Here is a 49549-nt window from a genome sequence, read left to right as displayed (position 1 = left end):
GCTTTGAAGCTGGAAGTTATACGAGTACTGAAAGAAGTAAAGAAGAACAAAAAACTAATTATTTCTTTCTTCAGAAATCATGAATTAAACTGTTACCAGTTTTTTAGCTGATAGTCTATTTTTATTTAAATTACTGAAAATCATAAACTTAATCCGATATGAACTGAACGCTGAGTCCGTTGCTTTTTCTGATAACCAATTCTTCTCTCTGGTCAGCGTTCAGTAACTTTTCAATTAAAAAACTGGCAATCATGACTTTAAGTCATTTTGGGCTGAACGCTGAACGCTAAACTTTTTCATTGAGATAATGCTTGCTTTGCTCAGCGGTCAGTAGATTTTCACTTAAGATGGTGATTTTTATTGATTTAGATGATTTCGAACTGAACGCTGAACCGAAAGCTTTTTATAATTTAAAATATCAGGCAAGGTGATGTGGAAGGTATGAAATGTTTAAACCCTGTTTAAACCAAAGAAAAAAGGAGTTACAACCTAAGTCATAACTCCCTGATAATCAGTGTCGGGGTAGCAGGATTCGAACCTGCGGCCCCCTGTTCCCAAAACAGGTGCGCTAACCGGACTGCGCTACACCCCGTGATTATATTCTTATTTGGATGGAGTACGTTAAACGTGGGTGCGAACCGATGATAAGAAAACTTACCATGCGATGCTAAGACACCCACTCCATCACTGAAACCTGTCTAACATTATAGCCAGGATCCATTAGCTTGCGGTGGAGGCGGGATTCGAACCCGCGGTACCCCTTTCAGAGTACGTCGGTTTAGCAAACCGGTGGTTTCAGCCACTCACCCACTCCACCCGAGCTGCCTTTTCAAAAGCGATTGCAAATGTACGGATCAAATAGGTTTCCCGCAAGGCTTTTTGGTATTTTTTCTTAGTCATCGGCCAAAAAATTGCGGGGGTACTGCACAAGTCTTTCAGACAGAAAGTGATACGAGTGGTAAAGTATACGGATTTTTTTCCGGGCCGGACTGCTTTTCCACATCAGGGCCGACCGATACCGGAAATTTCGGGCGGCTGCCCGGAAATGAGAAAGCCCCCGGTCTCCTGCTGCGGAGATCGGGGGCTTATTATTTTAGTCCGGTTTTGTGGGAAGATTCGGGCTTTGGGCTCGGTCGGATATTTTACTTATCGTTCAAACTCATCCGGATCTTCTTCTCCAGCTCAACCACCGTATCCTTAAAGATAGCGTCGGTTTCCATCAGGTCCTGCACCGTTTTGCAGGAGTAGATCACAGTACTGTGGTCCCGCCCGCCGAAGGTTTCTCCGATGGCTTTCAGCGACTTATCGGTGAGGTTTTTGGCGAGGTACATGGATAGTTGCCGGGCGATCACGACCTGCCGCTTCCGGGTTTTGCCCTGCAGCTTCTCGACGGCCACGCTGAAGTGTTCGGCAACCAGTTTCTGGATGAATTCCACGGTGATCTCCTTGTTGATCTCCGTCACGAAGTTCTTCACGACCACCTTTGCCAGATCAACGTCGATCTCGCGGCGGTTGAGGGAAGACTGCGCAATCAGGGATACCAGTACGCCTTCCAGCTCCCGGATGTTGTTTTTGATGTTATAGCAGATAAATTCCGTGACGTTCTGCGGGATCTCCACGCCCTCACGGCTCATCTTCGCTTCCAGGATGGCCATCCGGGTTTCCAGATCGGGCGCCTGCAGATCGGCCGACAGTCCCCACTTAAAGCGGGAGATCAGTCGCTCTTCCATACCGTCCAGGTCTTTGGGAGCCCGGTCGGAGGTCAGGATGATCTGGCGATTATTCTGATGGAGTTGGTTGAAAATATGGAAAAAGATCTCCTGGGTCTTTTGCTTGTTGGCCAGGAACTGGATATCGTCCACGATCAGCACATCGATCAGCTGGTAGAAGTTGACGAAATCGTTGACCGCATTATTTTTAATGGACTGGATGATCTGGTTGGTAAACTTTTCGGACGAAACGTAGAGTACCGTCTTATTGGGGAAACGTTCGATCACCTCATTACCCACGGCGTGCGCCAGGTGCGTTTTACCCAGTCCCACATCCCCGAAGATCACCAGAGGATTGAAAGAAGTACCGCCCGGATTCTTGGCGATAGCCTGCCCGGCCGAACGCGCCAGTCGATTGCAGTCTCCTTCTATATAGGTGTCAAAAGTATAGATCGCATTCAACTGCGGATCGATCTTCATCTTTTTGATCCCCGGAATGACGAATGGGTTCTTAATGTTACCCATATCTACCATACCCGGGCCGAATTTATCCTCCACGGGTTTTTCGCTTCCGTTGGACCGCGACTTGTGGTCGTGTCCGTTACTACCGTTCGACATCAGGATCTGATACTCCAGACGACCACGGTCTCCCAGCTCTTTGCGAATAGTCATTTTCAGGAGGCTCACGTAGTGCTCCTCCAGCCATTCGTAAAAAAACTTGTTGGGTACTTGTATGGTCAACGCATGATCTTCCAACCCTACCGGCTTGATCGGCTCAAACCAGGTTCTGAAACTCTGAGTTGGAACATTCTTACGAATTGTCTGCAGACAATTATCCCATACGGCAGCGTGATCAATTACCATTCCAAAATACATTAAAAGTTAACACAATTATGCCGCCAGGCACAATTACCAATAATTTAAAATAATGAGTATCAGTAAGTTAGGATTTGAAGCAGTCCGTTACGACCTTCAGTAGACGAGTTGTTATCTTACCTAAGCATGTCGTGTGTTGCTGTTACCTTGAGTTCCGAGGGAATACAAAGTTGAGAAAAAAATGGGAAACGGGCCGTGCCGCGAAGGGCTTTTTTTTAAAATTTTTTTTGCCTAATACGTATCTCCTTTGCTAGTAAAATATAGCCGTGCAAACCTAAATCGACGGGCTTAAATATAACGTCGTTATATCCTTTCCGGGCCGGATTTAACCAACTTTTTGCCCCGATCTTGGGCTTCTGCCAACAATATATTGGATGACGCAAATTCCGGGAAAGTCCCGTAAATACGACTTTTTTGGCCCGTTCGTGCAACTAAATCCGGCCAATCTGCATCTATGTAATATTCGGACTGTCTCTTTTAAGAGATTAATCATTATGAAAATGTTAATTCCTGGCCTAACATCCAGGCAATTAGGCATTTTTTCTAAATTCGTTCCCGTGCACAAGAGGTCTTTTTTACACCTAAATTTACAATGTATGCGACGCTCCCTTCAACATGCCAATCTATTCTCCTTATTTGCCTTCTCAATTATCGCTCTCTTCATTTCCTGCGCTCCCAATAAAGAGCAAAAGTCGGAGATCATGGCTGAGGCCCAACGCGGTGAATTTGTGATCACCGTAACGGCCACCGGAGAACTACAGGCCAAACGGTCGGTAAAGATCCGCGCGCCCCAGGGCATGCGGCCGGCCGGTATTTACGAAACCACCCTGGCCGATCTCGTTCCGGAAGGAACTACGGTCTCATCCGGTCAGTATGTAGCCAAACTGGACCGTACCGAACTGGCCGGAAAAATGAGTAACGTACAGACCGAACTCGAAAAGATACGTACCCAGCTGGAACAGGCCAAGATCGATACCGCTATCGAGCTGCGCGGACTGCGCGACCAGCTGGTCAATCTGGAATTTACCAAAAAGGAAAAACAACTCAAGGTCGATCAGAGTCAATACGAGCCGCAATCCGTGATCCAGCAGGCTGAACTGGATATGGAAAAAACGGAGCGGGATTACGGTCAGCTCGTCAAAAAATACGAACTGGTTAAGATCCAGTCCGAAGCGAAGATCGAAGAGATCAATGCGCTCATGCGCCAGAACCAGCGCCAGCTGAAGATCTACTCGGACCTTTCCAATGAATTCACCATTATGGCGCCCGAAGACGGCATGGTCATTTACTCCCGAACCTGGAACGGCAAAAAAGAACCGGGCTCCCGGATCTCCGCCTGGGATCCGGTGGTGGCCGAATTGCCCGACCTCACCGATATGATCTCCAAGACTTACGTCAATGAGGTGGACATCAGTAAGGTGCGGGTGGGTCAGGAAGTGTCGATCCAGGTGGATGCCTTCCCGGACCGTGCCTATACCGGCAACGTATTGAAAGTAGCCAACATTGGGGAAGAACTGCGCGGTTTTGACACCAAAGTATTCGAGATCGTTGTTCAGGTAAATGAAGTCGACTCCATCATGCGGCCGGCCATGACCACCAGTAATGAGATTGTTACCGATGTTTTCAACGACGTACTCTTCGTACCCCTGGAAGCGCTGCAAAGCGATAGTCTGACCTTCGTTTACAAAGAGCAGAACGGTAGTCTGATCAAGCAGGAAGTAGTGATCGGCCTTTCCAACGCCGACCAGGTGATGATCGACCACGGCCTGGAAGAAGGCGATATGGTCTACCTCTCCGTTCCCGCAGAAGCCAAGGATATTGCCTGGAATTATATCGACAATAACATCAAGGAAGAGATCAAGAAAAAACAGGAAGAAGCCCGGCGTATCCGGGAAGCCCAGGCCCTGGAACGTCAGAAAAAGATGAAAGACGTCGCGCCGCCCACTCCGGATAGCGGAGGTGACGGCGGTATGATCATTATTATGGACTGATCCTCAATTTACATTAAAACAAACGAAAACACGTGCAGCGAATCATATTCAACTTCCTGCTAGCCATTGAGGGGATCAATGCCAACAAACTGCGCTCATTTCTTACCGCTCTGGGAATTATTTTCGGGGTGGCAGCGGTGATCTCTATGCTAGCCATCGGCTCCGGCGCCAAGCAAGCCATTCTCGATCAGATGAAACTGATCGGTACCAATAATATTGTCATTTCCGCCAGTCAGAATATCATCAGTGACGATGAGGACGCGGAAGATGCCGAAGATTCCGAAGACAATAACGAGGACGGCAAACGCCCCTTTTCTCCCGGTCTGACCCTGGAAGATGCCAAGGCGCTGACCCGCGTACTTCCGACCATCGAAAAGGTAAGTCCGGAAATTGTATTGTCTACCAATATCATCCAGGATGCCAAACTGGTGAAAGGCCGGGTAATCGGCATCAATAACGATTTTTTCGAACTCAATCGCCTCGCGCTGGAAAGAGGTCAGTTCTTCCACGACGTACACCTCACCAAAGGCCAATCGGTCTGTATTATCGGTAAAAATATCCAGGCCCGTTTTTTCAGTGAGGACAATCCCATCGGAAAGTCCATCAAATGCGGCAACACCTGGCTGCGCATCATCGGCGTTCTCGAACGCCGGGCTGCCAGCAAAGAAAGCATGGAAAACCTCGGGATCCGGGATGTCAATTCCGATGTTTACGTTCCGGTAACCACGGCCTTGCTCCGTTTCAAGAACCGGGCTAAGATCACCGCCCAGGACATTAGTCGCGGGCGGGGCCGCAGCGGCAACAACAATCAGGAAAACTACCACCAACTCGACCGCGTAGTGGTGCGGGTAAATGACTCCAAGGCCATGCAGGCTTCCGCCGAAGTGATCGCCCGGGTACTCAAACGCCGGCATCTCGATCTGGTGGACTTTGAGATCGAAGTCCCGGAACTGCTGCTCGAACAGGAACAGAAAACGCAGGATACCTTCAACCTGGTACTGGCCGTGATCGCAGGGATCTCCCTGCTGGTGGGCGGTATCGGCATCATGAATATCATGCTGGCTTCCGTACTGGAGCGGATCAAAGAGATCGGGGTGCGCCGTTCGCTGGGTGCCACCCAAAACGACATTATTCTGCAATTCTTATTTGAAGCGGTCTTCATCAGTCTTATCGGTGGGTTGATCGGCGTTTTACTGGGCGTTACCGCCGCGGAGCTTATCGCCCGTTCGGCCGACATTCCCACGGTAGTTTCCGGCTGGTCCATTCTGTTATCCTTTGGCGTTGCGGCCACCATCGGTCTGGTATTCGGACTGTTCCCGGCCCAGAAAGCCGCCAAACAAGATCCCATCAAAGCGTTAAGAACCGACTAAATACTTATCAATGAAATATTATTGTATTGCGCTACTCCTGATGCTGGGCACAACGGTTTCCCTGGCACAGCGAGACACTCTTCGTCTGAGTTTAGATGAAACTATTTTATTGGCCCAGAAAGATGCACCGGATGTACAGATCACCCAAACCGCCTTCAACAACGATTACTGGCGGTATAAATCCTTCCAGGCCAATTACCGTCCGTTGATCAACCTGGATGCGACCATCCCGCTGCTCAACCGGACCATTGAAGCCATTACCCTGCCGAACGGTAACGATGCCTTTATTTCGCGCTCACTGATGCGCAACAGCCTCGACCTGAGCGTCAGCCAGGGGATCACCCTGACCGGCGGCCGCATTTTTGTCAGCACCGGTCTGGAACGGCTGGATATCTTTAAGACCAGTACCAATGACGGACTGATCAATTACCTGTCCAATCCGATCCGGATCGGGTTCAGTCAGCCGGTTTTCGGTTTTAATGCACTGCGCTGGGATAAGATCATCGAACCGATGTCCTACGAAGAATCCAGAAGGGAGTATTCGGAAGGCATGGAAGAAGTGGCCCTCAATTCGGCTGCACTGTTCTTCGATGTGCTGATCGCCCAGTTGAATTACGAGGCCGCCATCCGGGACAAAGCCAATGCCGATACCCTCTACGCCATTTCTAAAGGACGTTACGAAGTGGGCCGGATCGCCGAGGTGGAACTGCTTCAGATCGAACTGAACGCCATGCGCGCCGACGCGGATCTCGGATCCAGTCAGCTCGCCCAGCAAACCGCCACGGAACGGCTGCGGAACTTTCTCGGTATTCGCGAGGCCATTGCTTTTGACCTTATTACTCCGGATGAAATTCCGAATTTCCTGATCGATGCCCAGGAGGCACTGGACTATGCGCTGCGCAACCGATCGGATGTCATACAACTTGACCGCCAGCTGCAGCAGGCGTCCATGGAAGTGGCCCAGGCCAAAGCCCAGCGGGGATTCAGTGCAAATATCTTCGGTAGTTTCGGTCTTTCGCAAACCGGCAAATCCCTCTCGGATGCTTTCACGGATCCGCTGGATCAGGAGTTCTTCCAGATCGGACTGAGTGTGCCCATCGCCGACTGGGGTAAATCGAAAGCGGTGATGGAAATTGCCCGCTCCAATGAAGAACTGACCCGTCTGCAGGTAAGCCAGGAACGGGTCAATTTCGAACGGGACATTCTCGTAAAAGTGCAGCAGTTCGATCAGGTGAGAAGTCAGGTGCAGCTGGCCCAACGGACCTACGAAGTCGCCCAAAAGCGTCTCAGCATCACCCGCGAGCGTTACAAGATCGGTAACATCCTGGTGACGGACCTCAACCTGGCCATCCAGGAAGAAGCTTCCGCCCGGCGTGGCTACGTCAGCGCGCTGCAGGCCTTCTGGCTGGCCTACTACGAACTGCGCCGTCTGACCCTGCACGACTTTGCGACCGGCACCTCGCTGACCAAAAATCCGGAGAACTCGCTGCGGTAATCCGTCCGCTGTCTCCGGAAAATAGAAAAGGCCGCCAGGATATTGTCCTGACGGCCTTTCCTTGTAACGACTCTGATTTGCTACCCGGCGACCAAATCCCCTTTCTTTTCCAGGATCTGCCGAATGATGGTTTCTCCGTGATCCCGCGTGTTTTCAATGAACAGCTTACTCGTTTTCATTCCCGCGCACACCACTCCGGCCAGATAAACATTGGGCAGGCTGGTTTCCAGCGTTTCGGGATCGTGTACGGGTATCTGATCTTCGTCGTTCGGGATCTCCAATCCGAGGCGGCCCAGCAGATCGTAGTTGGGTTTGTAACCGGTCATCGCCAATACGAAATCATTTTCGATCGTAAAGGTACCGTCGGGGCCTTCCAGGACTACTTCCCGCGGCCGGATCTCCTTCACCACCGTATTAAAATAGGCCGTAATACTGCCTTCCTTGATCCGGTTCTCAATATTCGGCCGGATCCAGTACTTGACGCCCTTGTAGATATTGTCTTCGCGGATCGCCATGGTCACTTCGGACCCTTTATTCCAGGTCTCCAGCGCCACATCGCAGGCGGAGTTGGCCGCACCGATCACCAGTACTTTTTGTCCGATGTAGGGATGGGCGTCATCGTAGTAGTGCTTTACTTTCGGCAGGTCCTCTCCGGGCACGTTCATCAGCCGGGGCGTATCGTAGAAGCCGGTAGCCACAATAACAGAGCCGGCGGTGTATTCGGATTTTTCCGTCTGGATATGATAACGGCCGTCTTCCTGCCGCTCCATCTTGACCACCGGTTCGTAAAGATGAACCTTCAGGTCATAACTTTGCTGCAGACGCCGGTAATACTCCAGCGCTTCCCGGCGGGTCGGTTTTTCGGTATGAGAAATAAAGGGTGTATCTCCGATCTCCAATAGTTTAGAGGTGGAGAAAAAGGTCATATTGATAGGGAAATGGTAGATGGAATTCACCAGCAGGCCTTTTTCCAGTACCAGATATTTGAGTCCGGCCTTTTTGGCCGCAATGGCGCAATTCAATCCGGTAGGCCCTCCGCCAATAATGATCAGATCGTAATTATTCATAGTAAAACAGCTTGTGCAACATTACAACAGTAAAGAGGATATTGGGGTTTAATTTGGAAACGTGCTAAGGTGGAAATGTGAAAATGTGTTAAGGTGTTGAAGTGTTAATGTGTTAAGGTTGGGAAGTGTGAGTACCCGGCTGCCAGCAGATAGGCTGAAATTCTTTTAACACCCGGAGACGAAAATTCACTAGGGCACGAAAACAGCACATTCAAACATTTCCACATTAACACATTAAAACATTCGTCAACTAATCAACTGTGTAATTTTGGCATACAATTCTTCCGGTCGGATAGGTTTATGGATGTAGGCGTTCATACCGACGGTAAAACACCGTTCCTCTTCCTGTTTGGAAGAACTGGCGGTTAGGGCGATGATCGGAACATCGCTTTTCTGGCGGATCATCCGTGCGGCTTCGATACCGCTTATCTTCGGGATCTTCAGGTCCATCAGGATGAGGTCAATCTTTTCTTTTTCGAACTGTTCCAGCGCTTCTTCTCCGTTATCGGCCGTCACGACCTTCACCAGTTCGGACCAGGAGGTGAGTACTCTTTTGGTGGCGATCTGATTCAGGAAATGATCTTCGACCAGCAAGATGGTCACCAGGCGATCCATGATGCCCCGCTGATTGAGGTGTTTGCGGGTTTTGCTGACTTTCATTTTCAGCTTAAACACCAGGAGATGCTGCTGGTCGGTCAGCGACTTCCGTTCCAGGGTGGCCCCCATGAGGTGGGACAACTTGGATGCGATAAAGGTACTCAGATGCGGCAACGTAGATTTATCGTTCTGATCCTCCCCGAAGAACATCTTCATCAGGTTGTCGTCCTGTTCGGAATCCGGCACGCTGACATCCACCGGCGATCCCGAGTATTTTACTTCTACCCCCAACAATTCCGGTTCCAGCATTTCTACCCGTACGGTGATCATCTTCCCACCCACCGTATGCATGATCGCCAATTCCAGCAAATTGAGTAAAACCTGCTGTATCTTGGATTCATCCCCGTTGACGTAGGTCGGTAAATCATTGACGCGTTCAAAATGGAATTTCAGGTCTGCCTGATCGGATTTGAACTGACCGGAACGATCTACATTTTTCATCAGTTCGTCCAGATTGAAGATCTCTTCCTGCACGCGCAATTCCTCGGAGATAAAAAGGGAATAGTTGAGCAGGTTGTTCAGTACGACCGACAGGTCATCCACGGAGGTTTTCAGGCCCTCGATCAGTTCCCGCTGCTGATTGGAAAAGTTAGATTTTTCCAGCAGATAAAGCAAATTGACGATCGAGCTCAGCGGCGTCCGGATATTGTAGCTCAATTGGGTAAAACGGCTGGTCTTATCGTCCTGCAAATCTTTTTCCGCTTCCGGGGCCGGCGTATTTTCCTTTTGGTAGGTAATGTCCTGCACGCTGCCGATCAGGAGGATCTTATTGGTGATCTCATCGTATTTTACCTGGGCCTGTACCAGGATGTACTTCACCGTCCGGTTGTTAATCACGATCCGGTGCTCGACCCGGGCCACCTCTCCGGTTTTGAGTACTTCCTCAAAAAAGTTGTTGACGCGTTCCTTATCCGCTACGTGTACGTATTTGATATAATCGGAAAGTGTCGGGGAGATGCCTCCCGGCTGGAAACCGAAGATGCGAAAGGTCTCTTCGGACCACTTCATGGCATTGTTGACAATGTCCATTTCCCAATTACCGAAATTGGCCAGTTGCTGGGCATCGCGCGACCGTTTCTCGCGCCGGGAAAGCTCGTTGGTGGTTTCCAGTAATTTGGAATGGGTCTTGAACCGCTGGATGGAATAACGAATGGAATTGACCAGTCTTTTCGATTTGAAAGATCCCTTGATCAGGTAGTCCTGCGCGCCGGCCTTTACGGACTGCATACCAACGATCTCGTTGTTATTCCCCGTGAGAATAACCACTGGTACGTGCGCGGCTTTTTGCAAATAACTTTTGAGCGTATTGAAACCCATGGTATCCTGCAGAGAAAGATCCAATAGCACAATATCGATCTTGTGTTCCTGCAGGATATCAAACCCTCCCTTCAGAGAAGAGGAATGATAAAATTTATGCTTAAAGCCTGCATCGTCTAAGTAGATACGAATTAGTTCCGCATCCGCCATATTATCTTCAATCACCAAAATATGTTCCATGCAGCAGGACTAATTTTATTCGACGCTTTTAAAACGTAAGGCAGCAACAACTGACTTACCCTGTATCGCTACAGCTACTCCATCTATCTTTTGTGACCCGGTAATGCTGGCTTACCCTTAACCGAATGCTTAAATTCAGTAAAGTGTTCACTCCGAAGCACAGATCCGTACACGGTCTGCCTTCCGGGAGCATTACCGGAAATCATTCTTCTTGTATTATTAATTTGTCGCTAGCGGTATGGTTCAGGAAAATGAACCGGCAATTAAGCCAACCTATCACCAAAAAGGGGCCTGCATGTCGTTCATAGTTAACCTCAACACCGTGTTCACCGGATAAAACGTTGGTCGCTTCACCGGGCCATAGTAGGTAAGATGGTTATGGTAAGCCAAAAATCTTCAATTTTTTGGACTATATCAAAAAAATTGTCAAAATCTACCGGTTTATTGATAAAACAGTTGGCATGCAGATCGTAACTATTTACAATATCCTGCATGGCATTTGAGGTGGTTAGTACAATTACGGGAATACGTTTCAGTTCCTGGTCCGTTTTGATCTCCCGCAATACTTCCCGACCGTCCCATTTCGGCAGGTTGAGGTCCAGCAACACCAGATCGGGCGTTGTCTTTTCTTCGTACTGCCCCTGTTTTCTCAAATACCTGATTGCTTCCACACCATCCATCACTACTTCCAGATTCACTTTTTTCTTTCCTTCCTTAAAGGCCTCCTGCGTCAAACGAACATCACCGGGGTTATCCTCAATCAACAATATATTGATCGGCCTCGTTTCCTTTACCATAGTGTTTTGTGTTTGTGTCAATTCTTTGTATGAGCCCAATATAGGGAAAGTTTCGCTATCTTCACGGCCCCAAAATCAATCGCTCAGGCTTTCCCTTATTCAAATTTCATATATGGTGAATGTAAAATCTTACCAGGAATTATTTTTAAAATATCTGGATCAATCCCCCTGGCCGGAATCCCCCAAAGCCTTATACGAACCAGTTGACTATTTGATGCATCTGGGCGGCAAGCGATTGCGGCCGGTACTGGCCCTGATCGCCTACAGCCTGTTTCGGAAGGATGTGGAGCGGGCACTTCCGGCGGCAATGGCCGTCGAGGTCTTCCATAATTTCAGCCTCGTACACGATGACATTATGGACGAAGCGCCCCTGCGGCGCGGCAAACCCAGCGTGCATACCAAATACAACATCAACACCGGTATTTTGTCGGGCGATGTGATGCTGATCTATACCTACGAATACCTATTACAGATCGATGACCCGGAAAAGATCCGGAAAATGGTCTCGGTATTCAATAAGGTAGCCATCAAGGTTTGCGAAGGACAGCAGTACGATATGGATTTTGAGCAGCGGTCCGACGTTACCATCGACGAGTACATCGAAATGATCCGGTTTAAAACGGCAGCGCTCATCGCGGGTAGTCTGGCCCTCGGTGCCATTGCCGCCGGCGCTGCGGACGAGGATGTGCGCCACCTCGAAGCCTTCGGTGAGAATATTGGTCTGGCCTTCCAGCTGCAGGATGATTATCTGGACACCTTCGGCGATCCCGAGAAAGTAGGTAAAAAGGCAGGAGGCGATATCGCGCAGAATAAAAAGACCTTTCTGATCCTGCGGGCCCTGGAAGTTGCCGGCCCCGAACAGCGCAGGGAACTGGAGAAATATATGGGTAGTACCGATTTTGACGAACAGGAAAAGATCACCGCCGTCATGGATATTCTCCGGTCGCTCGATATTCCGGCCCAGATCCTTTCCCGCAAGCAATTCTATCAGGATGAAGCGTTCCGGCACCTCAACGAGGTGAATACCATCAACCAAAACACTCAGATCCTGTACGATCTGAGTATGGACCTGATCGGCCGGGAATCGTAAAGAGATATTATTTTTTTCGTAAACCGTGGGCGGTAAAGCAGTGCTTTATCGCCCATTGTTTTGGCCACAACTAATAAAGGAGCAACCACCGAAGCGGCTACTCCTCACACTATGAAACACTATATAGTTAGGTCCAGATTTGTTTAAAGTATATGCCTTTGGGAAAAGAGAAGAACCGATTAGGATGCAATTATTGCGGTCGGTAATTCCTGTCGATGCAGTACCAATAGAGATGAATCTTAAAGGTATTAATCTTTTTATTAATTACAAAAAGATTTTGCCGTTCCACCATTCCTTTTCAATGATTGCACTGTTTTTCAGATAAAATTTGATCGCCGGCTCGTTCCAGTCCAAAACCTGCCACTTCACCAGTCGGCATTCCAGTTCGCGGGCCCGGTCGAGGAAAGCGTCGAAGAGTTTCTGGCCGAGACCATCCCGCCGGTTGGCTTCCAGCACTACGAAATCCTCCAGATAGAGCATCCGTCCTTTCCAGGTGGAATAGGTCATATAGTACAGCACCATACCGACCACTTCGTCATCTACCCGGGCGACGATACATTCGAATATATCCGCGTCAAAATCCCGGTAGTAATCGTCCAGGGATGCGACAAATTCGGATTCCGCTTTTTCGTATACCGCCAGTTCCCGAACGAGTCCGTGGATGGCTGGCAGATCGGAACGCCGCGCTCTTTCCACTACGATAGAAGGTACCATCATGATCTATTTTTAAATTAGGTGTTTGCGTGTAATAGGATTTGTTGTGGCCGGGTTCCCGAATCCGATCCAGTATAAGAAGACCGGTGTCCGTCCCCTACCCTGCTAACGAATGATCTCAAACGAATTATAGTTCCGCTCCGGCGCGGATTCCACCTCTACGGACTGTACTTCTGCGTACGCCGGTCCCTGTCGGCACCAGTCGATCATGGTCTGCAGCGCCTCTTCTTCGCCTTCGATCTCCGCGTATACGGTGCCATCCGGCTGATTTTTCACCATACCGGTAATTCCCAGTTCCAGCGCTCTTTTTTTGGTGGAATAACGGTAGGAAACGCCCTGAACCTGCCCGCTGATCTTTAGTTGGTATAATGGCATAAGTCGATAAATATGTTGATCCGCGATAATAGAAAATAATTGACAAAAGAAAAAACGCTCACAAATTACTAGCTTTGGGGGCAGAAAAAGACATCATCATGCGTTGGATACTCTACTCCTTCTTTTTCCTGGTGCTGCTGTCCGCTTGTCAATCGGACTCTGAATCCACGGAAAAAGCCGACCTCATCCTTTATAACGCTCAGATCTACACCGTCAGCGAGGCCATGCCTACGGCGGAAGCAGTAGCGGTAAAGGATGGCAACATCCTTCTGGTCGGCGATTCAGCCTCCGTATTCGCCAGCCGGCAGGAGACGACCGAACTGATCGATCTGCAGGGGCAGTTCATGATGCCCGGCTTCATCGAAGGGCACGGACACTTTTCCGGCCTCGGAGGCAGCCTGATGAACCTGAATTTTCTCCGATCCAAAAGTTGGGACGAGATCGTGGCCATGGTCGCCGAGAAGGTAAAAACCGCCGAACCCGGTGAATGGATCACCGGCCGCGGCTGGCACCAGGAGAAATGGATCGTTCCCATTGACGAGCACGTCCACGGTTATCCTTACCACGATAAACTGAGCGAGATATCGCCCGACAATCCGGTACTGCTGCGGCACGCCAGCGGGCATTCCCTCTTTGCCAATGCCAAGGCAATGGAAATTGCGGGCGTCAGCATCGAAACGCCGAATCCCTCCGGCGGTGAGATCGTACGCGACAGTCGCGGCAATGCGATCGGCGTTTTCGAAGAACGCGCCATGAACATTATCGGCCAGGCTTACCAGGAATACCTGAGCGGTCTTTCCGAAGAGCAGCGCAAATCCCAGTGGCTCAAAGGGATCGAACTGGCCCAGGAAGAATGTCTGAAAAAAGGCATTACCTCCTTTCAGGATGCCGGTTCCCGTTTTTACGAGATCGATAGCTACAAGGAACTCGCCGATGCCGGCGAACTCGATCTGCGCCTGTGGGTCATGCTGCGCCATCCCTACGAAGAAATGAAGGACAACATGGAGGGCCTGCCCGTGATCGATTACGGAAACGGTTATTTCACCTGCCGGGCCGTCAAATCGGAAGTAGACGGCGCCCTGGGAGCCTTCGGGGCCTGGCTGTTGAGTTCCTACGATGATAAGGCCGATTTCGTCGGTCAGAATACTACCCAGCTGGAAACGGTTAGCAATATCGCAGACCTCTGCCTGGAACACGACATGCAGCTGTGTGTCCACGCGATCGGTGACCGGGCCAACCGCGAAGTACTCAATATCTTTGCGGAAAAATTTTCCGAACTTCCGGAAAAACAAGACCTGCGCTGGCGTATCGAACACGCCCAGCATCTGGATCCGGAGGATATCCCCCGATTCAGTGAATTGGGCGTCATTGCCGCTATGCAGGGGATCCACTGTACTTCCGATGCTCCCTTTGTGGTGAAACGACTGGGAGAAAAGCGGGCCCGCGAAGGGGCATATCCCTGGCGTTCGCTGCTGGATGCCGGTGCGGTGGTCGGGAACGGTACCGACGCTCCGGTGGAAGATGTGGATCCCATCGAGAGTTTCTACGCGACCGTAACCCGAAAACGCGCCGATACCGGAATGGAGTTCTTTCCGGAACAGGCCATGACCCGCGCCGAAGCGATCAGGTCCTACACCTGGTCCAATGCCTACGCCGCCTTTGAAGAAGAAAAAAAGGGCTCGATCGAGGCCGGTAAATACGCGGACCTGGTGGTGTTGTCCAAAAATTTAATGGATTGTCCGGATGAAGAGATCATGGATACCCAGATCCTGCTGACAATTGTTGACGGAAAGATCAAATACGATGGAAGAAACAATTAACAATTGGATAGATAAAGCCCGGGAACTCCTCGAAGAATGGGGCGTAGATCCGTGGATACTGGCCGGTGGAGCCGGTCTGATCCTGCTGGTGATCATCATTCTCATTGTCGCTAACCGGAAGCCCAAGGCTACTTTTCCCGGCCTGGTAATCAACCTGTTCCAGATCGCACCGCTGGGCCGGGATGCCTTTCTGAAGATCCAGAATCCCGCCGGACCGGTCATCCTGAGCCAGTACAGGATCATTGGCCGGAATGATGTGCTCGTCAAGAACCACCTGTCCGGACACCGCATGGAAAACCAGAAAGAATACAGTATTCTGCTGGAAGCAAATGGTGATAAACGCCTGGAACCGGATTTTTCCCTCGAACTCACTTATATCACCGAAGAAGGCAAGGTCTACCAACAAAAGTTGCTGCCCGGGCAACAGCGGGTAGAACCACCGAAGCGGGTATGATGTTTAGATTCCTGTATTAATGAATTAGAGCGGCCCGGACATCCATCTATTAATGCCGATGCTCCGTGCCCTCACTATTTTATTTTTAATTCGGGATCTTTCTAGAAGTCATCCCCTTCAAATTTATACACAGCAAAACTACCATGCAAAAAGTAGATATTCTGGCCATTGGCGTGCACCCCGATGACGTTGAACTGAGTTGTAGCGGCACGCTCCTCAAACATATTGCCCAGGGAAAAACCGTTGGACTGCTGGATCTGACCCGCGGCGAACTCGGTACCCGCGGCAGCGCGGAGATCCGGGACACGGAAGCGGCCAATGCGGCCGAACTGATGGGCGCCGCCTTCCGCGTTAATCTGGAAATGGCCGACGGATTTTTTCAATACACCAAGGAAAACATAATCCGGATCGCCGAAGTGATCCGTAGCTGCCAACCGAAGATCGTACTGGCCAACGCCGTACACGATCGCCATCCGGACCACGGCCGCGCGGCCAAACTGATCTCCGATGCCTGCTTTTTTTCCGGATTGCAGAAGATCACTACCTACGATGCCCAGGGGCAGCCGCACGACCGCTGGCGGCCCGATGCCGTTTACCACTACATTCAGGACCGCAACCTGAAACCGGATTTTGTGGTGGACATCTCCGACTTTATCGATAAGAAGGTAGAATTGATCCTGGCTTATCGCTCGCAGTTCTATCTGCCGGATGCCGAGGAATACGCCGAAGAACTCGATTCTCCCATTTCGGGTAAAGATTTCCTGGATTTCCTCAAATCGAAAGCCGCCGCTTACGGACGTGATGCGGGATTCACCTTCGCCGAAGGGTTTACCGTGGAGCGTACGCCGGGGGTGTTGGATTTGTTTGATTTGGTTTGACGGTTGAGGGTGGACGGTCAATGGTTGACGGTGGAGGGTCGATGGTGGAGGGTCGACGGTCGACGGTGTAAAAAAAAGGAGAGCCAGGGCGGTCGCCTGCTCTCCGTGAACTCACTTGTTGAAACTATAATTTGATCTTTCGTTTTGTTATGACACCCGAAAGGTGCCTTTAAGCTTTGTTTCCACTACCTATTTAAAGCCTACGTGGTCGATATAAATAGCTCCGACCACTCCTTTGCCCTGAAACAGGATATCCGTCCAGGTGGTGGCAGCTGTACCGCCGTTCACCGCTGAAATGGGAATTACGATTTCGGACCAGGCTCCTTCCACGACATCAAAGCCGGTGGGTGTGCCCCAGCCTTCGTTGACTACCAGTTGTACCGTGCTGCCGCCGGTGCCCTCACCGCCGTAAACGTAAAACACAAGCTCGGAATAGCCGCTGACATCGATGGAAGCGCCGCCCCAGCGGATCGCATCCCAAGAACCGTCGTAGGTCTTTTTGGCCGAATTGGCACCCGCGAAGACGACTTCCGAGTTTTGCCAGTCGGAAGCACCGCCCCAGCCCCAATCGCCCCAGGCCCCCAGGCGGGAATCTTCGTAGATCAGTTCGCTGAGTTCATTGAGGTAGACCACGTTGAGGTCCGGACTGATGGATACATCCTCAAATTCGGTGATGAGTTGCAACGGACCGTCCGCCGCGCCTTCCGGCACCCATACTTCGATGAAGGATTCGGATTTGTTTCCGTAGCGGGTAGCGGCCACATCCCCGGCAAAGATCACCTGCACGGCTGCATCCATTTTTTCACCTTCCAGACGGATCTTCTCCCCTACTTTCGCCAGGGATGGCATAGAGAGTACGAGCGGCTGAATGGAAGAGGTTACCTCCAGGGCGGCATTAGATACTACCTGAGCGTTATTCACCGTTTCCAGGACGATCACTCCACTTTTGGCCGTCAGCGGCAGATTGACTACCAGTTCCGTTTCGGTTTGGGATACGATCATCCCTTCCAGCCCTCCGTCGAAGAGCACCCGTGATACCAGATCCAGATCGGTGCCGTAAATGGTGATGCTTTCGTTATCTTTTACCGCCAATGGGGTTACCTGACTGATGGTTGGGTCAATGAGTTCCAGTACGGATGCGGAGCTGCTGGTTTCCGCCACTGTATTTACGGTTACCACCGCTTCGGTCGCCTCCCAGGGTACGGTCACGACCAGTTCCGTCTCCGATTTGCTGATGATGTTCCCGACCTGTCCGCCACCGAAAACGACTTCGGTTACCAGATCCAGATCCGTACCGCTCAGGGTGATATCATTTCCGGCTTTTATCAGAGCCGGGCTGATATCGGTGATCGTCGGTGCGGTAATGTCCAGCGCCGGTACGGAGGGGACCTGCACTCCGGAAGCGACTTCCACCTGAATGCTGCCTTCCAGCGCATTATCCGGCACCACCAGTTTCAGCGCGGCCGGACTTGTTTCGTAAAATTCCGTGACCTCCGCATTACCGGTGAAAATCACCCGGGTGGCCAGATCCAGATCCGTGCCACTGACCGTCAGGGTATCGCCCGGACGTATAGGTGCCGGGGTCAAAGCGCTGACGGTAGGCAAGACGATCTCTACTTCGGCCTTCGATTCGATGACAACGAGATCATCCCCCGCAGCTCCATTGGAGATCCGGATAGTACCGGTACGGGCTTCGGCGGGCACGGTAACGACCAGTTCCGTTTGTGACTGACTGACAAAATCCGTCACGACCACATCCTTGGCAAAAACCACTTGCTGGATCAGATTCAGGTACGTACCACTTATCGTCAGCGGCTCGCCGGCCTTCAACGGCCCCGTGGACAGATCCGTGATCGAGATTGGCTCCGAGATGGTCAGGCTGGCCTTGGAGGTAACCTCCGTACCATCCGCTACGATCCGGATGGGTCCACTGACCGTTTCGGTGGGAATGATCAATCTGATGGAAGTGCGGCTTTGTTCGAGAAAAGTCTGTACCGTTACGTTGTCGGACAGAACAACCGCACTCACCCGGTCCAGGCTGCTGCCAATGATCCGCAGGGTATCTCCCCTGAGGAGCGGTGAAGGGCCAAAACTCAGCAATTGTACGTCATTGCTGTCAATGGCCGCGGTTGGTTCCTCATCCTTCTCACAGGCCTGAAAGATCAGTACCGGTACCAGCAGGCATAGAAACCAGAACGTTTTTTTAAACATAGCTATATTAGACATTGGCTCGTTTTTTATTATTGTAATCGGACAATTAAAGCGAGACCGGGACCATCGTCGTCAGGTCCGTTCGCTTCACTTTGTCCAATTAGCAGTTTTTTACATCGACCGGGCCGCAAAGTTTGCGTTCTTCACCAGTGGTTACCTCCGGTCGGTTTGACGGCGATCCCATTGGCAGTCTACTTGGGCACCAGCCGGAAATTATCAAAGGCAATATCGGCATCCAGCGCTCCCGGTCCGTGCCACCAGAAACGGAAGGCATACCCCTCCGAACGGATCCCCACATCGGTCGTAGCCTGAATGGTTTCAAACGGGATAACGACGGTTTGCCATGCTCCCTGGGTGTCCAACGGGCCGGTCCAGATGTAAGCATTATCAAAATCCTCGAAATTGCCGATCAGGATCTTGATCGCATTGGCGTCAAAAGGATTGAGGGTATTGACCTCGAATTTGAAATTGTAGGCAGATGGGTCCGCAATGGCCTCATCCGGTATCAGGTGGCGGTTGCCGAAAGCATCGACCGGGCCTCCGGCCATATCCGCCCAACCCCAATCGCCGACGTTGCCTCGGTAGTATAGAAAATTACCGTTGATGGCAATTTCCGATCCGGCATCGCCGACATAACCGTCTGACCACCAGCCCGTCTGGGGGTCCATACCAAAAAAGATATTCCGGGAATCCCGGAAGTGGAAACCGGATTCGGCCGCACCGAAGTTGGTACTCACGCCGATCGATCCTTCTTCGGCACCCTCGGGAACGGTCACCTGAATGCTGGTTTCGGTTACCGCTACAACGGTACCGTCCACGCCGCCGGGGAAATGGACCTGCAGCGGCTCGTAGAAGAAGTTGCCATAGATCGTCGTCGTTTCGCCCGCCCGGGCGTATTCGTTCTGCATACTTTCGATCTGCGGTTCGGGAATATCCACGGTGAAATCATAAACGGCTTCCCGGCCGTCCCCGCTCACCACCCGCAGAAGATTGTTGACCTCACGGGGCGTATTATTGGGGATACTAACGATAATGGAGGTTTTGGTGACGTAATTCGGATTCAGGCTGGCCCGCTGGTCGTTGAACCAGACCTGACGCACATCCTGCAGATTATCACCAATAATAGCCACCAGGCTCCCCAGGAATCCCGCCGACAGCAGGGAATCCGAGACGGCAGCGTCCGTGGGGCGCACATAATAAATGACGGGGTCGCCCGCTATGCCCGTATCCTTTTCGCAGGAAGTCAGTAGGAAGCTGCCCAGCGAACCGAATAGTGCCATTAGGGCGGTATATTTCAACCATTTTTTCATAACGATTGTCTTTGTTGTTTTGGTAGCAGGCGGTGATACGTATCGGTCATACACAATCGGGTCGCTCGGTATCCACACCTGGATTTATGATTAAACCAATGCACTTTCTTACTGAAAATCGTATCGCTCGGCCTCCTGGGCCAGCAGCGGATTGGAAACCACTTCCGCAGCGGGTAAAGGCAGAAAGATCTGAGATTCACTGAAGGTGACCGGGGTTTCCGGCGGCACCAGGATGTAGTGATCGATATTCGTCGGGTCCGGATTAGGAATGTTGTTCCAGTCCATTTGGTAAGTATAGGCCCGTTGCTGCGCGTTCAGCATCGCCAGAGCTTCCTGCGGTGCGCGGTAGTAGTAGCGCTTGATATCGAACCAATACTGCTGTTCCAGGGCAAACTCCACTCTTCTTTCCCGCAGGATATCCAGAAAGGTCAGGGAACTCAGTGGCTCCAGTCCGGCCCGGTCCCGGATGGTATTGACATAATCCAGCGCCTGGGCATCGGAGGTCGATTCCGCCGCACCCAGCGTAGCTTCGGCGTAAATGAGATAGACGTCCGCCAGTCGCAATACGTAGGAATTCAGGCGCGTGGCCTGGTTGGTAGTCACCCCACCGTTGGTATCCTCAAAAGAACCGACGATGTATTTTTTGGTGTTATTCAGCACCGGTGCGGCAAATTCGAGGATTACGTCCGGATTGCCCGGATCGCGGTAGGCGATCTCGTATAGATAGCCGCCCTCATCCGTATTCATTTCCGGATAGAAGTCACCGGCCGTCATGTAAATGGCCGAACGGCGTTTGTCGCCCTCCTCCACCGCCTGGATCAGGTCATAGGTTGCAGAGATGCCGCCGCCCCAGGCTTCCGTAATGCCCGTGATCCGGGAACTGCGGGCCCACTGGGCCTGCCGGTTGTTACCGGTACCGTAACTGCCTTCGATCCACTGCAGTGCAAAAAGGGACTCTCCGCTGTTGTTGTTCGGGATCTTGAACAGGTCCGCATAATTGGGCATCAGGCTCAGGCCACTGTTCTCGATCACGTCCGCTGCCAGTTCTTTAGCCTTGGTGAAATTGGCGGCAGAATCCGCGTCATCCAGATCGGAAGCCATGGTCAGGTGCAATTTGGCGAGCAGGCCTTTGGCCGCCCAGGAGGTGACCCGCCCCGGTTCGTCCGTTTCCGGCAGATTGGCCGCGGCAAATTCGAGGTCGCGACGCATAAACTCGTAGAGGTCCGTACGGAAGTTTTTGGGTAACAATACCTCGTTGGAAGCGATCAGGTCTTTGGAATTCTCAATGATCGGCGCCTCCCCCCAGTACTCGGCGATGAAAAAATAGGCCGCGGCCCGCATGAAACGGGCTTCGCCCAGCGCCGCGTTGATCACCTCTTCGGATACCCCGAATCCCGGTGCGATATCCGGCACATCGGTGATGATGGAATTGGCGTAGGCTACCACCCGGTACAGGCTTTTATAGCCGTTCAGCAGGTGAGCATTACCGGAGTTAAAGGTATTGAACATGAATTGGCCCTGCTGATCGTAGGTATAGTAGAGATTCCCGGCCATCAGATCTCCGGCCAGCCAGAACAGGTTGGCATTGAAATCGAACCAGGGCAGGCTGTACATGGCCGCCGTACTGGCCCGGATGTTGGACTCGCTGTTGTAAAAGTTTTCCGGCGTCGTCCGGTCCTGCGGTACGATCTCCAGGAACTCCTTGCTACAGGCACTACTGAATAGCAGGAATGCGAGCAGTGTAATATATTTTGAATAATTCATTGTCTGGTATTTTTCGGTTTAGCGGGATTAAAAGTCCACATTCAGCCCCAGGGTATAGAGGGTCGGCGAGGGATAACGCCCCATATCCACGTTTTGGAGCAGGGAGTTCTGATTGAAAGCGCCGATCTCCGGATCGTAGCCCGAGTACTTGGTGAAAGTTTTGAGGTTCTGCACATTCCCGTAGATCTGTAGATTCCGGATGAATCCGGGCGTATAGGATTTGGGCAGGGTGAATCCCAGCCGGATATTCTGGATCCGCAGGTAGGAACCGTCCTCGACCCAGCGATCGGAAGCCCGGTTGTTCCGGTTATTATCGTTGGTGGCCCAGCGCGGTACGGTGGTCCCCGGATTGGCCAGAACTACGTTGGCCGGATCGATATCCGAACCATTCGGGTCGAGCAGCTGGTACTGCGCCCGGTTGCTTACGGCCTGCGACTGGTTGGAAAACGGACTGGTCATTCCCTCGATCACCACCCGGGTATAGTTGAGGATCTGCGCTCCTCTCGAGCCCGTCAGATAGACATCCAGCGATACTGGACCGAAATTGAAGGAGTTATTCAAACCAAAGGTAAAATCCGGGTTCGGGTCGCCGATCACCTGCTGATCGTTGATATCGATCACGCCGTCACCGTTCAGATCCTTGAACTTGATGTCACCGATCCACACCCCGTCGCGTTTATCGACCAGATTCTGTCCGTTGGGATTTTCGGAGGTTTCCGATCCCGGCGCTTTGATCTGTACGGCGTGGTTCAGGATATCCTGCTCATTCTCAAAAATGCCCTCGGTCACGTAGCCGTAGAATTGCCCCACCGGCAGGCCGGCCTGGGTGATGGTAGCGGTCTGGAATTCAGAATACCAGTACAGGTTCTCTTCCAGGCGGCTGCCCGTGGCATTGAGTTCCAGTACTTTGTTCCGGTTGCGGGTAAAGGTGAAATTGGTGCGCCATTCGAAATTGGGTTTATCCACGTTTACGGTGTTCAGCCCCAGTTCGAAACCCTTGTTTTCCAGGGTGCCGATATTGGCGTAAGGCGCCTGGACATCCCACCAGTCGGGGCCGCCGAGATAGAAGGGAAGGTCCACCTGGAGGAGCAGGTCCCGGGTTTGTTTATTGTAGTAATCGGCAGTCACACTTACCCGTCCGTCGAACATTCCGAAGTCGACCCCAACATTGTACTGTTCGGTAGTTTCCCATTTCAGGTCCGGGTTGCTGTATTTTTCGTTGCGGTAGATGGTTCCCAGCGCCGTATTGTTCGTTACCAGTGTGGAGGCGTACAGGAAGTCCGGAATGGCCTGGTTTCCCGTCTGCCCGTAACCGACCCGTAATTTGAGATCGCTGACGAGTTCCTGATCCTGCAGAAATCCCTCTTCCGAGATCCGCCATCCGAGCGAGCCGGAGGGGAATAGCGCCCAGCGGTTGTTCGCCCCGAATTTGGAGGAACCATCCGCCCGCAGGGTAAAGGTGGCCAGGTATTTTTCGCTGAGAATATAGTTCATCCGGGCGTAGTAGGAAGCCAGACTGGAAGCTCCCTTCCAACCGTTGGTCAGCGTATTGGCCGTTTCTCCCTGGTTCAGCACCTGGATATCGTTGGTGGCAAATCGCCGCTTGGTGACGGTGATCCCCTCGTACTGTGAACGTTGGATCTCGCTCCCCAGCAATACGGTCAGATCGTGGGCCGCTCCCGGTTTAATGTTATAGGTCAGGTAGTTCTTCCAGATCCAGAAGAAATTGGATTCTTCGCGCTGACGGAACTGGCTTTCCGTATTTTCAATACTACCCCATCGGTAGGTCGGCAGGAAAGCCTTATTGATGGAGTTGTTGTTGTCAAAACCAAATTCACTGCGCAGGCTCAAACCTTCCAGGATCTGAGCTTCTCCGTAAAAATTGGCCAGTATTTTCTGCCGTTTCAGGCCGTTGTTGCGCAGAAGTGCCGTGCCGATGGGGTTAGCCTGGGTACCCCAGGAGTCCGCCGGCGGCCCGGCAAATGTACCGTCAAAATTGCGCACCGGCACATCCGGAGACATGGTCAGGGAGCCAAAGATCACGCCATCGCCTCCGTCGTTCAGGGTAATGACCTCATCCGTAGCGGCGAAAGTGATCCGGCTTCCCAGGCGAAACCAGTCGTTGACTTCGGTATCCAGATTAAGGCGCGTTGTGAAACGTTCAAAGTTGGAACCGATCACAATGCCGTCCTGACTGAGGTAACTGCCGGTAACGGCGTACTGGGATTTGTCTGTCCCCCCGGAGATCGCCAGTTGGTGGCTTTGCATGGGCGCGGGGTCGAATAGTTCTTCCTGCCAGTTGGTGCCTTCGCCCAGAATGGACGGATCCATATAGCGTTGATCCGGCTCCTGGTTCAGGTCGTCGGCTACCTGCAGGCGGTAGGCGGCAAATTCCCGCAAATTGAGCATATTGATCTCTTTCGGCACCTGCTGTACAGCGTAGTAACCATTGTAGGAGATCTTTGCTTTGCCGGCTTCCCCGCGTTTGGTCGTGATCAGCACAACCCCGTTGGCCGCCCGCGAGCCGTAGATCGCCGTGGCCGAAGCATCTTTCAGTACTTCGATCCGGGCAATATCGTTCGGATTGATCGTGGAAAGGGGGTTGACCCGGCTTTGGCCGTTAGCACCACCCGCCCAGTCGAAACCGGAGATCGACTGACCGTCGCCCTGAATGGGCACGCCGTCGATAACGTACAGCGGCTCGTTGGATCCCGTGATGGAGTTTGTTCCCCGGATACGGATCGAAACCGCTCCACCGGGCTGGCCGGAGTTTTGGGTAACCTGGACACCCGCGATCCGTCCCTGCAGCGCCTGATCCACATTCGTAGTGATGGTTTCGAGCAGGCGGTCTCCGGAAATGGAAGCTACCGCCCCGGTCAGGTCACTTTTCTTTTGGGTACCGTAACCGACCACGACTACTTCGTCCAGTTGGGTGACATTTTCCGCCAATTCGACCTCCAGGCTGGTACGACCGCCGACGGCAACCTCCTGGGCCAGAAATCCCGTATAGGAAAACTGCAACACACCATCACCGGCCACATCGATGCTGAACCGACCGTCGATATCCGTTACAGTCCCGGAAGTGGTGCCCTTCACCAGTACGTTTACCCCGATCAGCGGATCGCCCGCTTCGGAGGTGACCAGCCCGGTCACCGAGCGAACGGCGTTTTGCGCCTGCAGCGAAAAGGCGCTCAGCAGTAACAGCAAACCGGCCAGCAACACCGCGGGCGGGCGCTGGCGGGAAGCGCATACGGTTCGTGGTTTCGAACCGTTATGATTGTCTCTTTTCTTCATAATTAGGATCAATTTTGCTTGCGATAACGGAATTTGCGTGGTTGGTCTGTTGGTTAAGTAAGGTGCCGGATATGCACGGGTCAACTATGTTCTATTATAATTTTGATGCGGTGGTATTCGTAACTTTCGGATAAAGTAGATCGATCGGCTCCAATTCGTACCGCTCTGGTAATGAGTTGGTTCAACTTTTATGCGGTAGGACAAATATGGAGGTCGGTAATTAAAAGGATAGGTGGTTTTTGTAACATTCTACGGGGGAGTTTTTTTCGAAACCGCTTTTTGGGCAATTTTTATTTGGAATAATCCGCTCTTTCCCGTCGGAAGTCTAAGCACTTCGGAATTGAGAAATGGAAGGTTCAGAAACGACAAGTGGTTTAACGGGGCAATACCGCTAAACCACTCGTCTGATCGTTTTGTCCATTTTTAGTGCCGAACAGTGAAAATTAATAAAGCTTGTCTTCACCGCGAAGGCCGCGAAGCCGCGAAGTTTTACAATGACTAATTTCGAGAAAATTTGCTGATGCAAATTTTTCGATCTTTTGCGACATTAACGGTCAAGAGCGCAAAGGTTAGTGGATTTGCCGACGGCAAATTCACTAAAAAGCTAAGCGCCTTTAGGTGAAATTCAGTTATTTCTGGTTTTCGATTTTTAATTATTAATGTTCCTCACTACTAATGGACTTAATCGGTCTTATTCCTGCGTTGACTCCCTGGCGTAGGTCAGGACCTGAAACAAAGCACGGCCATTGTGGTAGGCTCCTTTCCACTGGTGAGCTTTTCGTTGCGAGATACTTTCGGGAGCCGTATCCAGCCCGTTGGCATACCAGCCACCGTATTCCGGATCGATCATCTCTTTCTGTATATAATCCCACATTTTCCGGAAGGCTTCTTCGTAAACCTTTTCGTTGGGAAAATACTGCGTCATCAGCCCCAGCGCGTGCCAGGCTTCTGCCTGCGCCCACCATACCTTGTGATTATTGACGATCTCCATTTCCCGGTCGGGGGGAAAGCGGTAACCACGATCAAACAGGCCATAGTAGTCCTGATCAAACCCATAAGCCAAGGTGTGGTCTACCAGCGCCTTGGCGGTTTCCAGGGTTTTAGCGTCTACCGCTCCGTCGTTCAGAGATTCTGAGGCTTCAATCAGCAGATAGCCCGTTTCAATATCGTGCCCGAAAGACTGGTGATCAAGCGGTAGATTGTCCAGTATGTAAGCGCGGGAAGAATCCCGGTGACTGATCGGTTCCCAGTCCTTGGTAAAATACAGATGCAGATAACCATCTTCGTTGACCATCGTGTCTCTGACGAGGTGGAGCATTTCGGCCAGTCGCTCCCCCACGAGTGGTTCCGGCAGGACCTGATAAGTGGTAGATAACGCTTCCAGCACGTGGATGCTGGTATTCTGGTCCTTCCATTCCGGCTTACCCCAGCCCAGACTGCCGGCGTAGCGTTGCTGCGCGGTATCCGTAGCGGACAGCGGCTCGTCAAAGATCAGGTTATAATACCCCCGCAACTGAGGATCATGGGCCCGCGATTCCAGCCATTGAAAAGCTTTCCGAACCCAATCCATCACCGCCGGCTCCGGGTTGATGCGAGCGTATTCCGCAAGGGCAAATAGGGCAAATGCGTTGCTGTAAGTCATTTTATAGGATGGCTCCGAAGGAGTAGCGGCTACCGGTGGAAAGTACTGGTAGAAGCCGCCGTATTGCGTATCCCACATTTTTTCGGTGAGGAATCGAAAGCCCGCATCTGCCGCTTCCCGAAAAACCGGCCGGTCCGGGAAAAAGGCCGCTGCCCGGGCTGCGGTCCAGAGGCCCCGCGCCTGGGTGACGAGCATTTTATTTTGCGATTCGGAAGGCGTCCAGTCGCGTTCGAAATTGGTCAGGTAACCACCATTGACGGTATCCACAATGCGTGGATACCAAAGTGCCATCAGTTGTTCGAGTTCGGTTTCTATTTCCGCTACCGGAACGCCGAGGTAAGTCTCCGGCTCCGGCTGCTTTTCCGGTCCGCAGCCGAAACCGGCCAGGACCATTACCGCCCAGGCCAGTAAGGTAAATGTTCTCATACTTGTCAATCTATTTCCGTTTTGTGTAAAGGAGGTTGAATTTTTTCAGGAGTGCGTGTTTCCGAAACTATTTTGCAATTGTCCTTAGATCGGTGCCGGGCCTTCTTCCGCTTCCGGTGCTTAAAGCTAGGGAATTTAGTTCAGGCCCGGAATGTAAATATCCCTTTGGATTACGCCGGGAACAGCAGAGCGCGTTATTCATCCTCCCCGCTGTTTTGCGCTATCAATAGTCCACTTATTCAATTACTCTATAAATTTACCCGCATCCCCGCGCCGCAGGCGGTGTCCTTCTTTCAAAAAGCAGGGGTTGCGGTAACAATCCCCGGTAAATGAAATAAAGTTGGTAATTTTAAACTACGAAAAACGAAAACCAATTTATGCGATTGATACGGGCAACCATCTCCATCCTACTTATCTGTGGCCTGATCAGCCGGAGCACCGCTCAGGAAAAGCCTTTCCATTTTGAGCAATTTCCCTCCAATGTCATTTTGTCCCACAACTCCATTACGGCCGTGATGCAGGACCACCAGGGATTCCTCTGGCTGGGTACCTGGTCCGGGCTGATGAAATACGACGGCTACGAGGTAAAGCAGTACAAACAGGAACCGGGCAATATCAACGGCCTGGAAAGTAATAAGATCACCACCTTGTTCGAAGACAGTCGGCAGCGCTTGTGGGTGGGTACCCGCAATTCCGGACTTTACCTGTACGATCGCGGTGCGGATCGGTTTATCCAGTTCAAACACCAGCCCGATGATATGAACAGCCTGAGTGACAATAATGTCTGGTCCATCTTTGAGGATCATTTCGGGCAATTCTGGATCGGTACCGAAAAGGGGCTTAATCTTTTCCAGCCGGATGAGCGTCATTTTATCCATTTTACGCACCATCCTTCAGATTCGCGCAGTATCAGTCACGACTTTGTCTATTCCATTTGCGAGACTCCGGACGGCGTCCTCTGGATCGGTACCGAAAACGGCCTCAACCGGATGGTGCGTACAGCCGATGGCCAGGTCGATTATTTTGTTCCCTACACCCTGCTTCCCGAAGGAAAAAGCGTCAGTGATTACCCCTACGCTTTGCCCAATTATATTTTTAAAGTTCAGGCAGTTAAAGGGGTGAAGAGCGGCCTCTGGATCGGTACCAAGGCCGGACTGAAAAGGATGGATTACTCCAGTGAAAATCTGCGGGATTACACCGTTCAATCGCTGCAATTGCACGGCTCTAATCCGAATACTCTCAACAATAGTTTTGTGCTCGACCTGGTTGAGGACCAGAACAACAGCCTCTGGATCGCTACCCTCAACGGACTGCATCTGCTGGATAAAGACAGTGGTCGACTCCAGCGTTTCATTTCGGACGGCAACCATCCTAACATCCTCAGCAATAACAGCGTCCGGGCTCTGTCGATCGACCGTTCGGATAACTTGTGGATCGGTACCGAAGGTGGCTTACACCAGCTCGATCTTTCGGCCAAACCTTTTACTACCATCCGTCCGGATATCTCCGAGAACGTTAGCAATCAGGTCATCACGAGCATTAAAAACGCTGTAGGCAGTGCGGGGATCTGGGTTGGAACGCGCGGCGGTGGACTGAATTATTTCCCGATCCGGGATGGGAAGATCCGGGAAGAGTTGGTCCGTCACTTCTATCTGCAATTACCCAATGCTCCGGAAACCGCCGACTTCATTTCCGACCTGCATATTGACGATGCCGGCAACCTTTGGATCAGTACGCTCGGATCTGGTGTTGTTAAAACCAAAGAGGCAGAGGTGCTCGCCGGGGGATCGGCCATCACCCAACTCCAACAATACGCAGCGGCCGACGGTCTGGACAACCTGCACGATGAACACCTGATGACCATTTCGGGTAGTACTTCGGGTGATACCTGGCTGGGTGCCTGGGATAAAGGGCTACTGCGGTACGATCCTGAAAATGACCGGTTTTTCAATTACAAGACGAGTGCTGACTTTAGCGTTAATTTCGAGGCCTTCCCCAATGTTCAGATCTTTGAACAACGGATCAACGGCCGGGACATTCTCTGGGTGGGTACCCGTGGCGGCGGTCTGCTCAAGCTGGCTTTTGACAGATCAAACAACCTGCTGACCCTGTTGGATAATTACCGCTATCAGATCGATCAGCCGGGCAGCATCAGTAACAACTTCATCAACTGTATTTTCCTGGATCGGGACGGCGATCTCTGGATCGGAACGGAGAACGGGCTCAACAAATGGAACCCCATCAATAATACCTTTTCCTATACTCTGGAAAAAGACGGCCTGCCGAGCGGGATCATCCAATCGATTCAGGAAGATAATGCCGGTCAGATCTGGATCAGCACCCAGAGTGGTATCTCGCGCATTACAAAAAGGCCGGAAACCAACAATTATTACATCAAAAACTTTGATCCGTTCATCGACCTGCAGAGCAACTTTTTTTACGCGGCGGCATCCAGTATCACTCCCGCGGGAGAGATCCTGTTTGGAGGAGCATACGGCCTGACCAGCTTCCCGCCGGAGCAGATCCGGCTCGATTCCGTTGCTCCTAAAGTAGCCCTGACCGAATTTCGGCTGTTCAACCGGGAGATCCCCGTAGGGGAACTGGCCGACGGCCGAACGATCCTGGAGCAAAGTATTGGGCAAACCCAACACCTGGAACTGTCCCACAAAGACAATGTGATCTCCTTTGCGTTTGTCGGCCTGCAGTTCAGCAATCCACAAAAACTAAAATATGCCTACAAACTGGAAGGCTTCGACAACGATTGGATCTATACGGATGCCGACCAGCGGATCGCCCATTATACCAACCTCCCTTATGACGATTTCACCTTTCGGGTCAAGGCGGCAAACAGTGACGGATTCTGGAGCGAGCCTATTTCCCTGGAGCTGACCATCCACCCGCCATTCTGGTTAACCGGCTGGGCTTACCTGCTCTATTTCCTGCTATTTTCGGGTATTCTTTACGGCGCCCTGAAGATCACCAGAATGCGGGCTAATCTGCAGCATAGCCTCCAACTGGAACGCCTGGAAAGAGAAAAGCTGGAAGAAGTCAATCAGATCAAGCTGAGTTTCTTTACCAATATTTCCCACGAGTTGCGTACGCCGCTCACCCTCATTATCAGTCCGCTGGAGCAGTGGATCAAGGAGCGTAAAGCCGATCGCAAACTGCACAATTCCTACGTGCGCATGTATTACAACGCAAACCGGCTACTCACCATGATCAATCAGCTTCTGGACATCCGCAAAAGCGAATCCGGCCTGATGAAGCTGAAGGTTGCCGAAGGTGATCTGGTGAAATTCGTAAAAGAAGTGACCCTGTCTTTTAAGGGGCTCGCCCGGCAGCGGAAGATCGATCTGCAATTTTCGAGCGAAGTGGCAGATCTGTTCGTCTGGTACGATCGGGATCACCTGGAAAAGGTGTTGTTTAACCTACTCTCCAACGCTTTTAAATTCACCCCCGAGGATGGTTTCATCAAAGTTCGTTTAATGGAAGCGGCAGCGGAACAGGCTGGTCAGTGCGCACGGATAGTAGTCCAGGTAACGGACAGCGGCCGGGGAATCCCCCAGGATCAGATCCCTTTTGTGTTTGACCGCTTCTACCAGGTAGAACAAAACAAAGACAAAACGCGTCAGGGCGGAACGGGTATCGGACTGGCCCTCGCCAAAACCATCATCGAACAACACCACGGTGACATCTGGGTAGAAAGTCGTGAACAGGAGGGCAGTTCCTTCTTTTTCAGTTTACCGATGGGCAATGCCCATTTTTCCGAAGACGAGCGGATCCCTGGTTTCCAGGACAGTGAAAACATTTCCCACTACCTGGCTGCGGACAAGATCGCCGATGAACTCAAGGAAGATACGCTCGGGCCACTCCCTTCCGCAGCACCAGCAATGGTTACAACTAAGGCTGATCGCCCCACCTTGCTGATCGTAGAGGATAATCCGGATATACGGGCATACCTCCGGGAAAACCTGGAAGCGGATTATGACATCAAAGAAGCAGAGAACGGAAAAGAAGGACTGGAAAAAGCGCTGGAAGCGCCACCCGATCTCATCCTCGCGGACATCGCCATGCCCGTAATGGACGGCATTGAAATGTGCGGAAGGATCAAATCGGATATTCACACCAGTCACGTACCGGTGATCCTGCTTACGGCCCGCACTTCCCTTATCTTCAAGGTAGACGGACTCGAAACCGGGGCCGACGACTATATCACCAAGCCCTTCAATATGCGGCTGCTTTCCATTCGAATCCGGAACCTGATCCAATCCCGGCGCAAGCTTAAGGATACCTTCGCCAACAACTTTGACCTCAGTCCCAGCGGAGTGGTCATGAACGAACTGGATGATAAATTCCTCAATCAGATCAAAAAGGTCATTGAGAACAACATCGACGATTCCACCTTTTCGGTGGAGCAACTTGCCAGTGCCCTCTTCATGAATCGGATGCAGCTTTACCGCAAGCTCAAGGCGCTTACCGGAAAATCACCGAATAAGATTATCCGGTCTTTCCGCCTGCAACGTGCCGCCCAGTTGCTGGAAACCAAACAGTATAACGTTTCGGATGTAACCTACATGGTGGGATATAACGACCTGAAGTCGTTTCGGGAGCAGTTCAAGAAGGAATTCGGGCGAAGTCCTTCGGAATATGTTTGATATAGTGGTTCTGCCGCTTGAGTGAGTGGCAGAACCACTATACAAAAAATTATGGATTAATTTCTTTCTCTTTTTCCTTCTGCTCGATGATGTGATTCATCAGCTCTTCCAGTTGCTCAGCATCGATCTTTTTGGAAATGATCTCCTTGTTCCGGTCCAGCACGTAGATCTGCGGCGTAGACTTGACGTCGTAAACTTTGGAGAACCGGGAACGGTTATAGGGATCTACCGTATGGAGCCAGTCCGTGATCTCATTTTCTTCGATGTAATCCCAGCAACCCGGCACTTCATCCGTAAACTTCACACAGACTGCCATGATTTTGACGCCCTTGTCCTTGAACTTATCGTAGAACTCCTTCATCACCGGGGTGGACTTTTTACAATGTCCACAATCATAGCGCCAGAAGTAAAGAATGGTGTATTCCGAATCGACCCCGTAAAGATCAACCGAACTGCCATCCTGCTTTTGCAATTTGAGGTCCGGCGCTTTTTTCCCAATCAGCAGCGGCCGGAGCGTATTGGCGTTTTCCAGTATCTTTTTCAACTGCTCTTCTTCCGTCCAGGGTGCCTTTCCCTTGGCATAGTACTTGTCGGCCAGATGCACATAAACGGCATCCATACCCACCACCTTGGAAGTCGCAAAAGAATTAAGGAAATGGATGAGGTAATATTTAAACGTTTCCGATTCCGGATCCAGCTTCTCCAGCACAAAATCAATGGCTTTGGCCAAGGAGTCCGGATGCTGCATCTGCAGCTTATTCACAAAATAATCGATCCGCTGGAACAGGAAGGGAGTACGCAACATGCGCGGATCGGCAATGTCTAGATTATCGAAATAGTGCTGCTTGGTATAGTTCCACTTTTTCATCTGCAGCTCTTCGTCCGAACCCTTGAATTCGGGCATATCCAGGGGCTGCCCGGAGCGGATAATCGCGGCCGTAAAAGAATTGGAGTGTTTCTCCAGGATATTATTTTGAAAAGTGACTACTTCGTCGTTGAGAGCATCCAGCTTTCCCTGCAGGCTCTGCACTTTGGCCTGATCACTACCCGCAGCCTGGATATCGGCCTGGATCTTTTCCACCATCGGACGTTTTTCCGCCAGAAAAGCCAGGTAACCGTAGAACAGTTCATTTTCCTCCGAACCGCTTATTTCCACATTCTGCGCCGGATTAACGGCCGTTGTTTTTACAGTGAACTGCTGATTATTTTGATCAACCAGTACCTGAAAGAAATCATTGTTCGGCGGTAAAACAACCAGATAAAACCCCGGTTCCAGTTCGCCTTCTCCGGAAAAGACCAGATTGCCGGCTTCGTTTACCTGCACCGTATCCTTAATGTATTGTTTATCGCCGTAATGGTAAGCCAGATAAGCTTCTTTTTGCGTGAATCCGTCAATCTTGACGGTGATCTCGTAACCTTCACTCGCAAAAAGGTTGCTCAAACTGATCAAAGCAGCAAAAACAAATAGTATGAATCGTCTTTTCATTGGTATGCTTGATTTAAAAGTGGCGCGGGAGCATAAATCGACCCCGGACTTACTTTATTATACAGGATCATTTGGATAACAAAAAGGGATCCCGGTGTCTACAGAAAAAATACGTTAGAAATCCTTTTTTATTTTAATGTCGGTGATCCAATTTGTTTTATGACGGTCAAAATTACTAAAAGATACTTTTTCGGCCGTACTTGCTACAGATCGGGCATTGATGCGGATCATGCCCCCGGGCCGGACAGTACTGCCGTCCGAAGAAGATGATCTGCAGATGTAACTTATTCCAGTGTTCTCTGGGAAATAAACGTTTCAGATCCGCTTCGGTTTTCACCACGTTCTTTCCGGTGCTCAATCCCCAGCGATAGGCCAGACGATGAATATGGGTATCCACGGGAAAAGCCGGTACCCCGAATGCCTGGGACATTACGACGGAAGCCGTCTTATGCCCGACGCCCGGTAAGGCTTCGAGGGCAGAAAAGGACTCCGGCACCTCACCGTCGTATTCATCGATCAGGATCTGGGACAGATCTGATATAGCTTTCGATTTACGTGGTGATAGTCCGCAGGGCCGGATAATTGCTTTGATGTCCTCCACCGGTTGGCGGGCCATTTCATAAGGATTATCCGCCATTTCGAATAGCTCCGGAGTTACCTTATTGACCCGTTCGTCGGTGCACTGGGCGGAAAGCAATACCGCCACCAACAGCGTGTAGGGATCCTTATGATCCAGTGGTATGGGAGTGGTGGGGTACAATTCGTCAAGGATGGACATAATCCCCTGGACCTTCTCCTTTTTGGAAATACGTTGGGACACGGACTCAATTTTTGATTAAAAAAATAGCCTAAAAATAGGAGTCCGCGAAAATACCGAAAATGCTAGAAAAGTGCAGGGTTTTCAATCGCCGGTATATGTCGGCCCAACAGATCCTGAATGGTGGTTACTGTAAATCCTAATTCCTCGCGGATCATTTCCTGGTTACACAGATCACCACATCGCAGACCGACCAGGTCACGATAATTGGAGTACTCCCAGTCTTCGGGGCTTCTAACAAAGCCCGCCTGCACCGGGTTATTGAGGATATAGGCAAAACAGGTAGAGACGTAATCACTTCCATCGGCCGGTGTACCACTCACCTGCTTGGCCTTGGTCTTTTGCTGAAAAAGGGATCCCGTAAATCCTTCCTGTTTTTGGATGGCACGGGTGTAACTGCTCAGCATCTTTCCCAGTTCTTTACTGAATGCAGTGTTGTTGATCAGCGGATTCGGATTTGGAATTTTTGCGACGGTTTTGCTATTTGCCCTGATCAGGAAATGGAAATGATTGGGCATCAGACAGTAGGCTAGCAGGTCGCAGACGGGAAAAAGGTGATAGCGCACCTTTTGCAGAAAATAAAGGTAATTGCCTCTGTTGAAAAAAATAGGTTGCTTCTGATTTCCACGATTGTACACGTGAAAGATCTCGTTTTCGACGAATTTCATGTTTGAGCGCGTTTTTTCCGCTTAGCGCGGATTTAGTAAAAATGTACGCTCAATTTAAAGAAAAAATTAATTCGAAGCAAGTGGGGCGTGGTTCTGCCACTCGAGTGGCAGGACCACGACTCCACCGCCTGCTGCCCCAAATATTCTAAAACTCCCGAACTTTAATATTCCGGAAATGCACCTCATTACCATGGTCTTGCAGCAGGATATGGCCCTGGGGCAATTCACCGAAAGCCGGCCAGTTTTTGTATTTGCTGTAGGCTACCAGGCCGCGCCACATCTGGGTGCCGCGCTCGTATTCAACGATCTTGTTGCCGTTGAGCCAGTGCTCTACTTTATTGTCCTTGGCTACGATCCGGGCCCGGTTCCACTCTCCGACTCCGCGGAAAGGTTTTCTGTTTCCGGGAACGCTCAGGTTGCTCGCGGTGATGAGGTCGTACAGGGAGCCCAGCGTCCGGTTAGAACTTACGCCCATTTTGGCATCCGGGTGCTTTTCATCGTCCAGGATTTGGTATTCCGGGCCGATCGAAGAACCGGGACCTTTATTCAGTTCGGGATCCACAAAGTATTTGATACCGCTGTTGGCTCCTTCCGTGATCTTGAAGTCTAAGATCAGTTCGAAGTTGCCGAAAATCTCTTCGGTGATGATATCCCCACCGGCTTCGGATTCGGCACCACCGGTTTCCAGCACGGTCAGCACGCCGTCTTCCACCTTCCAGCCGCGGTCCGGGAATTTTTGCCCCCGGGCACTGCGCCAGCCATCGGTCGTTTTACCATCAAACAGCATACGCCATCCCTTACGTTTCTCGTAATCGGTCAGCGTGTTGGGGATCATATTGATCTCCGCGGCGTAGGGCGCAATATCCATGCGGCTCGCTTCCAGATCATCCGTTTTAATCCGAATGTTTCGCCAGCGCACTTCCTTGCCGATCAGGTCCTTGTTTTTACCGATTGAGTGTACCTGGAAAAGGATCATTCCCTCCGAGGTCATATCATCGTTGAGGTTGGCGGTATTTACGCCATTCACCCAGGTGCGGAGTTCCGAACCGATGGCCTCTACCCGGTATTTGTTCCACTGACCGTTCACGAAGGCTTTGCGTCCCGCTTCGTTATTGGCCAAAGGGTAGAGCCAGCCGCGGCGAGCTTCATCGTAGATCCCACCGCTCCAGGCGCGGGTACTGGGATCAATCTCTACCTGGTAGCCATGTACCCGGCCATTCCGATAATCCTCTTTGCTGAGCGAACGAAACTGCACGCCGGAGTTGAGCGGCGGTTCTACCAAAACTTCAAATTCCAGTATGAAATCGCCGTAAGTCTTACCATTGGTCAAAAAAGTGTTGGGGGTATTGTCCTTGGAAACTCCGACCAGTACACCATCCTCCACGTGGTATTCGGCTTCTCCGTTTAATTTTTTCCATCCGTCCAGGTCTTTTCCGTTGAACATCTCGGTCCAACCATCATTTTGTGCTTGCAGGCCGAAGGCAAACAGACAGCCTAACAATAAAAGACAACTTTTTCTCATTTTTAACTTTGATTTATTTACTGCTAAGGACGGTACAATGAACTACCCTCCTTACATTTTTTGACTTTTTTATGGATAGGATTAAAGATCGGAGGGCCCCTTTCTCCCCCAAAGGATAAAACATTCCAAATAATCTTAATTATATTCGTAGCCTGAAAAGGTCACCAAATCACCGGAAAAACCCAATCCTGGCATGGACAAAGCTGCTGCTATACAGCGCATAAGACAAGAACTGGCAGAGGGAAATATTGAAGCAGCCCTGCAATTACTTATCGATAATCTTCAACCGGAAAGAAAATCGCTCCGGGATCTCAATAACCGGGCTTTGCAGGCTAAAGCCCAGCTGGAAAAAACCCAGAAGGACGAACTTCAGGGAGTCATCTCTTTTGAGAACAGTAAGCTGAGTTACAATCAGATCACCCAACAAACCATCAACCTGGTGGACGAATGGGAAGATCCTTCCCTGGCTCCTCCCCCACTACCCAGTCCCAAAAAGAAGTTTACGCCCCAGATGACGCTCGTTGCCGCGGTTTTAGTCGTCTTTGTGGGGATCATTATCTGGCAACTGCTGGCCCGCGGTGAGCAGGCGGACAGTACGGAGGAAGTAACCCACGCCACGGAAAGCTGCCCGGAATTTAAAGATGATATTTTCAGTATCATGGTCCTGCCGTACCTGCCCCTGCACGATCCGGCGGCCACGGATTCCCCGCACAGGCCCCTGGCCATTCGGCTGAATCGCTACAAACGAGGCTTCTCCGGATCATTCAACACCGAAGTATTCAGTAAGGATCAGCCCCGTCCGGAAACAGACCAGTTAGCCGTTCAGGCTGCGGAAGACTGCCTGGCGAAACTAGCGATCTGGGGAGAATACGAACACCTGACTCCGGATAAAAATAGCACCATCATTACCACCAGCTACCAATATCTTTCTTCCGCGGATAATTTCAACTTTACAATGCTGGACCTCGACTCCAACGCTGAAGTGGAAGAAACCGAGCGTTCTTCGAGTATACCGTCCCACGGTATTTTTATCGACACCGTCCAAAATTATTCCGAGATCATCAACAAAGCCGAAGTCACCGGCCCCCTGGAAGCGCAACTGCGTCTCCTATTTGGGGTAGCCCTCGTGGAAAGCGGCACCAACCGCGAAGAGGCGATCGAACTACTGGAGGAAGCCGATGTACAGGATTCTTCCACTGTTCTGCTTAGGGAAATGGCACTCGCAGATGCGTATATGCACCAGGGTGAGGAAGCCAAGGCAGTAGAAGCTTACGACCGGGCCCTGAAAACCCATCCGGATTACTGGTTTGCCGTCAATAACCGGGCGATGCTTTATTACCAAAAAGGAGAGTACGACGTCACGCTGGAAGCTCTGGACGAAAAGCTGGAAAAAGAACCCAACAACATCACCGCACTGAGCCTGCGGGGCAGCGTCCGCCTTAAAACCATGCAACTCAAAGAAGCGGAAGAGGACCTGGAAAAAGCCGAACGGCTCAGCGAAAGGGAGAATGATCCGGAACAACGCCAGTACATTCGGAAAAAAATTGAAATACTGGAAGAAAAGAAAGCCACTGAGAACCGCCGGGTGATCAGCGCTAACCAGTTACTGAGTAACGAACCGAACAATATCAACGCACTTACCGACCTGGCCGAGGCCAACCGGAATCTCGGAAACTACCCCGTTGCCAAGCAGGTAGCCACCAAGATCCTGGACCTCGATGGAGACAATATCAAAGCCATTGCCATCAAACTCGAAAGTGCCGATAAAACCCGCGATACCCGGGCCGTTACCAACCTGAGAAGGGAGGTCAAACAAATGGATACGACCAGACAAAATCTGATCATTCAGGAGCGCCCGATCATCCGGGCAATTCTCGGTAATACTGCGATCCAGTAATACAATCGCTGCCTGCTGTCCTAAAATTGGAAAAGCCCGAAATCACGGTGGACTCCGGGCTTTTATCCTGCTGTTTTCAAGCTTTATATCTTACTCGAGGTAGATCTTCTGATTGGGGATAACCACTTCGTTGGCATCCAGCCGGTTCAACTGGCGTAGTATATTCACCGTCGTACCGTACTGGCGGGCGATGTCGTACAGATCCTCACCATCCTTTACAATGTGGCTCCGTTTGATCCCCGAAGACTGGGTGGTATTATCGTAAGTGTTGACCCCGCGTATTCCGGTATTGTTGTAGTTGGAATAGCTGGACGGCGTCGTTGCCGCATTATTGTAATTATTGTTCGGCGCGGTCAAAGTACCCGTAGCCGGTACCGGGATATCACTATAACTACTGAAAGGCCGGGTATTTGGATTGCTGGTCCCTTCTTCGTAACTCGACGGGGAGGGATACGAATAGTTATTCACCGGCGTAGTTGTGGTAGTTGTGTTTTGATAAGGATTGGGAGCAGCGGTATTAGTATTACCGGCAGCGTAAGGATTGATGGACCGGGGTGTCAACGTATTGGTATTCGCATTGGTCGTTGGCACATCCGGACAGTCACAATCATTGGTTTTCAGCTGTTGTCCGATCTTTGGGTACTCATTGGCCTGCAGGCCGTTCATTTCCCGAAAGCGATCTTCTGTGTAGCCATATTTCATGGCAATGGATGCTACCGTTTCTCCGGTACGTACGGTATGGTATTCCTGATTAACGGCATTTACTCCTTTCACCGACAGGCGCTGTCCATTGTCAGCATAAGGAGCCGGCATGTTATTGCCGGTATTGGCCGAAGCGATACTGGCCCTTTGGGCGTTAGAGGAGGTAGCGGGAGCTCCCGCCGGATCGCTCACGATCAACTGCCGACCTTTATAGATCGTATTGGATTTTAAATTATTCCATTTTTTCAGATCACTGATCGATACGTCGTATTGTTTGGAAAGACGGTATAAGGTTTCACCTTTGGCGATCAGGTGCATCTGAGGCGCACTATTGGAAACATTGGTATTCAGCGTCCCGACATTGCTTGCCGCCGGAGTATTGGTAACGGGGCTCTTGATCACCATATCGGGTTCCTGGTCGTACACCGTTGCCGGAGTAACGTCCGATCCGTAAGGCGATACCACCATGGGGCTCGCGGCCAGTCCACCCTGCTCATTACAGATCATCTGAATGCGGGTTTGCAAGGGTATGCCGTTGATACTTTCCAGTTTGATAGCGTTGCTCAAAGCTTCATCCAGGGTAAATCCGGAACGTTCTTCGGTGATGCCCACCTTAGGAATGAAAACCAGATCCATGTGCGGTTTGGCGGAGCGTGGTGCAAACTGACGGAAAATATAGGCTCCCAGGCAGTTTTCCTCCATACGTCCTTCGAAGAATACTTCCCGCTGGGTAGAAGGTACCGCAATGTTCTCCCCTACCGTACCATTTTCCAGATCAAAGCGAAAATCGTACTTGGGAGAATCGAAAGCCAGAACTTTATCATTGTACTGGTACTCACCGGCCATGGACACCTGGGTAATGGTGTGCCGGCCGTTGGACAGTGCGTTGATCATAAAAACTTCATCCACCCCGCGGTTAATATTTTCCACCATTCTGGCATCAAAAATACCGGTACTACAACCGATCACGGGAGTCGGCATATTGCCGCGGTATTCGCCACTTTCCTGCCCTACTTCCAGCAGAATGCGTTCACCGGGTGCTACGTTTACCTGGTAAACAATATAGGAGCCAGGCTGAGATACCTGCCTGTATTCCAGGCGATCCATACAATTTTCATCAAAAAGGATGAAGACTCTTTCCGCTTTTGCCAGACTTACCGAAAGGAAAAGGAAAGATAATAGCCATAAGGATTTCCGAATATGCATAATGGATGATTTTCTTTACATGAAGAACGGAAGATGGTTCAACGTTTTGTGCAAGTTTTCAGATAAAGCTAAGTGTCAAGTGTAAGGTTATTGAAACCAGTAATTTACATAAAACTAAACACATAAATTAAATTCTTAACGTTGGCCGCTGACAAAATGTTGTCTTTCTTCCATTTACTTTGTTAGCAGCACCGGTCTTGCCCCGTCTGCGAACTCCCGTCCCTGGCAAACAGGCCGCTTCGCTGCCGGGCACCGGCCGGAGCCTTAGTGTTTGATAATCCGCCAACTACCACTACCCAGTGCACTTCTTCCCAGCAGAAAATAAGCCCCTGATGGGTATTCTCCCAGGTCCAGCATCCGGGGGCGATCCAGCTCGTAGGTCCGGAGAAGTTGTCCCCGGGCATCAAAGAGATACAGGTCCAGAGGAAACAGTTCCGGATGATTACTGTCCAGACGCAGCGGTCCCGAAGTCGGATTGGGGCTGAGTTGCAGGTACGGCCGTAGGGCATGATCTTCAACTTTGGTGGTAAAGACCAGTACCGTCTGAGTGACCGAATTGGCACAACCGCCGTTTTGCAGATTGAGTGTAACATCGTAAGCTCCGGGTCCCGGAAAGGTATGAATCGGATCCTTTTCATTGCTACTGCTCCCGTCATCAAAGGACCAGATATGCGTAAGCGATGCATTTGCGGTACTGGAAAAACTTACCGAAAGGCCATCTATCTGGTAAGAAAATGCTGGCTGAGGAAGAGAAAAAACTTTTACAGCCTTTTCTCTGGTTTGGGTGCTGGTTCCCAGCTCGCCGGAAACCGTCAGGGTCACATCGAATTCACCGGGTACCTCGTAAACTACAACCGGATTGGGTTCCGATGAAGTAGACGGGTTGCCGCCGGGAAAACTCCACTGGTAGGTATCGTAAACCCCTTCGGACTGATCGATCCACTGCACGGTGACCGGTACACATTTAGAACCGGAAGATTCCGCTTCAAAGGCTGCGACCGGTCCTCCGCCAAAAACGATCAGCTGAACGGTAGAATCCTGCCCACATTCGCTCCGGGCCACCAATTGGACCTGGTAGCTTCCGTAAGATGGGAAGGTAAATTCCGGCTCCGGTTCCGTACTACTGTAATCCGGCAACTCCTCGATCGTCCACTGGTAGGCGGTAGCTCCGAAGGAAGAATTGATAAAATTGACGGTCAGGCCGTCCAGATCGTATGCAAAACCCGCCGTGGGGCCATCACTAACTTCTACCCGGATCACATCGGAACGCTGCGGTTCCGTACAGTCCGTATTGATCTCCAGTTGGAAATCCTTACTGACGGACAACTGATCGATCGATAGATTGGGCGAACTCGTACCGCTTATGCCGTTTCCTTCCACCAGTTCAATCCAGTCACCACCCTGATTGACCCACCACTGATAACTCACTTCCAGATTAGTGGGTGAGATGCCAACCATCAGATCCAGCGAATCGCCCGGGCAGATGACCGTATCTGCGGTCAGACCGGTAAACTCCAGGCCAAAAGCTGTCGAAGGCATTTTGATACCCGCCATTTCCAGGATCCCCGGTTCTCCGCTCTGACCACCGTTCGGGCCTTCCGGGCACTCGCTCGATCCCGTGGAAAGCCCGGGTTCGCCACCAGCAAGATCAGCTTCGATCAGCGTACTGGTGCTGTAGACGCTACCGCCACTGCCGCCGCCGCCGGGGCCCATGCACCGGTTGGATTGATTATTCACATTGCCGCCCCGGCCACCCCGGGCGCTCACCGCCGGTGTACCGGAAACAATATCCACTTCCAGTATGATCGTGCCGCCGCTACCACCGCCACCCGCACCGTCGCCGGAAGCCTGCAGTCCATCCGCTCCGTCGGAAAGGATCGCTCCGGTATTGAACTGCAGTTCGCCTGCTTTGATCAGGATAATGCCGCCGCCGTTCCCGCCGGAACTCATACTGGTATTGTTGCGGTGCCCCGCACCACCACCGCCGCCCATGAACCAACGGTCCGGGCCGTAGTCGAGCGGGAATCCGGCCAGTCCGGGAAAATTGCCACTACAGCCGAAAAACGAGGGCTCTCTGTTTTCGCCACCGTTCCCGCCGGACGTTCGGTTACTACCTCCGCCGCCACCGGCATTATGTGAATTTGAGCCGCCTCCTCCGTTGGCCTGCCGGCCGCGACCGAATTCCCGGCCCGGCACCAGAGGAATTATGCCCTCCCCTTTGGGTGCCCCCCGCCAGTTGCCGGCCTCATAAAAATACCGCCGGAAGGCAGTGGTCAGATTGCAGTTATCATCGGCAGCCTGTACGGATTGTCCGCCCCGAAAGCCCATGGCACTTGCGTTGATATCGGCCGCCAGTTCGAGAGTGCCGCTCACTTCCAGGGCCAATACGCCGCCGAGCGCACCGTCCCAGGGCAAAGGGGTTAATTCGGAAGTTACCACCGCATCCGCATAGGTGGGCACACCGACCAGTTGTACGATCCCGGAAAAATCATAACCCGGAGAAATCGGGTCCATCAAAGTGATCTCATTACCCTGGATGGCTTCGATGTGGGTCCAGTCGTAAAGCCCGGCCGTCAGTTCTTCAGCGCTGACGGCGCCAAAAGAGGCATCATCCTCTATGACCATCTGGCCTCCCTGCATACCGATCAGCAAGACCCGCTGGCCGACGGTAAAACTCCCGGCATCTGCTACCTGGATGACATTCGGGCAACCGGGCTGATCCAGTACACGGGTATATTGGTTAATGACTCCTCCGATCTCCGTTTGGGAAAACGCAGACAGGGCAGACAGGAAGACAAAGTTTAACATCAGGCCATAGCGGAATATGGCGCGGCGGATAGTTAGCTCAGTTAACATTCGTTTCTGGGAATTTATGCGTGAAAATCTCTATACCTCAAAACGTTTGATGAACCAGCAAAGAACGACATTGTTCGATGGAATCATGCCCAAACGGGCGTTAAATATCCCGGCAGGTGATAAAATTAACGGTGCAGCCGGGGCTGTAGATGACTGGACCTGAGGCGAAAGATAATGCTTTCCGGATTTATGCCCGTTCCGATCGCTCCTTTTTTGAATGAGGGAAAATTAAGTCCGGGCGAATGCCGGGCAAATATGGATCCGGGTCTTGCCGGCATCCTGTAATACCGCCGGCAAACCCTAAATAATGAGCTGTTAAAGCCGGCTGCGGGGCGGCAAAACTCGAAATCAATCCTGCGGCTTTCCTTAGAAAACCATATATTAGAGTTCTTTTATATTAAGAACATGTTGTGAGCTCCTTTTAACCTATTACCTATGACACGCTATCTACTTGTATTTTTGGTATTCAACCTTTTTACTACGCTTACTTCGGCCCAGCAAACCATGCGGGAACGTGCGGATAACTTTTACAAACTGGGGGAAGATGCCCTGGTGAAAAAGAATTTTCGACAGGCGGCAAGACAGTTTGAACGGGCCATTAAAACAGACACCAGCTTCATCGCAGCCTACCGACTACTGGGGACCAGCTACGAATTGATGAACGACTATAAAAGCGCCGTTCAATATTACCGGGAAACCCTCGATCGGGATTCCATGTTTTCCCGGGCGCTGTATTACCAACTGGCCGACGCGCTTTACAAGACCAAGCGCTACCCGGAGGCCATGGATTATTTCCAAAAATATTACGCACTGCAAAGCTACGGACCGGACCGTTTCGGCTTCAACGGTATCGCCGAAGAGGAAATGGAAGAGCGCTTTCGCAAACAACTGGACGGCAATCTGAAAGCCGTGCAGGTGGCTATGGATTCCATCAAGTTCATGCAGGTAGCCGAGATCGTCAACCTCGGTTCGGGAGTGAACAGTACCGATGAAGAAGTATTTCCGGCGCTCACCACCAACCGGGATTATTTGTACTATACCCGCTTTAAGGAAGGCACCAACTCAAATGACGATCTGCTGATCAGTCAGTACAGTGAAAAGACCGAACGCTGGGGAGAAGGCCGGTCCATGCAAAAATTCAATACCCGCAACCCGGAGGGCTACAGTTCTTTGATGCGGGACAGCCGGAGTATGTACCTCACCGTCTGCGGCCGGGAGGGCGTAGCCGGATCCTGCGATATCTGGCAGGCCGTAGTCAAGGGAGATAAAATCGATCGCATCCAGCCCATCGAAGGCCTCGTGAATTCGGATTACTGGGACGGACAGGCTTCCGTGAGCTGCGACGGGCAAACCCTGTTCTTTGCCAGTCAGCGCCCCGGTGGCGTAGGCGGAGCGGATATATGGATGAGTGAACGGATGGAAAACGGGTACTGGGGCCGACCGGTCAATCTGGGTAATAAGATCAATACCGACGGACACGAACAGGCGCCCTACATCACCGATGATGGAAAGACTTTATATTTTGCTTCCAGCGGACATCCGGGTATGGGTGAGGAAGATATCTTCATGAGCTGGAAGGATCACAATACCGGTCAGTGGTCCATTCCCATCAACCTGGGCCCACCGATCAACACGGGATTCCGGGAAACGGGCTTTTTCCTGTCCGCCAGCGGAAAATCCGGTTACTTTTCTTCCGATCGCAGCGGTGGACTGGGCGGTCTGGATATCTACCGCTTCGAACTGAACGAAAAGCTTTCCAGCGATACCATGACCTTTGTGGAAGGTTTTGTCCTGGACTCCATCATGATGACTCCCATTCCGGGAGCGACCGTACAATTGGGCGAACGTCCTCCGGTAGTGGCGGATGAAGACGGCCGCTTTTTTATCTGCGCTTACGCTAATGAATGGATCGATATGGCCGTAACCGATCAGGAAAACTACCACCCGTACCGGGCGCACACACTGATCCCAACCTGGGAGAAAGACAGCTATTACGATATAGATCTCCGGCTGAAGCCCAAACGGGATCTGGCCCGAAAATCGCCGCTCCCCGTACCACCGGCCGATTCCACGGAGATGAAGAAGAAAAAGGAAGAAAAAGTATACGAACATACGGTCTTCTTCGGCTTCGATAACTTTGACCTTACCTCCGAAGAGTTGAACAAGCTGGGCGATTTTGTCCTTAAATTTTCCGATAAAGAGATCGTTAAATCGGAAGTGTTCGGGTACGCCGACAACATCGGGACCGATATTTATAACCTCCGCTTGTCAGAAGAACGGGCCAAAGGCGTTGCCATGTATCTGGTGAAAAACGGGATCACGATCGATCAGATCTACATGGAAGGTAAAGGGGAACTGGATAACGAAAATCCTAAGTCCAGAAACCGGCGGGTGGAGATCCGGGTGGTGATATTCGAGTAGATTCGACTCCTGTCCATTTTGAAACCGGCGGTCATTCGACGAGCTGCCGGTTTCCAGATGGCCTCCAAGCCTTAAAAGCAAATTGCGCTTTGCTTACGCACCTGCCAGTTTACCATGAAAGCATTTTTTCTCGACATTTTTGCCTACCACCACCATTTCAACTTAAAACTTCTGGAGGAGATCACGGCCCACCGGGAACAACTTCCCCCCGGCGTATATCCCATGTTCTGTCACTGCCTGAACGCCCACCAGATCTGGAATGCTCGCATTTTGGACGGTAAACCTTACGGCGTACAACAGCTCCACGAGCCGGATCAATGCCGGGAGATCGACACCACCAATTATGCCGCTACGCTCCGCATCATCAACGAGGTCCCACTGGATCGTCCCGTGGAATACCAAAATTCGAAAGGGGTGAAATTCCGGAACAGCGTTCAGGAGATCCTGTTCCATATCAACAATCACCATACCCACCACCGGGGGCAGATCGTCGCTGATTTTCGCCGGAGCGGAATTGCGCCGCTGGTTACCGATTATATTTTTTACAAACGGTAGACGATACTGAAAGCTGCTTTCGCTAGGAAGCAGCCTATAGCGTTAAAAATAGGTACAGAGCAGGAGGAAAATCCGCGCTTTTGAGCCCGGCTAGCGGTTTTAGGACTGATTCTTAGCGGTATTTTCGTAGCTTCACCCCGAAAATTACCTCAACACCTAAGAATAACCAACTTTGCAATACGAAGACATACGCCCATACTACGACAATGAATACCAGTCGGTTATCAAAAAACTACTGCAGGAGCAGGCTTTTTTAAACGCTATCCATAACTACTTTCCGGAATATCCGGAGGAGCAGATAAAGGCAGTATTTCTTTCCTGCCAAAGCATCCGTGATTTTCAGCAGCGCATTGTTTCCACGGTGGTTGATAAGATCATCAAAAATTCACTGACCGATCTGAATTTTACCGGCATCGAAGCCCTGGATCCCGATCAGACCTACCTTTTCATGTCCAACCACCGGGACATCGTACTCGACTCGGCCTTCCTTAATTACGGATTGAACAAAGCCGGCCTAAAAACGAGCGAAATTGCGATCGGCAGTAATCTGTTGGGTATCGATTGGGTACGGGACCTGGTCCGGATCAACAAGAGCTTTATCGTCAAACGCAACCTCCCGAACCAGGAAATGCTGGAGGCATCCAAAACCCTTTCGGCCTACATTGATTACACCATTCACGAAAAAGGAGAATCCATCTGGATCGCCCAGCGGGAGGGCCGTGCTAAAGACGGAAATGACAAGACCAATCCCGGTCTGCTCAAAATGCTTGGACTGGGGGTAGACCAGCCGCTGCTCGACCATCTCATGGGGCTCAATATCGTTCCGGTGAGCATCAGCTACGAATACGATCCCTGCGACAACCTCAAAATTCCCGAACTCATCGCTAAATCCCAGGGAGAGACCTATACCAAAAAGTCGGGAGAAGACGTCTACCACATGCTTTGCGGTATCCAGGGATTCAAAGGTCGGGTGCAGGTAACCTTCGGCCGGCCGATCCGGCCGGAAATGGAGAAGCTTACCGAGATCCGCAATCGGAATATGCAGCTGCGGGGTGTAGCTAATATTATCGACCAGCAGATCTACCACAATTACCGCCTTTGGGCCAATAACTATATCGCAGCCGACCTGCTGCGGGAAACCAATCACTGGCAAGATCACTATACCGAAGAGGAATTAGCTAACTTTCAAGCGTATATCGACGAGCGACTGGGTGATTTTGGAGCCCAGCCCGCCGCCCGCCGCCTGTTCCTGGAAATGTACGCCAACCCGGTCTTCAACCACGCGGCGGCGGAAGAATAGCCACAGGAAATACCGTAAATCTATTTACAGCATCCACTATAAACACCTCACCCCATCTGCCGTCCGGCAAATGGGGTGAGATCTGGCATGCGGGATCATTGAGGACAGCCCGGGCCATCCGGTACCGATCAGCTGAAAGGCAAAAGATCCGGTTCCAGGTATTCCCGCTTGGCGCGCGGGAGCCGCAGGATAAAATGGCTGTAATGGGCATTCAGCAGATCCTTAAAGTTGGTCTTAAGCCGGGGGAATTCCCGGATAAACCCGCTAAAAGTATCCGAAACTGACTTTTGCCGAAAGTGATGTACAGCCCGTACCGCCGCTACCGTCAGGGTACGGTGAAATTTGGTCCCGTCCCCGTGCAGGCGATCGAAGGCCTGGATCTGGTCACATACATTCACACAGGCCTGCTCTACTCCGTAGCGTCCGGTGTGGATCCAGGCGAGGCGAATGTGTGCTTCGTGGCTGAACAGAGCGGGATCGAGACTTCCGTCGCGAAATTGATACTCAAACTGTCCATCGGTGAGGTTTAGGTGGCTTTCCATAGTATTTAGTTTTTCTGATTGACCTGCAAGTTAACGGGCCAACCGGCCAATATCAAGCTAAAATGATCCCTAGGCGAGCCAGTTGAGCCAGTGGTTAATCATTTTGAGTAGACTCCAGCCAATGTTTTAATCGCTGGTACACCGGCCGCCGGAACGGCACCACGATTTCCAGCAGATCATCCATAGACATCCACTTCCAGTCGCGGAATTCTTTATCCTTCACGTTTTCCAGGTCCAGCTGAATATTGTCATCAAGGACCTGAAAGAAAAACCAGCGCTGGACCTGCCCCCTGCCCGTTTTGGTACTGCGCCAGTCCTCCGGCAACTCATAACCGACCCACTCCGGCAGTTCACTCAGAAAGCGGATGTCCCGCCCGGTAACCAGGCCCGTTTCTTCTTCCAATTCTCGTTCTGCCGTCTTTAGCAGCGCTTCTCCGGGATCAACGCCTCCTTGCGGGAATTGCCACGCCCCCTGCTGTCTTCTGCGCTCCAGGGCCAGTACCTGGCCTTGCGAGTTTACAACGACCACACCGGCATTGGCGCGGAAATAACGATCAACATCCTTTTCAGCTAAAGGGTTCTTGCTTGCCATTTTAAAATGCTTGTAATTGTTATCCGTAAAACCGGCTCCCTGAACTATTGACGGACTTTACCGGACAGCACGCTCACTTTGGAATTGAACGGATTGCCGGAAGAGCGCCGAAAAGTAACGACCTGGCCAACGTGCCAGAGGGCATCGGAGATCGGCCCGTTGATCTGATTCCAGAAAGGTAGCTCGGACCGGGATTCTCCCCGCTGAAAAATGATTGGATACTCATCCAGGGTACCGCTACCGCTTTTGAGGATGTTGCTGGCTTCCTGTAGATTTTCCAGGGTTCTTTTACGCTTCCCGTCAAAGGTAGTCGGAGCTTCTGCCCCACCTCCATCGTTGGGCACCTGTTTCACGGAATTCAGGATAATATTGGTCAACCCCAAAATATGATCAATAGTTTCCTCGCTGGTCCGGGCGCCTTCACTCGGCTGGTAGCTCAGGTCTTCGGGTCGCAATCCTTCCGTAGCCCAGTAATAGCGAAACCCAAGTCCGTCGATCATTCTGGCGGCTACTGTTTCGGCAGTAAAGGTTTCCGGATTTTCCGGGATTTCGTAATACGGAAGCGTAGGATCATCCACGGCAATTTTTAGCTGCGCATCCTGAGCGATCAGCAATTGCCCCGTTCCCGCCAGGATCAGCAGGCTAAGCAATAAGTTTTTCATACGTTTATAACAGTTTGGTGAGATATAAAGCGAGGTCGTCATTGACCTCAACTTCTTGACCGAAAGTCAAAGATATAGAATCTTTTACCAACCCTCTTCCGTCGGGCACATACGTGTGTATAACAAATTGCACAATCAAGCAGCCGCAGCGATAACTGCCTTGACCAGGTTCCAAGCGCCGCTATGCTTGTAGCACCTCAGGTTGGCGATGGCTTGAGCGCCTTGCACCGA

The 49549-nt window shown here is 51.3% G+C and carries 32 protein-coding genes and 2 tRNA genes; 12 read left to right on the top strand and 22 right to left on the bottom strand.

Annotated features, from left to right (window positions below):
• Positions 1-517: 517 nt before the first annotated feature.
• The 3 genes from CRP01_RS38555 to dnaA form a co-directional block, all read right to left on the bottom strand.
• Positions 518-592, bottom strand: a tRNA-Pro gene (locus tag CRP01_RS38555).
• Between the two features lie 136 nt (positions 593-728).
• Positions 729-817: transfer RNA gene (locus CRP01_RS38550), tRNA-Ser, on the bottom strand.
• Positions 818-1142: 325 nt separating this feature from the next.
• On the bottom strand, positions 1143-2573 hold the full coding sequence (gene dnaA, locus CRP01_RS38545; protein WP_099155444.1) for a chromosomal replication initiator protein DnaA: 1431 nt from the start codon (positions 2571-2573) through the stop codon (positions 1143-1145).
• Positions 2574-3181: 608 nt separating this feature from the next.
• Here dnaA and CRP01_RS38540 point away from each other — a divergent pair.
• The 3 genes from CRP01_RS38540 to CRP01_RS38530 are packed head-to-tail and all read left to right on the top strand — an operon-like array spanning position 3182 to position 7441.
• Positions 3182-4576, top strand: a complete 1395-nt coding sequence (locus tag CRP01_RS38540) for an efflux RND transporter periplasmic adaptor subunit (RefSeq protein WP_170110729.1) — start codon at positions 3182-3184, stop codon at positions 4574-4576.
• 32 nt (positions 4577-4608) lie between these two features.
• Positions 4609-5946, top strand: coding sequence for an ABC transporter permease (locus tag CRP01_RS38535; RefSeq protein ID WP_099155442.1), 1338 nt, complete (start codon positions 4609-4611; stop codon positions 5944-5946).
• 10 nt (positions 5947-5956) lie between these two features.
• A complete protein-coding gene (locus tag CRP01_RS38530) occupies positions 5957-7441 on the top strand; it encodes a TolC family protein (RefSeq protein WP_099155441.1) in 1485 nt (494 codons plus the stop codon).
• 80 nt (positions 7442-7521) lie between these two features.
• Here CRP01_RS38530 and CRP01_RS38525 read toward each other — a convergent pair whose 3' ends face one another.
• The 3 genes from CRP01_RS38525 to CRP01_RS38515 all read right to left on the bottom strand — a co-directional run bounded on the left by CRP01_RS38525 (position 7522) and on the right by CRP01_RS38515 (position 11459).
• Complete coding sequence (locus CRP01_RS38525) at positions 7522-8508, bottom strand: YpdA family putative bacillithiol disulfide reductase (RefSeq protein WP_099155440.1); 987 nt, start codon at positions 8506-8508, stop codon at positions 7522-7524.
• Positions 8509-8754: 246 nt separating this feature from the next.
• Positions 8755-10662 (bottom strand): response regulator, encoded by a 1908-nt coding sequence (locus CRP01_RS38520; RefSeq protein ID WP_099155439.1) that lies wholly within the window; start codon positions 10660-10662, stop codon positions 8755-8757.
• A 350-nt stretch (positions 10663-11012) separates the two neighbouring features.
• A complete protein-coding gene (locus CRP01_RS38515) occupies positions 11013-11459 on the bottom strand; it encodes a response regulator (RefSeq protein ID WP_099155438.1) in 447 nt (148 codons plus the stop codon).
• A 112-nt stretch (positions 11460-11571) separates the two neighbouring features.
• On the opposite strand from CRP01_RS38515, the gene CRP01_RS38510 reads away from it, so the two are divergent.
• Positions 11572-12549, top strand: a complete 978-nt coding sequence (locus CRP01_RS38510) for a polyprenyl synthetase family protein (RefSeq protein WP_099155437.1) — start codon at positions 11572-11574, stop codon at positions 12547-12549.
• A 264-nt stretch (positions 12550-12813) separates the two neighbouring features.
• On the opposite strand, the gene CRP01_RS38505 is transcribed toward CRP01_RS38510, so the two are convergent.
• Together CRP01_RS38505 and CRP01_RS38500 are read right to left on the bottom strand one after the other, a co-directional pair.
• On the bottom strand, positions 12814-13266 hold the full coding sequence (locus tag CRP01_RS38505) for a GNAT family N-acetyltransferase (RefSeq protein ID WP_233752832.1): 453 nt from the start codon (positions 13264-13266) through the stop codon (positions 12814-12816).
• A gap of 102 nt (positions 13267-13368) precedes the next feature.
• Positions 13369-13638: an acylphosphatase gene (locus CRP01_RS38500; protein ID WP_099155435.1), complete on the bottom strand. Its 270-nt coding sequence runs from the start codon at positions 13636-13638 to the stop codon at positions 13369-13371.
• Between the two features lie 98 nt (positions 13639-13736).
• Between CRP01_RS38500 and CRP01_RS38495 the strand changes: the two genes are divergently transcribed.
• The 3 genes from CRP01_RS38495 to bshB1 all read left to right on the top strand — a co-directional run bounded on the left by CRP01_RS38495 (position 13737) and on the right by bshB1 (position 16790).
• Entirely contained in the window at positions 13737-15458 is a 1722-nt protein-coding gene (locus tag CRP01_RS38495; RefSeq protein WP_099155446.1) for an amidohydrolase, read from the top strand.
• Positions 15442-15912: a hypothetical protein gene (locus CRP01_RS38490; protein WP_099155434.1), complete on the top strand. Its 471-nt coding sequence runs from the start codon at positions 15442-15444 to the stop codon at positions 15910-15912. The genes CRP01_RS38495 and CRP01_RS38490 overlap by 17 nt, the downstream gene beginning before the upstream one ends.
• Before the next feature lie 143 nt (positions 15913-16055).
• Entirely contained in the window at positions 16056-16790 is a 735-nt protein-coding gene (gene bshB1 / locus CRP01_RS38485) for a bacillithiol biosynthesis deacetylase BshB1 (protein WP_099155433.1), read from the top strand.
• A 189-nt stretch (positions 16791-16979) separates the two neighbouring features.
• Here the strand turns inward: bshB1 and CRP01_RS38480 are convergent, their stop codons facing one another.
• The 5 genes from CRP01_RS38480 to CRP01_RS38460 form a co-directional block, all read right to left on the bottom strand.
• On the bottom strand, positions 16980-19016 hold the full coding sequence (locus tag CRP01_RS38480; protein WP_099155432.1) for an IPT/TIG domain-containing protein: 2037 nt from the start codon (positions 19014-19016) through the stop codon (positions 16980-16982).
• Positions 19017-19192: 176 nt separating this feature from the next.
• On the bottom strand, positions 19193-20311 hold the full coding sequence (locus CRP01_RS38475) for a glycan-binding surface protein (protein ID WP_099155431.1): 1119 nt from the start codon (positions 20309-20311) through the stop codon (positions 19193-19195).
• Positions 20312-20419: 108 nt separating this feature from the next.
• Positions 20420-22075 (bottom strand): RagB/SusD family nutrient uptake outer membrane protein, encoded by a 1656-nt coding sequence (locus tag CRP01_RS38470; protein ID WP_099155430.1) that lies wholly within the window; start codon positions 22073-22075, stop codon positions 20420-20422.
• A gap of 27 nt (positions 22076-22102) precedes the next feature.
• Positions 22103-25369 carry a SusC/RagA family TonB-linked outer membrane protein gene (locus CRP01_RS38465; RefSeq protein ID WP_099155429.1) on the bottom strand — a complete coding sequence of 1089 codons (3267 nt, stop codon included), beginning with the start codon at positions 25367-25369 and terminating at the stop codon, positions 22103-22105.
• A 691-nt stretch (positions 25370-26060) separates the two neighbouring features.
• The gene (locus CRP01_RS38460) at positions 26061-27437 is read right to left on the bottom strand and encodes an AGE family epimerase/isomerase (RefSeq protein WP_099155428.1); all 1377 of its coding nucleotides are present in this window, start codon (positions 27435-27437) and stop codon (positions 26061-26063) included.
• Between the two features lie 377 nt (positions 27438-27814).
• On the opposite strand from CRP01_RS38460, the gene CRP01_RS38455 reads away from it, so the two are divergent.
• Complete coding sequence (locus CRP01_RS38455) at positions 27815-32092, top strand: hybrid sensor histidine kinase/response regulator transcription factor (RefSeq protein ID WP_099155427.1); 4278 nt, start codon at positions 27815-27817, stop codon at positions 32090-32092.
• Between the two features lie 49 nt (positions 32093-32141).
• Here the strand turns inward: CRP01_RS38455 and CRP01_RS38450 are convergent, their stop codons facing one another.
• The 4 genes from CRP01_RS38450 to CRP01_RS38435 all read right to left on the bottom strand — a co-directional run bounded on the left by CRP01_RS38450 (position 32142) and on the right by CRP01_RS38435 (position 36585).
• Positions 32142-33578, bottom strand: coding sequence for a TlpA family protein disulfide reductase (locus CRP01_RS38450; protein ID WP_099155426.1), 1437 nt, complete (start codon positions 33576-33578; stop codon positions 32142-32144).
• Between the two features lie 175 nt (positions 33579-33753).
• Positions 33754-34398 carry an endonuclease III gene (gene nth, locus CRP01_RS38445; protein WP_233752831.1) on the bottom strand — a complete coding sequence of 215 codons (645 nt, stop codon included), beginning with the start codon at positions 34396-34398 and terminating at the stop codon, positions 33754-33756.
• A gap of 62 nt (positions 34399-34460) precedes the next feature.
• On the bottom strand, positions 34461-35063 hold the full coding sequence (locus CRP01_RS38440; RefSeq protein ID WP_099155425.1) for a hypothetical protein: 603 nt from the start codon (positions 35061-35063) through the stop codon (positions 34461-34463).
• Between the two features lie 145 nt (positions 35064-35208).
• The gene (locus tag CRP01_RS38435) at positions 35209-36585 is read right to left on the bottom strand and encodes a 3-keto-disaccharide hydrolase (RefSeq protein ID WP_099155424.1); all 1377 of its coding nucleotides are present in this window, start codon (positions 36583-36585) and stop codon (positions 35209-35211) included.
• Positions 36586-36778: 193 nt separating this feature from the next.
• Between CRP01_RS38435 and CRP01_RS38430 the strand changes: the two genes are divergently transcribed.
• Positions 36779-38482 (top strand): tetratricopeptide repeat protein, encoded by a 1704-nt coding sequence (locus CRP01_RS38430; RefSeq protein WP_099155423.1) that lies wholly within the window; start codon positions 36779-36781, stop codon positions 38480-38482.
• A gap of 90 nt (positions 38483-38572) precedes the next feature.
• Here CRP01_RS38430 and CRP01_RS38425 read toward each other — a convergent pair whose 3' ends face one another.
• Both CRP01_RS38425 and CRP01_RS38420 read right to left on the bottom strand, forming a co-directional pair.
• A complete protein-coding gene (locus tag CRP01_RS38425; protein ID WP_099155422.1) occupies positions 38573-40390 on the bottom strand; it encodes a LysM peptidoglycan-binding domain-containing protein in 1818 nt (605 codons plus the stop codon).
• A 264-nt stretch (positions 40391-40654) separates the two neighbouring features.
• A complete protein-coding gene (locus tag CRP01_RS38420) occupies positions 40655-43246 on the bottom strand; it encodes a PKD domain-containing protein (RefSeq protein ID WP_099155421.1) in 2592 nt (863 codons plus the stop codon).
• 435 nt (positions 43247-43681) lie between these two features.
• On the opposite strand from CRP01_RS38420, the gene CRP01_RS38415 reads away from it, so the two are divergent.
• The 3 genes from CRP01_RS38415 (at position 43682) to CRP01_RS38405 (ending at position 47522) form a co-directional block, all read left to right on the top strand.
• Positions 43682-45667, top strand: coding sequence for an OmpA family protein (locus CRP01_RS38415; protein WP_099155420.1), 1986 nt, complete (start codon positions 43682-43684; stop codon positions 45665-45667).
• A 114-nt stretch (positions 45668-45781) separates the two neighbouring features.
• Positions 45782-46222 (top strand): DinB family protein, encoded by a 441-nt coding sequence (locus tag CRP01_RS38410; RefSeq protein WP_099155419.1) that lies wholly within the window; start codon positions 45782-45784, stop codon positions 46220-46222.
• 172 nt (positions 46223-46394) lie between these two features.
• The gene (locus CRP01_RS38405; protein ID WP_099155418.1) at positions 46395-47522 is read left to right on the top strand and encodes a 1-acyl-sn-glycerol-3-phosphate acyltransferase; all 1128 of its coding nucleotides are present in this window, start codon (positions 46395-46397) and stop codon (positions 47520-47522) included.
• Between the two features lie 128 nt (positions 47523-47650).
• Here the strand turns inward: CRP01_RS38405 and CRP01_RS38400 are convergent, their stop codons facing one another.
• The 3 genes from CRP01_RS38400 to CRP01_RS38390 all read right to left on the bottom strand — a co-directional run bounded on the left by CRP01_RS38400 (position 47651) and on the right by CRP01_RS38390 (position 49318).
• Positions 47651-48064, bottom strand: a complete 414-nt coding sequence (locus CRP01_RS38400; RefSeq protein WP_099155417.1) for a hypothetical protein — start codon at positions 48062-48064, stop codon at positions 47651-47653.
• A 94-nt stretch (positions 48065-48158) separates the two neighbouring features.
• The gene (locus CRP01_RS38395) at positions 48159-48656 is read right to left on the bottom strand and encodes an RNA pyrophosphohydrolase (RefSeq protein WP_099155416.1); all 498 of its coding nucleotides are present in this window, start codon (positions 48654-48656) and stop codon (positions 48159-48161) included.
• A gap of 44 nt (positions 48657-48700) precedes the next feature.
• Positions 48701-49318, bottom strand: coding sequence for a hypothetical protein (locus tag CRP01_RS38390; protein WP_099155415.1), 618 nt, complete (start codon positions 49316-49318; stop codon positions 48701-48703).
• Positions 49319-49549 lie beyond the last annotated feature (231 nt).

The organism is Flavilitoribacter nigricans DSM 23189 = NBRC 102662, assembly GCF_002646595.1.
Lineage (GTDB): Bacteria > Bacteroidota > Bacteroidia > Chitinophagales > Saprospiraceae > Flavilitoribacter > Flavilitoribacter nigricans.
This window is presented reverse-complemented; position numbering and strand designations above follow the sequence as displayed.

Excerpts from the sequence above, each read along its gene's own strand:
- dnaA (WP_099155444.1), bottom strand. The coding sequence starts at position 2,573 with ATGGTAATTGATCACGCTGCCGTATGGGATAATTGTCTGCAGACAATT.
- CRP01_RS38540 (WP_170110729.1), top strand. The coding sequence starts at position 3,182 with ATGCGACGCTCCCTTCAACATGCCAATCTATTCTCCTTATTTGCCTTC.
- CRP01_RS38530 (WP_099155441.1), top strand. The coding sequence starts at position 5,957 with ATGAAATATTATTGTATTGCGCTACTCCTGATGCTGGGCACAACGGTT.
- CRP01_RS38525 (WP_099155440.1), bottom strand. The coding sequence starts at position 8,508 with ATGAATAATTACGATCTGATCATTATTGGCGGAGGGCCTACCGGATTG.
- CRP01_RS38520 (WP_099155439.1), bottom strand. The coding sequence starts at position 10,662 with ATGGAACATATTTTGGTGATTGAAGATAATATGGCGGATGCGGAACTA.
- CRP01_RS38515 (WP_099155438.1), bottom strand. The coding sequence starts at position 11,459 with ATGGTAAAGGAAACGAGGCCGATCAATATATTGTTGATTGAGGATAAC.
- CRP01_RS38510 (WP_099155437.1), top strand. The coding sequence starts at position 11,572 with ATGGTGAATGTAAAATCTTACCAGGAATTATTTTTAAAATATCTGGAT.
- CRP01_RS38505 (WP_233752832.1), bottom strand. The coding sequence starts at position 13,266 with ATGATGGTACCTTCTATCGTAGTGGAAAGAGCGCGGCGTTCCGATCTG.
- CRP01_RS38500 (WP_099155435.1), bottom strand. The coding sequence starts at position 13,638 with ATGCCATTATACCAACTAAAGATCAGCGGGCAGGTTCAGGGCGTTTCC.
- CRP01_RS38495 (WP_099155446.1), top strand. The coding sequence starts at position 13,737 with ATGCGTTGGATACTCTACTCCTTCTTTTTCCTGGTGCTGCTGTCCGCT.
- CRP01_RS38490 (WP_099155434.1), top strand. The coding sequence starts at position 15,442 with ATGGAAGAAACAATTAACAATTGGATAGATAAAGCCCGGGAACTCCTC.
- bshB1 (WP_099155433.1), top strand. The coding sequence starts at position 16,056 with ATGCAAAAAGTAGATATTCTGGCCATTGGCGTGCACCCCGATGACGTT.
- CRP01_RS38480 (WP_099155432.1), bottom strand. The coding sequence starts at position 19,016 with ATGTCTAATATAGCTATGTTTAAAAAAACGTTCTGGTTTCTATGCCTG.
- CRP01_RS38475 (WP_099155431.1), bottom strand. The coding sequence starts at position 20,311 with ATGAAAAAATGGTTGAAATATACCGCCCTAATGGCACTATTCGGTTCG.
- CRP01_RS38470 (WP_099155430.1), bottom strand. The coding sequence starts at position 22,075 with ATGAATTATTCAAAATATATTACACTGCTCGCATTCCTGCTATTCAGT.
- CRP01_RS38465 (WP_099155429.1), bottom strand. The coding sequence starts at position 25,369 with ATGAAGAAAAGAGACAATCATAACGGTTCGAAACCACGAACCGTATGC.
- CRP01_RS38460 (WP_099155428.1), bottom strand. The coding sequence starts at position 27,437 with ATGAGAACATTTACCTTACTGGCCTGGGCGGTAATGGTCCTGGCCGGT.
- CRP01_RS38455 (WP_099155427.1), top strand. The coding sequence starts at position 27,815 with ATGCGATTGATACGGGCAACCATCTCCATCCTACTTATCTGTGGCCTG.
- CRP01_RS38450 (WP_099155426.1), bottom strand. The coding sequence starts at position 33,578 with ATGAAAAGACGATTCATACTATTTGTTTTTGCTGCTTTGATCAGTTTG.
- CRP01_RS38440 (WP_099155425.1), bottom strand. The coding sequence starts at position 35,063 with ATGAAATTCGTCGAAAACGAGATCTTTCACGTGTACAATCGTGGAAAT.
- CRP01_RS38435 (WP_099155424.1), bottom strand. The coding sequence starts at position 36,585 with ATGAGAAAAAGTTGTCTTTTATTGTTAGGCTGTCTGTTTGCCTTCGGC.
- CRP01_RS38430 (WP_099155423.1), top strand. The coding sequence starts at position 36,779 with ATGGACAAAGCTGCTGCTATACAGCGCATAAGACAAGAACTGGCAGAG.
- CRP01_RS38425 (WP_099155422.1), bottom strand. The coding sequence starts at position 40,390 with ATGCATATTCGGAAATCCTTATGGCTATTATCTTTCCTTTTCCTTTCG.
- CRP01_RS38420 (WP_099155421.1), bottom strand. The coding sequence starts at position 43,246 with ATGTTAACTGAGCTAACTATCCGCCGCGCCATATTCCGCTATGGCCTG.
- CRP01_RS38415 (WP_099155420.1), top strand. The coding sequence starts at position 43,682 with ATGACACGCTATCTACTTGTATTTTTGGTATTCAACCTTTTTACTACG.
- CRP01_RS38410 (WP_099155419.1), top strand. The coding sequence starts at position 45,782 with ATGAAAGCATTTTTTCTCGACATTTTTGCCTACCACCACCATTTCAAC.
- CRP01_RS38400 (WP_099155417.1), bottom strand. The coding sequence starts at position 48,064 with ATGGAAAGCCACCTAAACCTCACCGATGGACAGTTTGAGTATCAATTT.
- CRP01_RS38395 (WP_099155416.1), bottom strand. The coding sequence starts at position 48,656 with ATGGCAAGCAAGAACCCTTTAGCTGAAAAGGATGTTGATCGTTATTTC.
- CRP01_RS38390 (WP_099155415.1), bottom strand. The coding sequence starts at position 49,318 with ATGAAAAACTTATTGCTTAGCCTGCTGATCCTGGCGGGAACGGGGCAA.